Origin of the sequence: Cellulomonas cellasea, assembly GCF_030372105.1 — a bacterium.
Lineage (GTDB): Bacteria > Actinomycetota > Actinomycetes > Actinomycetales > Cellulomonadaceae > Cellulomonas_A > Cellulomonas_A cellasea_A.
The window spans coordinates 1-57,392 of sequence record NZ_JAUDBQ010000002.1 but is presented as its reverse complement, the minus strand read 5'-3'; the positions used below and the strand labels follow the sequence as shown (position 1 = coordinate 57,392).

The window sequence follows — 57,392 nt, the reverse complement described above, 5'->3', positions numbered from 1 at the left end:
TGGGCGTCCGCACGCAGGTGGTCGTGAACGCCCGGGCCGCCGGCCCGCGCCTCGGCCGCGGGGTGCAGGACGCCATCCGCGCGGCGAAGGCCGGTGACTGGTCCACCGACGCCTCGGGCGCCGTGGTGGTGCACACGCCGGGTGGCGACGTGCCGCTGCAGGAGGGCGAGTACGAGACGACCACAGTCGTCGAGGCGGGCGATGGCGACCTGGCGGCCGCTGTGCTGCCCGGTGGCGGGTTCGTGGTGCTCGACCTGGCCCTCGACGAGGAGCTGAGGGCCGAGGGGTACGCGCGTGACGTGGTGCGCGCCGTGCAGGACGCCCGCAAGGCCGCCGGCCTGCAGGTGACGGACCGGATCCGGCTCACGCTGGTGGTCCCGGAGGACGAGGTGGACGGCGTGCGCACGCACCAGGAGTTCGTCGCGGCGGAGACGCTCGCGTCGGAGCTGGCGATCGAGCAGGCCCCCGACGGGCAGCTCGCCGTCCGCGTGGAACGGGCATGAGCGCCCCTGGCGGCGCCGAGCACCTGCGCCGTGAGGCCCAGGACGCGGCGCGCACGGCGGCGGACGAGGTGTACGCCGCGATCCTGGAGCGGGCGCCGGAGCATGACATCGACCCGACGCTCGACCGGGTGCGCGCGGTGTGCGACCTGCTGGGCGACCCGCAGCGCTCGTTCCGCACGGTGCACATCACGGGCACCAACGGCAAGACGTCCACGGCGCGCATGGTCGAGTCGCTGCTGCGCGAGCTCGGCCTGCGCACGGGCCGGTTCACCAGCCCGCACCTGACCCGGGTCACCGAGCGCATCGCGATCGACGGCGAGCCGATCTCCGACGAGCGCTTCGTCGAGGTGTGGCAGGACGTCGCGCCCTACGTGCAGATGGTCGACGCGCAGTCCCTCGCCCAGGGGCAGCCCCGCCTCAGCTTCTTCGAGGTGTTCACCGTGATGGCGTTCGCGGCGTTCGCGGACACCCCGGTGGACGTCGCGGTGATTGAGGTCGGGCTCGGCGGGCGGTGGGACGCCACCAACGTCGTCGACGGCGACGTCGCGATCCTCACACCGGTGGCCATCGACCATGAGCGCTACCTCGGCAGCACCCTGGTGGAGATCGCGGGGGAGAAGGCCGGGATCATCAAGGACGGCGCCACAGTCGTCCTGGCACCCCAGCACGAGGACGTCGAGGGCGTGGTGCTCGCGGCGGCCGCCGAGCGGGGCGCACGCGTGGTCCGCGACGGCGTCGACATCGACGTCGTGGACCGGCAGGTCGCCGTGGGCGGGCAGGTGCTCTCGCTGCGCGGGCTGGGCGGCGTCTACACCGAGGTCTTCTTGCCGATGTACGGCGCCTACCAGGCGCACAACGCGTTGCTGGCGCTCGTCGCGGTCGAGGCCCTGGTCACGGGCGGGGCCGCGCTGGACGCGAGCGTGGTCGAGGCCGGGTTCGGGTCGGTCACCTCGCCCGGGCGCCTCGAGGTGGTGCGCACCAGCCCGACGATCCTGGTCGACGGTGCGCACAACCCCGCTGGCGCGGAGGCCCTCGCGGGCGCCGTCGAGGAGGCGTTCGACTTCACCAGCCTCGTGGGCGTGGTGGGCGTCATGGCCGACAAGGACCCCGAGAACATCCTCGCCGCGCTCGAGCCGCTGCTCGCCGAGGTGGTGGTGACCCGGGCGTCCACCGATCGGGCCCTCGACGTGGTGGACCTCGCCGAGGTTGCCATCGACGTGTTCGGCGAGGACCGCGTGCACGTCGCCGAGCGGCTCGACGAGGCCATCGACCTGGCGGCCACGCGTGCCGAGTCGCTCGAGGACTACGGCTCGGGGGTGCTCGTCACCGGCTCGATCCTGCTCGTCGCCGAGGCACGGGTCCTGCTCGGCAGGCCCTGACGGGCGTCCGCCGGGCCGTCGCGGGTGCTCCCCGCTTGACGGCCCGGCACACCGGCACGAGTGTGAGGGTGAGGCTCGGGGCCAAGGGCCCTGCGCCTCGGTGCGCCTCAATGGTGCGGCCACGCGGCATGAAGGGAAGATCGCGATGAAGAAGCTGATCAACGACCCGCAGACCGTGGTCGCCGAGTCGGTGGCCGGGTTCGGGCTGGCGCATGCCGACGTGGTCGCCGTCCACGCCGACCCGCTGTTCGTCAGCCGGGCGGGCGGTGCGGTGCCGGGCAAGGTGGGCCTGGTGAGCGGCGGCGGCAGCGGGCACGAGCCGCTGCACGCCGGGTTCGTGGGCAAGGGGATGCTCGACGCGGCCGTGCCCGGGCCTGTGTTCACGTCGCCGACCCCCGACCAGATCGGCCCGGCGATCGCCGCCGCCGACTCGGGCGCGGGCGTGCTGGCGATCGTGAAGAACTACACCGGCGACGTGCTCAACTTCGAGACCGCCGCCGAGTTGGCGGACGCCGACGGGCATCGGGTGCGGACCGTCGTGGTGGCCGACGACGTGGCGGTCGAGGACTCGCTGTACACCGCGGGCCGGCGGGGCGTGGCGGGCACTGTCGCCGTGGAGAAGATCGCCGGGGCGGCCGCCGAGCGCGGCGACGGCCTGGAGCAGGTCACGGAGGTCGCGGAGCGGGTCATCGCGAACGTCCGCTCGATGGGCGTGGCGCTCACCGCCTGCACCGTGCCGCATGCCGGGGTGCCCAGCTTCGACCTGCCCGACGACGAGATCGAGGTGGGCATCGGCATCCACGGCGAGCCGGGCCGGCGCCGGGTCCCGATGGCGCGCGCGGACGAGATCACCGAGATGCTCCTCGACCCCGTGGCCGACGACCTCGGGCTCGCCCCCGGCGACAAGGTGCTGCTGCTGGTCAACGGGATGGGCGGCACTCCGGCGTCGGAGCTCTACGTCGTCTATGGTCGGGCTCGCAGGCTGCTGGAGGAGCGCGGTGTCGAGGTGGCCCGTTCGCTCGTAGGCAACTATGTGACGTCGCTCGAGATGCAGGGAGCGTCGGTGACGGTGCTCCGGCTGGACGAGGAGCTGACCGAGTTATGGGATGCGCCGGTGCACACCACCGCGCTGCGATGGTGACGTCGCCTGCGTTGGACCCCGAGCAAGGAGCTGGAGCATGACGCTGGACGTGGCGTGGGCCATCGCATGGGTACGCGACACGGCTGAGACCGTGGCCGAGCACCGGGACGCGCTGGTCGAGCTCGACCGGCAGATCGGCGACGGGGACCACGGGGAGAACCTCACCCGCGGGTTCACCGCGGTGATCCAACGCCTCGACGCGCTCGAGGAGCCGCCGGCGGAGGTCGGCGACGTGCTGAAGCTCGTCGCGACGACGCTGATGTCGACGGTGGGCGGGGCGGCGGGGCCGCTGTACGGCACCGCGTACCTGCGGGCCGCGAAGGCCACGGGAGTGCCCGAGCTCGACAGCGCGGGCGTCGTGGCCCTGCTCGAGGGCGCCCTGGAGGGCATCGTCGTGCGCGGCAAGTCGACCACCGGCGAGATGACGATGGTCGACGCGTGGTCGCCGGCCGTCGAGGCGGCGGTGGCGGCCGCCGACGCGGGGCAGGACCCGGCCGGGGTGCTCGCCGCGGCCGCCGACGCCGCCGAGCGCGGCGCGGAGGCCACCATCCCCATGGTGGCGACCAAGGGGCGCGCGAGTTATCTGGGCGAGCGCTCGGCGGGGCACCGCGATCCGGGGGCCGAGTCGAGTGCGCTGGTGCTGCGCGCCGCCGCGCGCGCTGCCGGGGCGACGGCATGAGCGAGGCGGGCGCCGTCGCGCGGGTCGCGCTGGTGCTGGTGTCCCACTCCGAGCAGCTCGCACGAGGCGTCGTCGAGCTCGCCGCGCAGATGGCACCGCAGGTGCTGCTGCTGCCCGCGGGCGGCGACGGCTCGGGCGGCCTCGGGACGAGTTACGAGCGGGTGGAGGACGCCTTGGCCCGCGCGACGCAGGACGGCCGCTCGGCGGTGGTGCTGACCGACCTGGGATCGGCGGTGCTCACCACCGAGTCGGTGCTGGACCTGGCCGAGCCGGAGGTGGCCGCGCGGGTGCGCATCGCCGACGCGCCGCTGGTCGAGGGCGCGGTCGCCGCAGCGGTGACGGCGCACGGCGGGGGAGACCTCGACGCCGTCCTCGCGTCCGCCGAGCATGCGGGATCGACGTTCGCGCCGTCGGCAGCCCAGGCGACTGCCGGCACGTCGGCAGCGCAGGCCGGGGGGGCGCAGGCGGACGAGGCGTTGGAGGGCATGGCCGTCGTGACGCTGCGCAATCCGCTCGGCCTGCACGCCCGTCCCGCCGCGATGCTCGCCCGCATGGTCGCGGGGTTCGACGCCGCTGTCACGGTCGACGGGGTCAACGCCGCGAGCGTGCTGGAGCTGATGAAGCTGGGCGCGACCGGCGGGCAGGAGCTCACGGTGCGGGCGTCGGGGCCGGAGGGCCGGGCCGCGTTGGACGCGGTGGTGGAGGCCATCGAGGGCGGCTTCGGCGAGGTCTGAGCGGGTGGAGACCGGGCTAGCGGCCATCCGCGCTGCGGAGCCATCCGACGCCAGTGGGGTGTGGTCCCTGGCGCGGGCTTTCGCGACGTCCTTCCCCCTAGAGCGCGCCGCCTTCGACCGCTCCTATCCAGCGCTGCTCGCAGAGGCGAACTCGCTAGTGCTCGTCGCGACGACGCCGGAACGTGGCGTGGCGGGCTATCTCCTGGCCCACACGCACACCACCTTCCTCGCCAACGGGCAGGTCGCCTGGATCGAGGAGGTCATGGTCGATCCACGGATGAGGCTGCGCGGCGTCGGGCGGGCCCTCATCGCAGGGGCCGAGGGCTGGGCCCGCGCGACCGGCGCCAGGCATGTGGCGTTGGCCAGCCGACGCGCCGGGCCCTTCTACCTGGCGCTCGGATTCGAGGACTCGGCCACCTACTTCAAGAAGCCCCTGAGCGAGCGGGCGTAGCGCAAGTTTGCAGTCGTGTAATATTTCACCTGTGCAAGAAGATGAGGTCGGCGGCGGGCTGCGCGAGCGCAAGAAGCGCGCACGCCGGGCAGCCCTCATCGACGTCGCCCAGCGACTCGTCGCCGAGCGTGGGCTGGACGGTGTCACGGTCGAGGACATCTGCGCCGAGGTCGGCGTCTCGCCCCGCACGTTCTTCAACTACTTCGAGACGAAGGACGACGCGGTGCTCGGCGTCGGCGAATGGGGCGTGGACCCGGAGGCCCGCGACGAGTTCGTGAGCGGGGGGCCCACCGGCGACCTGCTCACCGACCTCCAGGCGCTGGCCCGGCGGGTCATCGACCGGCAGTTCGCCCCCGGTGACCAGATGCGCTGCGCCCACGAGATCGTCCAGCGCGAGCCGCGGCTCGCCCAGCGGCGGCTGAGCTGGATGGACGCCCAGCGCAGCAGCGTCGAGGACCTCATCGGCCAGCGGTTCGCCCACACCGGCCCCACGGGCATCGGCGTGGACGTCGCCGGCATGGCCCTCCTGCTGTTCACGCATGTCGCGGTGCAGCGCTGGGAGGCGGACGACGACTCCCTCCACGCGTCGGACTGGCTTCCCCAGGTCGCCGCAGAGCTCCGCACGCTCACCGGCGCCTGACACCCACCCCGCACGGCCCGCATCACCCCCGCACGTCCTGAGCTGCGCCCACCCCCCGACCGACCCGCCCCCGAGGCGCCGAGAACGAGGACCACCCATGACAGCCCCCACACCACCCACGGCCGGCCAGCCGCTGGTCGTGCTGACCAAGCGCACCGTCTGGCTCATCTTCGGCGCGCTGATGGCCAGCATGTTCCTGTCCTCGCTCGACCAGTCCATCGTCGGCACCGCGATGCCCACGATCGTCGGCGAGCTCAACGGCGTCGAGCACCAGGGCTGGGTCGTGACGGCCTACATCCTGGCGATCGCCATCGTCATGCCGCTCTACGGCAAGTTCGGCGACCTGTGGGGCCGCCGCTGGCCGTTCCTCATCGCCATCGGGCTGTTCACCATCGCCTCCGCCGGAGCGGGCTTCGCCGGGTCCTTCGCCGAGCTCGTCATCTGGCGCGGTGTGCAGGGCCTGGGCGGCGGCGGCCTGATGATCCTGTCCCAGGCGATCATCGCCGACATCGTCCCCGCCAACGAGCGTGGCAAGTACATGGGCCCGATGGGCGCGCTGTTCGGCATCGCCGCGGTGCTCGGCCCGCTGCTGGGCGGCCTGTTCACCGACCACCTCGACTGGCGCTGGTGCTTCTGGATCAACATCCCCGTGGGCATTGCCGCGTTCATCACCGCCTGGTTCACGCTCAAGCTGCCCAGCCACCGCTCGGACAAGAAGATCGACGTGGCCGGCATCTTCTTCATGGTGGTCGCCACGTCGGCGCTGGTGCTGGTGACGAGCTGGACGAGCTGGAGCGGGCGCGACGGCTACGACTGGGGCGACGGCCTGCTGGTGGCCCTGGTCGGCACGACGGTGGTGGCCGCTGTGGCGTTCGTGCTCGTCGAGCGCAAGGCCCAGGAGCCGCTGATCCCGCTGCACCTGTTCAAGAACCGCACCTTCGCGATCTCCACGACCGTGGGCCTCATCATCGGCATGGGCATGTTCGCCGCCCTCGGCTTCCTGCCCACGTTCCTGCAGATGGCCACAGGCTCCGGTGTCACCGAGTCCGGCTACCTGATGCTGCCGATGATGGCGGGCGTCATGCTCACCGCGATCGGCTCGGGCTTCGCGATCACCAAGACCGGGCGCTACCGCATCTACCCGATCGTCGGCATGGCGGTCGCGACGGCAGGCCTCGTCTGGCTCACGCAGATCCAGGGCGACATGTCCATGGTGCTGTTCGGCGCGATGATCTTCGTGCTCGGCGCGGGCCTCGGCCTGGTGATGCAGACGATCGTGCTCGCCGTGCAGAACGCCGTCGACCCGCATGAGCTGGGCACCGCGACGAGCTCGAACAACTTCTTCCGGGAGATCGGCGCGGCCGTCGGCGTGGCGCTGTTCAGCACGATCTTCACGGGCCGGCTCACGGACCGGCTCGGCACGGTGTTCGGCGGCGTCCCTGCGGAGAGCCTGCCCGCGGGCGCCTCGACGTCCGGCCTGACGCCCGCGGTGGTCGCCGAGCTGCCCGAGCCGCTGCACTCGGGGGTCGTCAACGCGTTCACCGACGCCCTGGCGCCCGCGTTCTGGTACCTGGTGCCGCTCGTGGTCGTGGCCTTCGTGCTCACGCTGTTCCTGCGCGAGGTCAAGCTCTCGAACGAGGCCGGCATGGTCGCGCGCGGCGAGGCCGTCGCCGCCCCGCCCGCCGGCCAGGCCGCCGAGGAGCCCACGCCGGTGCTGGTCTCCAGCACGGAGCGCGCGGCGGGCACCGAGGGCCAGGACGGCCCCCGCGACGCCGGTAACCTGGGCGGATGAGCTCTCCCGCGCAGGCCGTGCGCCGCAAGCGTCCCGCGCGCCTGCAGTTCACCTCGACGATCCTCCTGCTCGAGGCGTTCCTGGTGCTGTTCGTGACTCTCGTGGCGTACGGCCTCGCGGCCATCGAGCCCGGCGGCCCGTCCGGTGGCGCGATCTGGGCCGTCGGCGGCGCGCTGATGCTCATCCTCGTCGTGCTCTCGCGCCTCATGACGTGGCCGGGCGGCTACATCGCCGGGTCGGTGGCCCAGGTGCTGGTGCTCGCGACGGGCCTCGCGGTGCCGATGATGTTCATCGTCGGAGGGGTGTTCGTGGCGATGTGGGTCGTCGCGCTGCGGCTCGGCGGGCGCATCGACCGTGAGCGCGCCGAGTGGGCGGCGGCGCATCCGGAGGACTATCCCGAGGATCAGCCGCAGGACTGAGCCGCTGGCCAGGCCCCGATAGGGTGCGGGCCATGACTGACGCACCCCACACCGAGCGCACCCTCATCCTCGTCAAGCCCGACGGGGTTCGACGCGGCCTGGTCGGCGAGGTCCTGCGCCGGGTCGAGGCCAAGGGCTACACGTTGCTGGCCGTCGAGCTGCGCACCGCCGACGAGGCCCTGCTGTCCGAGCACTACGCCGAGCACGCGGGCAAGCCGTTCTTCGGCCCGCTGGTCGAGTTCATGGCCTCGGGGCCGGTGCTCGCGGTGGTGGCCGAGGGCGAGCGCGTCATCGAGGGCTTCCGGGTCATCGCGGGCACGACGGACCCCACCACTGCCGCCCCGGGCTCGATCCGCGGGGACCTGGGCCGCGACTGGGGCTTGGCCGTGACGCAGAACCTGGTGCACGGCTCGGACTCCCCGGAGTCCGCCGCCCGCGAGATCGCGCTCTGGTTCCCCGGCCTCTGAGCAGTCCGCCGCGAGATCGCCCGCGACCCGCCGTCCCCGCACGGGGCGGCGGGTCGCGTCGTCTCCGGGGCCGCGTGGGGCGTCCACCGCCTAGTCTCGTGCCGTGCATCTCAAGACCCTCACCCTGCGGGGGTTCAAGTCGTTCGCCTCGGCGACGACGCTGAACTTCGAGCCGGGCGTCACCTGCGTCGTCGGGCCGAACGGCTCCGGCAAGTCCAACGTGGTCGACGCCCTCGCCTGGGTCATGGGGGAGCAGGGAGCGAAGTCGCTGCGCGGCGGCAAGATGGAGGACGTCATCTTCGCCGGCACCGCCGGCCGCCCGCCGCTGGGCCGCGCCGAGGTGTCGCTGACGATCGACAACACCGACGGCGCCCTGCCCATCGAGTACACCGAGGTGACGATCTCGCGGACGCTGTTCCGCAACGGCGGCTCGGAGTACGCGATCAATGGCCGCGGCTGCCGCCTGTTGGACATCCAGGACCTGCTGTCCGACTCGGGGCTGGGCCGCGAGATGCATGTGATCGTGGGCCAGGGGCAGCTCGACGCGGTGCTGCGCGCGACCCCGGAGGAGCGCCGCGGCTTCATCGAGGAGGCCGCGGGCGTCCTCAAACACCGCAAGCGCAAGGAGAAGGCGCTCCGCAAGCTCGACGCGATGCAGGCGAACCTCGTGCGGCTCGGGGACCTCACGAGCGAGATCCGCCGCCAGCTCGGCCCGTTGGGGCGTCAGGCGGAGGTGGCCCGCAAGGCGCAGGTGGTGCAGGTGGACCTGCGCGACTCGCGGGCCCGGCTGCTCGCCGACGACCTGGCGCAGCTCACGGCCACCCTCGAGCAGGAGATCGCCGACGAGTCCGCGCTGCGGGTCCGGCGCGCCGAGGTCGAGGCCGCCGTCACCGAGGCACGTGGCCGGCTCGCCGCGCTGGAGCGCGCCGCCGCAGAGGCCGCGCCCGCGCTGAGCGAGGCCAGCGACGTCTGGTACCGGCTCTCGGCGCTGCGCGAGCGGCTGCGCGGCACGGCGACGCTGGCGGGGGAGCGGGTGCGCCTGCTCGGCGCGGGGACCCCTGAGCGTGGCGGCGGCGCGGACCCCGACGAGTTGGCCGCGCAGGCCGAGCGTGTGCGGGCGGCCGAGGCCGAGCTCGCCGCCGAGGTGGAGCTGGCCCGGGCCGCGCTCGAGGGCGCCGTGGCCCACCGGCAGGAGGCCGAGGCGAGCGCGTCAGCGGCGGACAAGGCGCTGGCCACCGCGCTGCGCGGCGCCGCGGACCGGCGCGAGGGCCTCGCCCGGCTCGCCGGCCAGGTGGGCGCGCGCCGCAGCCGGCTCGAGGCCACCGAGGCGGAGATCGGCCGCCTGCGCGCGAGCCTCGCGGAGGCCGAGCGCCGTGGCCAGCAGGCCACGACGGAGTTCTCCGTCCTCGAGTCCCAGGTCGCCGGGGTCGAGGAGGGCGAGGAGGGGCTCGACGCCGAGCATGAGCAGGCGGCGGACGCGGTGGAGCAGGCCGACGCCCGCGTCGCCGAGCTGGCCGAGCTCGTCGCCACTGCCGAGCGGCAGCGCAGCGCGCTCGAGTCGCGGATCGAGACGCTCGAGCTGAGCCTGACGCGCAAGGACGGCGCGGGCGCGCTGCTCGCCTCCGACTCGCTGCCCGGCGCCATCGGGTCGCTGGCGGCGCTGCTGAGCGTCGCCCCACAGGACGAGGACGCGATCGTCGCGGCGCTCGGCCGGCTCGCGGACGCCGTCGCCGTCGAGTCGGTGGACTCCGCCGTCGACGCGATCCGGCTGCTGCGCACCGAGGACGCCGGGCGCGCCGCCCTGGTGATCGCCGGCGCCACGCCATCCCATGAGCTGGCGCCCGGCGACGTGCCCGCGGGCGCCGAGCGCGCGATCGACCTGGTGCAGTCGCCGGTCGCCGTGCGCAGCACCGTCGAGGCGCTGCTGGCCGGCGTGGTGGTCGTCGACGACCTGGCCGTGGCGCGCGCGCTGCTCGCCGAGCATCCCGACCTGATCGTGGCCACCCGTGGGGGAGACCTGCTGTCGCGTGGCCATGCGGCCGGCGGCTCTGCCACGGCTCCGAGCGCGCTGCATCTGCAGGCCGCGCTCGACCAGGCGCGCGCCGACGCCGCACGGGCCACCGCCACCGCCGAGCACGCGCGCGCCGAGCTTGTCGGCGCCCGGGCCGCCCAGGAGCAGGCGGCCGCCCGGTACGAGGAGACCCTCGAGCGGCTCAACCAGTCGGACGCGGCCCTGGCGGCCGTCGCCGAGCAGCTCGGGCACCTGGGCGCCACGGCCCGCGCGGCCGGCGCCGAGGCCGAGCGCGTGCGGGCCACGTTGGAGACCGCCACAGCGACCCTCGCCGCCGACGCGGCCGAGCTCGCCGAGCTGACCGAGCGCCTGGCCGTCGCCGAGCAGGCGCCCGCCGAGGGCGAGGCGTCGATCGAGGCCGGGACCGCGGAGCGCGATCGCGCCGCGGAGGAGGCGGGGGCGGCGCGGTCGCGGGAGACCGAGGCCCGCTTGACCCTGCGGACCAGTGAGGAGCGCGCCCGGGCGTTGTCCGGCCGGGCCGAGTCGCTGGAGCGGGCCGCGCGCACCGAGCGCGCCGCGCGAGAGCGGGCCGCCGAGCGTGCCAGGTCCCGCGCGCGGCAGTCCCGGATCGCCGACGCCGTCCGCGACGGGGCACAGCGCGCCTTGGCCGCGCTCGAGCTGTCGTTGCAGCGCGCGACGGCCGAGCGGGAGGCCGCCGAGGCAGCGCGCGCCGAGCGCGAGACGGCGCTCGCGCAGGTCCGCGCCGAGGTCGAGCGCCGCTCCGTCGAGCTCGCCGAGCTGACGGACGTGGCGCACCGCGACGAGGTGGCCCGCGCCCAGCAGCTGCTGCGCGTCGAACAGCTCCAGGCCCGCGCGGTGGAGGACCTGGGCCTGGACCCCGAGGTGCTGCTCGACGAGTTCGGGCCGCATCGCCCGGTTCCCGTGGTGCTCCCGCCCGGCGTCGAGCCGTCCGACGACGCGCCCACGGAGGTCCCCTACGTACGCGCCGAGCAGGAGAAGCGCCTGCGCGCGGCGGAGCGGGCGCTCGCGCAGCTCGGCCGGGTCAACCCGTTGGCCCTCGAGGAGTTCGCCGCGCTCGAGGAGCGGCACCAGTTCCTGGTGGAGCAGCTCGCCGACCTGAAGAAGTCCCGCGCGGACCTGCTGGAGATCGTCCGGGAGATCGACGAGCGCGTGGAGCAGGTCTTCGCGGACGCGTACCGCGACACCGCCGAGCAGTTCGACCGCGTCTTCCCCCGGCTGTTCCCCGGCGGCGAGGGCCGGTTGGTGCTCACCGACCCGGGGAACATGCTCACCACGGGCATCGAGGTCGAGGCGCGCCCGGCCGGCAAGAAGGTCAAGCGCCTGTCGCTGCTCTCGGGCGGGGAGCGCTCGCTCACGGCTGTGGCGCTGCTCGTCGCGATCTTCAAGGCCCGGCCCAGCCCGTTCTACGTCATGGACGAGGTGGAGGCGGCGCTCGACGACGCGAACCTCGGGCGGCTGCTCGGGCTGTTCCGCGAGCTGCAGGAGGACTCGCAGCTCATCGTCGTCACCCACCAGAAGCGCACCATGGAGATCGCCGACGCGCTGTACGGGGTGACGATGCGCGGCGACGGCGTGACCACGGTCATCAGCCAGCGGATGCGCGAGGATGCCCCGGCGGCGCTGGGCTGAGCGCCTGGCGCCCTAGATGGCGCGAGGATGTGAATGTTCTGTGGCAGTTGCCGGTCCTGCCCGTCCTCGCGGGGAGCCCACACCTGGCCCACGGATACTGGGGTGATGACTGCCGTCGTCGTGTGGACCATCATCGCGCTCGTCGCTGGGGCGGGCGTGCTCCTCGTCGCGAGCGTCGCGTCCCGTGAGCCCGGCGACCGTGGGCTGAGGTCGGGGCTGGAGGATCTGCGCAATGGGGTCGTGGGCCTGGTGACCCGGCGCGACCGGAAGGACCCCGAGCGGGCCGCGGTCCGGGAGTCCGCGGAGCCTGTGGACGTCCGCCTGGACGAGTTCCTCAGCGCGACAGCCGTCGACGAGGAGGCCTACCTGCGCGCGGACGACATCACCGACACGCTGGCCAAGGCCCGGGAGAAGGCGGCCCGCACGGTCCCGTGGCTCGGGCGCCGCTCCGCCTGACGCGCCGCGCCCCGCCTCGCCCGGGCGTCTCGCGCCCTGGGTGAATGCTGAGAGACTGACCGCGTGGACAACGACCTCCTGACAGCGCTCCTCGTCGGCGTGCCCTCGCTCTTCGCGATCGCGACGGCTGCCGTCCTCATCGTCCGGCGGCGCCCGCCTGGGCCCACCAGCACGGACGCCGACCGCCCGGCGTCGGGCACAACTGTCACGGAGCCGCGTCCGGCCGCGCCGGAGACTGCCGCTCCGACGACCGCCGAGCCGGCCGCGGCCGAGGTGGAGGGGGTCCCCGACCTCGAGGCCGCGCCACCGCTCGAGGTCCCGGCGCCGGCGACGGGCCGGCTGGCCCGGCTGCGCGACCGGCTGTCCCGCTCGGGCTCGCCGCTCGGCGCGCGGCTGCTCCAGGTGCTGTCCCGTGACCACCTCACCGAGGACGACTGGGACGAGCTGGAGGAGACCCTGCTCCTCGCCGACGTGGGCGCGGGGCCGTCGGGGGAGCTGATCGACGCGCTGCGCACGCAGGTCCGCGTCCAGGGGGTCAAGGACCCCGCGCAGGTCCGCGCGATGCTGCGCGAGCAGCTCCTCGCCCTGGTCGACCCGACGCTCGACCGCTCGCTCGCGACCGAGCCGACCCGCCACGACGAGGCGGGAGCAACGACCACAGTCCCCGCCGTCGTCCTGGTCGTCGGTGTGAACGGCACCGGCAAGACGACCACCGTCGGCAAGCTCGCGCGCGTGCTCGTGGCGGAGGGCCGCACCGTGGTGCTGGGCGCCGCTGACACCTTCCGCGCGGCGGCCGCCGACCAGCTCGAGACGTGGGGCTCGCGCGTCGGGGTGCCCACCGTGCGCTCGGACCGGGACAGCGCCGATCCGGCGGCCGTCGCGTTCGACGCGGTGCGCACGGGTGTGCGCGACGGCGTCGACGTGGTGCTCGTCGACACGGCGGGGCGCCTGCAGAACAAGGCGGGCCTGATGGACGAGCTGGGCAAGATCACGCGCGTCATCACCCGCGAGGCCCCACTCTCCGAGGTCCTGCTCGTGCTGGACGCCACCACCGGGCAGAACGGCCTCAACCAGGCGCGGGTCTTCGCCGAGGTGGCCGGGGTCACCGGGATCGTGCTCACCAAGCTCGACGGGACAGCCAAGGGCGGCATCGTCGTCGCGGTGCAGCGCGAGCTGGGCGTCCCGGTGAAGCTCGTCGGCCTGGGCGAGGGCCCGGACGACCTGGCGCCGTTCGACCCCGAGGAGTTCGTCGACGGGCTGCTCGGCGACTGAGCCGCTCCTGGGCGCCCGTCCAGGCCGAAACCGAACGTTTACGCCCACCGCCTCCCTGTCACATCCCTGTAACCGTCTCCGCTCCTCCTGGAAACGCCGCTCGCCGACAGTGGAACCCGACCGGCCGTTCGGCTGGCGAGGGGAGAGGCGATCCACATGGAATTCCAGCTGGACACCGGCAACACCGCATGGTTGCTGACGTCCGCCGCCTTGGTGCTGTTGATGACGCCGGGTCTGGCGTTCTTCTACGGCGGCATGGTGCGCGTCAAGTCCGTGCTCAACATGATGATGATGAGCTTCGGCGCCATCGCCGTCGTCGCCGTCATCTGGGTGCTCTGGGGCTACTCGATGACGTTCGGCGCGGACGTGGGCGGCATCATCGGCAACCCGACTGACTTCTTCGGGCTCAGCGGCCTCACGGACGACCTCAGCCTGCTCGCGGGCTCGGGGGTCCCGGCCTACGTGGCCGTCGGATTCCAGGCGACGTTCGCGATCATCACCGTCGCGCTCATCTCGGGCGCCATCGCCGACCGGACGAAGTTCGGCGCCTGGCTGCTGTTCGCGGGCGTCTGGGTCACGCTCGTCTACTTCCCCCTGGCGCACATGGTCTGGGGCGGCGGCATCCTCGGCGGCGGTGAGGACAGCATCGCGGCATGGCTCTTCGGCAGCACTGACGGGTTCGCGAACCTGGCGCCCATCGACTTCGCCGGCGGCACTGTCGTGCACATCAACGCCGGTGTGGCGGGCCTCGCGCTCGCGCTGATCCTCGGCAAGCGCAAGGGCTTCGGCAAGGAGCCGATGCGCCCGCACAACCTGCCGTTCGTCATGCTCGGCGCCGCGCTCCTGTGGTTCGGCTGGTTCGGCTTCAACGCCGGCTCGGCGGGCGCCGCGAACGACGTCGCGGGCCTGGCCTGGGTCAACACCACGGTTGCCACGGCGGGCGCGATCATCGGCTGGCTCGTGACGGAGAAGATCCGCGACGGGCACGCCACGTCCCTGGGCGCCGCGTCCGGCGTCGTCGCCGGCCTGGTGGCCATCACCCCGGCGGCCGCGGCGCTGAGCCCGGTCGGCGCGATCATCCTGGGCCTCGTCGCCGGCGTGCTGTGCGCCCTCGCGGTGGGCCTGAAGTACAAGCTCGGCTACGACGACTCGCTCGACGTCGTGGGCGTCCACCTGGTGGGTGGCCTGGTCGGCACCATCGGCATCGGGTTCCTCGGCACCGAGACCGGCCTGTTCTACGGCGGCGGCCTCGACCAGCTGATCCTGCAGGTCATCATCGCCCTGTTCGCGGTCGTGTTCTCCTTCGTCCTCACCTTCATCATCGGCACGGTGATCAAGCGCACGTCCGGATTCCGGGTGAGCGAGGAGCAGGAGGTCGGCGGGATCGACCTCGCCGTCCACGGCGAGACCGCGTACGAGACCATTGGCGCCCGAGTCGTGACGGAGGTGAAGTGATGACCAAGCTCATCACCGCAGTGATCCAGCCCCACCGGCTGGACGACGTGAAGTCAGCCCTCGAGGCCGCGGGGGTCCGCGGGCTCACGGTCAGCGAGTCGAGCGGCTACGGCCGCCAGCGCGGGCACACCGAGGTCTACCGGGGGGCGGAGTACACCGTCGACCTGGTGCCCAAGGTGAAGATCGACGTGCTGGTCGCCGACGAGGACGCCCCGGGCATCACCGAGGTGATCATCCAGGCGGCGCAGACCGGGAAGATCGGCGACGGCAAGGTCTGGACCACGCCGGTCGAGGACGTGGCCCGGGTCCGCACCGGCGAGCACGGCGACGACGCTCTCTGAGCAGGACGGTTCAACGGATCACATGAGACACGGACGGCCGCCCGCAGGGGGCGCGGCCGAGGACGGGTCCGCCGAGGTCCCGTGCCCCGCAGCCATCGGGGTACGGGACCTCAAGGCTGAACGGCTCGACCTCGCGGCCCGCCTCACCGGCCCAGGGCAGGACGGGGCCGCGCGGCGCCGCGCCGGCGTGGACCTCGTCCACCGCCGCCTCGCGGAGCTGTGGCAGGAGGCGACGGGCGGGGAGCTCACCGGCATCGCGCTCGGCGCGGTCGGCAGCATCGGCCGCGGGGACGCGAGCCCGATGAGCGACCTCGACCTGTTGCTGGTGCACGAGGGGCGGGGGCACAGCGCCGAGGACGTGTCGGCGCTCGCCCAGCGGCTCTGGTACCCGGTGTGGGACGCCGGCCTCGACCTGGACCATGCGGTGCGCTCGCTCGCGCAGTGCCGCCAGGTCGCCTCCCGGGACCTGCCGGCGGCGGTCGGCCTGCTCGACCTGCAGCCGGTGGCGGGGGATCCGCTGGTCATCCACCACGCGCAGTCGGCGCTGCTGGCCGACTGGCGCTCCGCGGCCCGGCGCCGCCTGCCCGAGCTGCTGGCCACCGCCCGGCAGCGCGCTGAGCGGCACGGCGAGCTCGCGTACCTCATCGAGCCGGACCTCAAGGAGGCCCGGGGCGGCATCCGCGACGCCGTGGTGCTGTCCGCCCTCGCCGCCACCTGGCTCACCGACCGACCCCACGGCGCCGTCGACACGGCGTACGCGCACCTGCTCGACGTGCGCGACGCGTTGCAGGTGGTCACCCGCAGGCACACGAACCGCCTGCTGCTGGCCGATCAGGACGAGGTCGCGGAGCTGGCGGGCTTCGACGACCGGGACGACTTGCTCGCGAGCCTCGCGGAGTCGGGCCGGATCATCTCGTACGCCCTCGACACGACTGTCCGCAATGCCCGCCAGGCGCTGCAGCGGCCCGCGCGCAAGCCGGTGCTGGTGCGCGGCCGCCGCACGGCGCCCCGGCTGCGGCCGGTGGGCGAGGGGCTTGTGGAGCACGACGGCGAGATCGTGCTCGCCGTCGACGCGCGGCCGCGGGAGGACCCGCTGCTCTCGCTGCGCGCCGCGGCGACGGCCGCCCGCACCGGCCTGACCCTGTCGCCGGTGACGGTGGCCAGCCTCATGCAGACCCCGGCGCTCGAGGCCCCGTGGCCCCGCGCGGCGCGCACGTCGCTGCTGCAGCTCCTGGGATCGGGCCACGCGCAGGTCCCCGTCTGGGAAGCGCTCGACCTGTCGGGCGTCGTCACCACCTGGATCCCCGAGTGGGCCGCGGTGCGCAACCGGCCCCAGCGCTCGCCGATCCACCGTCACACCGTGGACCGGCACCTGGTGGAGACCGCCGCGCAGGCGGCGAAGGCGCGGCGGCAGGTGGGGCGGGGCGACCTGCTGCTGCTGGCCGCCCTGTTGCACGACATCGGCAAGCGGCCCGGCGCGGGGGACCACTCGACCGAGGGCGCCCGGCTGGCCGGGCCGATCGTCACGCGGATGGGGTTCGACGACCAAGACGCCGCCGACGTGACCCGGCTGGTGCGGCACCACCTGACATTGGCCGAGCTCGCCACCACAGCGGATCCAGACGACCCGGCGACGGTGGCGGCGCTGCTCGAGGCCGTCGACGGCAGGCTCGACCTGCTCGAGCTGCTCCGGGCCCTGACGGAGGCCGACGCGACCGCCGCGGGGCCCGCGACGTGGACCGCGTGGCGGGCCCGGCTCGTCGACGACCTGACCGCACGGGCGGCAGGTACGCTGGGACGTCCGTGATCCCGAGAAGAGCGTGAGGATCCAGCGGTGTTCGCCACCCTGTCCGACCGACTGACGTCGACCTTCAAGAACCTCCGCACCAAGGGGCGCCTGTCCGAGGCGGACATCGACGCCACTGTGCGCGAGATCCGCCGTGCGCTGCTCGACGCCGACGTCGCCGTCCCCGTCGTGCGCGCCTTCACCGGCGCCGTCCGCGAGCGGGCGCTGTCCGTCGAGGTCTCCGGGGCGCTGAACCCCGCCCAGCAGGTCGTCAAGATCGTCAACGACGAGCTCGTCGCGATCCTCGGCGGCGAGAACCGCCCGCTGCGCCTGGCCAAGAACCCGCCGAGCGTCATCATGCTCGCGGGCCTCCAGGGCGCCGGCAAGACCACGCTCGCCGGCAAGCTCGCGCTGCACCTGCGCGAGCAGGGCCACACGCCGCTGCTGGTCGCCGCCGACCTGCAGCGCCCGAACGCCGTCACCCAGCTGCAGATCGTGGGGGAGCGGGCCGGCGTGCCCGTCTTCGCCCCGCACCCCGGCAACCAGGGCCACGGCGAGGTCGACCCCGGCTTCGGCGACCCGGTGGGCGTGGCCCGCGAGGGCCTCGCGGCGGCGAAGGCCCGCCAGCACGACGTGCTGATCGTCGACACCGCCGGCCGCCTGGGCGTGGACGCCGAGCTCATGGCGCAGGCCGCGGACATCCGCGACGCCGTGCAGCCGGACGAGATCCTGTTCGTCATCGACGCGATGATCGGCCAGGACGCCGTCGCCACCGCGCAGGCCTTCGCCGAGGGCGTCGACTTCACCGGCGTGGTGCTGTCCAAGCTCGACGGCGACGCGCGTGGTGGCGCGGCCCTGTCGGTGGCGTCGGTCACCGGCCGGCCCATCCTGTACGCGTCCACCGGTGAGAAGCTCACCGACTTCGAGGTCTTCCACCCCGACCGCATGGCCTCGCGCATCCTCGACATGGGTGACGTGCTCACCCTCATCGAGCAGGCCGAGAAGGCGTTCGACGCCGACCAGGCCGAGGCGATGGCCGGCAAGATCGCGAGCGGCGAGGACTTCACGCTCGAGGACTTCCTGCAGCAGATGCAGGCCATGAAGAACATGGGCTCGATGAAGAAGATGCTCGGCATGCTGCCGGGCATGGGCCAGATGCGCGAGGCGCTGGACAACTTCGACGAGCGCGAGGTCGACCGCATCGAGGCGATCATCCGCTCGATGACGCCCGCGGAGCGCCGCACGCCCAAGATCATCAACGGCTCGCGCCGTGCCCGCATCGCCCGCGGCTCGGGCACCACGCCGAGTGACGTCAACGGGCTGCTCGACCGGTTCGCCGGGGCGCAGAAGATGATGCGGCAGATGGCCCGCACGGGCGGCATGCCGATGCCGGGCATGGGCAACCTGCCAGGCATGGGCGGCAAGAAGTCGCGTGGGCGCGTGGCCCCGCCGCCGAAGCGCAAGGGCAAGGTCGCCAAGTCCGGCAACCCGGCCAAGCGCGCGGAGCAGGAGCGGCTCGCCGCCGACCGCGCCGCGGGCATCGCGCCGGCGGCGCCCAAGGGCTCGGCGTTCGGGCTGGGCGGGGCGAAGGAGCCGGAGCAGGTCGACCCGGCGACGATCGACCTGGGCGCGCTGGGCAAGTTCCTCGGGCGCTGAATCGTGAAGGGCTGACGCGTGACAGAGCCGGCCGCCGCCGCGCAGGTGCTGCACCTGCGCGGCCCGGTGCTCCTCGACGACGAGCGGGAGGCCGCCGAGGCGTGGGTGGTCGGCGGCCGCGTGACGTTCGAGCGGCCGCACGCCTCGGCCGGTGATGTGGCGGAGGTCGAGGGCTGGGCCGTCCCCGGGCTGGTGGATGTGCACTGCCACATCGGGCTCGGCGCGGACGGGCCCGTGGACCAGCAGACCGCCCGGGCGCAGGCCCTGGCGGACCGCGACTCGGGCGTGCTGCTGGTGCGGGACGCGGGCTCCCCGGCGGACACCGCGTGGGTGCATGAGCATGACGACCTGCCGCGGCTGATCCGGGCGGGCCGGCACCTGGCCCGCCCCAAGCGGTATCTGCGGCACTACGGCCGCGAGCTGGCCGCTCCCGCCGACCTGCCCGGCGCGGTCGCCGAGGAGGCGGCGCGCGGCGACGGCTGGGTCAAGGTCGTCGCCGACTGGATCGACCGCGACCTCGGCGCGGACGGGGACCTGACGCCGCTGTGGCCCGCCGACGTCCTCGCCGAGGCGATCGGCGCCGCGCACGCCGCCGGCGCCCGCGTGACGGCTCACACGTTCTCCAGCGAGGCCCTCGACGCGCTGCTCGACGCGGGAGTGGACTGCCTCGAGCACGCCACCGGCGCCGACGCGGGCCAGATCGAGCGCATCGCCGCCGCGGGGATCCCGGTGACGCCGACGCTGCTGCAGGTCGCCCAGTTCGAGGCCATCGCCGCGCAGGCCGACGGCCGCTATCCCCGATTCGCGGCGCGGATGCGCAGGCTGCACGCCCGGCGCCACCAGCACGTCCGCGACCTGCACGACGCCGGGGTCCAGCTCCTCGTCGGCACGGACGCGGGCGGCACCATCGGGCACGGGCGGATCGCGGACGAGGCCGTCGAGTTGGTCGCTGCCGGCGTCCCGGCCCGCGAGGTGCTCGCCGCCGCGAGCTGGCGCACCCGCGCGTGGCTCGGCGTCCCGAGCCTGGCCGAGGGGGAGCCCGCCGACCTGGTCGTCCTGGCGGCCGACCCGCGCGAGGACATCCGAGCGCTCGCCGCGCCCCGAGCCGTGGTGCTCCGAGGCTCCCGCGTCCGCTGAGCGGGCGGATCGGCCGGCGCCGTCCGCCCAGGACATGCCCGGGAAGCGGTTGGGCGGACGCGCCGCGTCTGGCAGAATGTCCCGCGTACTCGGTGCGTCTGGCCCCTCTACCCGGCCGTACCGCGTCCTTCCGGCCTGACCCGTCCGCTCACCCCACGAGCAATGGACCCGTCGGGCCACCACAGCAGAAACCAGGAGAGACCACACTGTGGCCACCAAGATCCGTCTGAAGCGTTTTGGCAAGATCCGGGCGCCGTACTACCGCGTCGTCGTCGCGGACTCGCGCACCAAGCGCGATGGCCGCGTCATCGAGGAGATCGGCAAGTACCACCCCACCGAGGAGCCCTCGCTCATCGACATCACGTCGGAGCGGGCGCAGTACTGGCTGAGTGTCGGCGCGCAGCCGACCGAGCAGGTCCTCGCGCTCCTGAAGATCACGGGTGACTGGCAGAAGTTCAAGGGCCTCCCGGGCGCCGAGGGCACGCTGCGCACCAAGGCCACGCCGGCCGAGGGCGACGTGGCGGCGGCCGTCGAGGCTGTCGCGCTCGACGCCGAGAAGGCCAAGGCCAAGGCATCGGAGAAGAAGGCTGCCGCGAAGGCCGCCGAGGCTGCCGAGCCGGCCGCGTCCGAGGACGAGCAGGCCTGATGCTCGACGACGCGCTCGAGCACTTGGTGCGGGGCATCGTCGACCACCCGGACGACGTGCAGGTCAGCACGAAGTCCCTGCGTCGCGGTGAGCTCCTCGAGGTCCGGGTCCACCCGGACGACCTCGGGCGCGTCATCGGCCGCGGCGGTCGCACGGCGCGCGCGCTGCGCACCGTCGTCGGGGCTCTCTCGGCTGACGGCCCGGTCCGCGTCGACGTCGTCGACGTCGACCGTCGCTGACCTCTCGGCCAGCACCACGGCCGCTGCCCGAGCGGCACTCAAGGCCCGGTCCCCTACCCTGGGGACCGGGCCTTCGCTCTGCGCCCCCTGCGGGGCGAAACCTTCCTGAACTCTCGCGAGAGGACCTCATGCAGCTCACCGTCGCCCGCATCGGCCGAGCCCTCGGGCTGCGGGGTGAAGTGGTGCTCGACGTGCGCACCGACACCCCCGAGGAGCGCCTGGCCGTCGGCGCCGTGCTCCAGACCGTCCCCGCGTCCGCCGGGCCGCTCACGGTGGAGCGCGCCCGCTCCCAGGCCGGCCGCTGGACCGTGGCATTCGCCCAGGTCCACGATCGTGAGGCCGCCGAGGCGCTGCGCGGCGTCGAGCTCGTCGTCGAGGAGGACGAGAGCGACGAGGAGGACGCCTGGTACCCGCATGAGCTCGCGGGGCTGCGCGCGGAGCACGTCGACGGGCGCGTCCTCGGCGAGATCGTCGGCCTCGAGCACCTGCCCGCCCATGACGCCCTGCTGCTGCGTGAGCCCTCCGGGGCGCGCACGCTGATCCCGTTCGTCCGCGCGATCGTCCCCGTCGTCGACGTCGCCGGGGGCCGGGTCGTCCTGGACCCGCCCGGCGGGCTGCTGGCCTCCGACGCCGCGAACCTGGTCGTCAGCGAGGAGACGGGCCCCGCTGCGGGCGCGTCGGCCGAGCACGCGGAGGACGAGGGCTGACGTGCGCATCGACGTCGTCTCGATCTTCCCCGACTACCTGGCGCCCCTGGACCTGTCGCTCGTCGGCAAGGCCCGCGCGTCCGGGATCCTCGACCTGCGCGTGCACGACCTGCGGGACTGGACCACCGACCGGCACCGCACCGTCGACGACACGCCCTTCGGCGGTGGCGCCGGCATGGTCATGCGACCCGACGTGTGGGGCACGGCGCTCGACGACGTGCTGGGGGAGGGTGCGCACCTCATGGTGCCGACCCCGTCCGGCACGCCGCTGACCCAGCGCCGCGCCGAGGAGCTCGCCGGCGAGCAGCAGATCGTCATCGCCTGCGGGCGCTACGAGGGCATCGACTCGCGGGTCGCCGAGCACTACAGCCAGCGCCCCGGCGTGCGGGTCAGCGAGTTCTCCATCGGCGACTACGTGCTCAACGGGGGAGAGGTCGCGGCCCTCGTGCTCGTCGAGGCAGTCGCGCGGCTGCTGCCCGGCGTGGTCGGCAACCCGCACTCGCTGGTCGAGGAGTCGCACGGCGCCGCGGGGCTGCTCGAATACCCGGTCTACACCAAGCCGCCGCAGTGGCAGGGGCACGAGGTCCCCGAAGTGCTGCTGTCCGGGCACCATGCGCGCATCGAGCGCTGGCGCCGGGACCAGGCGCTGCAGCGCACCGCCGCCCGTCGCCCCGACCTCGTGGCGGCTCTCGACCCGGCAGGGCTCGACCGGCACGACCTCGCGCTCCTCGCCGAGCTCGGCTGGTCCGTCGAGCAGGGCCGGCTCGTGCGCGGGCCCGAGCAGGCGACCACGCCCTGACGGCCCGTTTCACCGACCTGCCAGCACTGTGGCAGACTAATCCTTCGGTGCGCTCGGTCGCGTCTCTGCCACAGGGGAGACGGCCACGGCCACTCCGGGTCCCGCAAGGGAGCCCCGGACGCACCAGACCATGAGCCATCAGGCCCCCGCTCGCGCGGCACGGCCTCGACGACGCTGCTGACCTGTGGCAGGGCGAGGAAGCGACATCACATGCACACTCTCGACCAGGTCGACGCGGCATCGCTGCGCACCGACATCCCGGCCTTCCGCGCCGGGGACACGCTGAAGGTCAACGTCAAGGTCGTCGAGGGCACCCGCTCCCGCGTCCAGGTCTTCCAGGGCATCGTCATCCGCCGCCACGGCGGCGGCGTGGGGGAGACCTTCACGATCCGCAAGATCAGCTTCGGCGTCGGCGTCGAGCGCACCTTCCCGGTGAACTCCCCGACGATCGACTCGATCGAGGTCGTCACCCGCGGTGACGTCCGTCGCGCCAAGCTGTACTACCTGCGCGCGCTGCGCGGCAAGAAGGCCAAGATCAAGGAGAAGCGGGACACGCCTGCTCCGAAGTGAGCAGCAGTCCAGCAGAGTTGATCGCGTCCTGACGGGCGGTCCCGGGTATCCCGGTGGCCGCCCGTCGGCGTTTGCCGATCCGATGTGGGACCGGTCTCATCCGGTTCGCACCAGATAGGTGACGCCCTGCTCGACATGGCACAGTGTGCAGGTGACCGATCAGCGAGCACCCGAACGTGGGACGTCCGAGCCGGAGGCTCCCGTGACGCAGCACAGGCGCCGCAGCGCGGGCGCCGTGTGGCTCCGGGAGACCGCGATCATCTTGGTGAGCGCGTTCATCCTGTCGTTCTTGGTCAAGACCTTCCTGGTGCAGGCCTTCTTCATCCCCAGCGCCTCGATGGAGGACACGCTGGTCGAGGGCGACCGCGTCCTCGTCTCGAAGCTCACCCCCGGGCCGTTCGACCTGAGCCGCGGCGACATCGTCGTCTTCAAGGACCCGGGCGGCTGGCTGCCGTCGAGCTCCACCGCCGACCAGGGGGCCGTCGCCGAGAAGGTCAGCCAGGCGCTCACCTGGATCGGCCTGCTCCCGCAGGACTCGGGCGAGCACCTGATCAAGCGCGTGGTCGGGCTGCCGGGCGACCGTGTGGCCTCGGAGGGGTCGGGCCAGCCCGTCACCGTGAACGGCGTCGCGATCGACGAGCCGTACGTCGCGCAGGGCGTCTCGCCGAGCGACATCTCCTTCGACATCACCGTCCCCGAGGGGTATGTGTGGGTGATGGGCGACAACCGCTCCGACTCCGCGGACTCGCGGTACCACCTGGGCGACCCGGGCGGCGGCGCGATCCCCATCGACAACGTCGTCGGCGCGACGTTCATCAAGGTGTGGCCGCTCGACCGGATGGGGCTGCTGCGCAACCCCTCCGAGACGTTCACGGAGGTTCCCGACCCGTCATGACGCTGCTGGAGCACCCCATCTCCGAGCCGCCGGCGCGAGCGCCACGGCCCCCGGCCCCGGTGCGCCGCAGCCCCGCTCTGCGGCATGAGCGCGTGATCCTGCGCGAGGGCGCCCGGCTCGTGGCGGGCATGGACGAAGTGGGGCGCGGCTCCCTGGCCGGGCCCGTGTCGGTCGGCGTCGTGGTGGTCGACGCCCGCACCCGCGCCTGCCCGCCCGGGGTCGCCGACTCCAAACTGCTCACGGCGGCCGCCCGCACGGCCCTCCTGCCGGCGCTGAGCCGCTGGGGGGTGGCCCGCGCCGTCGGGCATGCCAGCGCGGCGGAGATCGACGAGGTCGGCATCATCGCGGCGCTGCGGATGGCGGGGATGCGCGCGCTCGAGTCGGTGGCCCGCAGCGTCGGCCCGGTGGACGCGGTGCTGCTGGACGGCTCACACGACTGGCTGAGCCGGCCCGCCCAGGGCGAGCTATTCGGCGAGGTGGACCTGCCCGGCGCCGACCTCGTGGGCTCCCCGCGTGTCCATATGCGGGTGAAAGCGGATCTGACCTGCGCCTCCGTCGCCGCGGCGAGCGTGCTCGCGAAGTGCGAGCGCGACGGCCTGATGACGCGGATGGCAGCGGAGCACCCGCAGTACGCGTGGGACTCCAACAAGGGCTACAGCTCCGCCGACCACATCCGCGCCCTGCGCGAGCACGGGCCCAGCCCGCTGCACCGACGCAGCTGGCGCCTGCCCCTGGGACTCGACGCGGGGGAGTGAGCCCGCCGATCAGACGCCTCGCCGTGGCTCGCGCCTGTGCGCGACGCCCGCCGCGATGAGGGATGATGGCGGGGTGAGCGCCGAAGACCTGGAGAACTACGAGACCGACATGGAGCTCGCGCTCTACCGCGAGTACCGGGACGTGGTCGGGCTCTTCTCCTATGTCGTGGAGACCGAGCGCCGCTTCTACCTCGCGAACCAGGTGGACCTGCAGGTGCGCTCCGCCGCGGGCGAGGTGTACTTCGAGCTGTCGCTCGCCGACGCGTGGGTCTGGGACGTCTACCGGTCCGCGCGGTTCGTGAAGTCGGTGCGCGTCGTGACGTTCAAGGACGTCAACGTCGAGGAGCTCGCCAAGGCGGACCTCGACCTGTCCACCGGGGCGGGCTTCGGGCGCTGACCCCGGGCCGCTGCACACCCCGGGGCGCCGGGCACATGAACGGCGGCGCCGGGGCTGGTTGCCCCGGCGCCGCCGTCTAGCCCGCCCTCAGAGGCGGTCGAGGCGTCGTCGACGCATGTCGAGCATGAGCGCGCCGAGCGTCAGCGCGGCGAGCCCCCACACCCCGATGGGCAGCGCCTGCCCGCCGGTGGCGGCCAGGCGTCTGTTCACGGGGTCCGCGACCACAGCGGTCGGGTGCGTGGTGCGGCACGGGTCGCAGGTGCCGCCCGTCGACGGGGTGATGGAGTTGACGACGTTCACCACGCCGGCGGCCGTCACTCGTGCGGTGAACGTGAGCGTCTCGGTGCTGGTGAGCACCGGTAGCGTCCATCGGAACGTCGAGCCCTCACGGACGACAGTGCCGGCGGTTGCCGTCGGCCCCGACGTGATCTCGGCGTGGGGGAGCAGGCCCGCCAGGTCGTCGACCACCACCACATCACGAGCCTCCACGCCGCTGACGTAGCTCGCGGTGACGGTGTACGTGATGAGGTCGCCCCTCGCGACAGCCGTCCCTGTGGGCGGGTTGCTCGTCTTGGCGGACTTCCAGACGGCAGGCCCGTCGTCATTGAGGAACGTGCAGGAGACGACGGTGTTGACGGCGAGCGTCACGATGTACCTGCCGTCACCCGCGGCGCGCACCGGCACGGACGTCGTGCCGTCCGTGCAGGTCGGGCCGACCAGGGTGTAGCCGAGCGTGGGCGGCGCCGTCTCCCAGATGTAGTACTCGGTGTCGGGGCGCACTGTGACGGCGAACCCCGTGGTCGAGCCGGGCTGGGAGACGATCGCGATGCCGTCGACGTCGTCGACTGGCTCGGTGTGCAGCGTCCAGTGGTCCGGCTGCTGGATGCCGCCGCCGCTGTTGTCCACGTTCTTGATCAGCCGCAGCGTGGCGGCCTGGTTCAAGGCGGTGCACTCGACGCGGTATCCGAGCGGCACGGCGACGTCGCCGTCGATGCCGTCGGTGAAGCCCGGGATGCTGTTGCCCTGGGCGTCGACCTGCTCGCAGACCCAGCTGGCGGTGGTGCCCGCGACAGCGCCGGAGTTGATGAACGACACGTACCGGGGGTCGCCCGGGCTCTGCGTCAGCTCGTAGAGCGCGGCCGGCGAGACCTGGCCCTCGACGCCTGAGAGGCCGTCGGCGAACCCGATCGTCGAGCCGCCGCCCTGGGCGCCCAGCGTCCAGCTGGCGACTGAGGAGCCGTCGTTCGTGGTCATGAACAGCCGCAGGCGCGAGGTGCACTCGACCTCGTTGGTCACCGTGAGCTCGTTCGACCCCTTGGCGAGAGTGAGGTCGAACGACTCGCCCAGATCGACAGTGCCCTCGATCGTCGTGCCACGGATCGTGGCGCCGACGATCTCGCACAGGTCGACGTTGCCGACGTCTGTCGTCTCGGAGACGTTCACGGTGTCGCCTTGCGAGTAGCCGTCTTGCGCCTCACCCCACGGGGTGCTGTCGCCGTCGAGGAGGAGCGTGGCCTCGAGCCCTTCGGGCTGCTCGCCGTCCGGCACGGCTGCGGCCCCGTTCACCACCCATTCCTTGGCCACCTCGAGCGTGGCCGGTCGTGGCGGGGGAGGAGTGGGGGTGTGCGTGGGCTTGGGGGTGTGCGTCGGCTTGGGCGTGTGTGTGGGCTTGGGCGTGTGTGTGGGCTTGGGCGTGTGTGTGGGCTTGGCGGTGTGCGTGGGCTTGGGGCTGTGCGTCGGCTTGGCGGTGTGCGTGGGCTCGGGCGTCTCCGTGAGTGTGGGAGTCGGCTTCGGAGGGCGGGCCTCCTGTGGCTCCAGGGGCTCGGACGCCGATCCCTCTCCGATCGACGTCGACCCGTCGTCGATCGACGGAGCTTCGTCGTCGGCGAGGGCGATCGCCTTCTCGCCGCTCGTGGACGCGTCGGCGGCCGGTTCCGGGGAGTCGGCCGTGCCGGCGCCGGTGTCCGCTTCCGCGGAGCTCTCGGGGGCCACAGGCGCCTCGGCGGCCTGGGCGATCGGGCCGGCTCCGAGCGAGACCAGCGCGGTGAGGGCTGCGGTGGTGAGGCCGACCACAAGCCTGCGTGGGCCGTCGGGAGATCGACGACGTCTTGCCATGCTGGTCATAACTCCCCCTTGAGTGTTTTGTCCGGTTTTGTGAAGTTATCAGGGTGGTGGGGATCCGGCATGGCGGGCCGGATCGCGTTTTCCGCCGAGTCCCTCGTCGGCCTGCTCGCCCACCCCCAAGCCACGCCGGACCGGCCGCGTCCACTGGCTCCGCGCACACGCCCAGGGCGCCTGGAGCCCGTCCAGGAGAGTGGGCAGCGGAGGTGGTCACATGCGCGCGACGGATGCCGTCGGCAGGCATGGCGAGGACATGGCGGCGAGGTTCCTGCTCGAGGCGGGCTGGACGATCCTCGATCGCAACTGGCGCGGCGCCCGAGGCGAGCTCGACCTCGTCGCGCTCGACGGCGCCGAGCTGGTGGCCGTGGAGGTCAAGACGCGGCGCAGCACGGCGTTCGGCCACCCGGCGGAGGCGGTCACGGCGCGCAAGCTCGCGCGGGTGCGCCGACTCACCGCCGAATGGCTGCGGACCCACGACCTGAGGCCGGCCTCGGTGCGCGTCGACGTGATCGCCATCCGGCTCACCGGGCGTGGGCCGGCCCAGCTCGACCACCTGGTGGGGGTGGTCTGAGTGGCGCTGGGGCGCACCCTCGCCGTCGCGCTGGTGGGGCTCAGCGGCCACGTGGTCGAGGTGGAGGCGCACCTGGCGCCATCGCTGCCGGCGTTCAGCCTGGTCGGGCTGCCCGACGCCGCGCTCGGCGAGGCGCGCGATCGCGTGCGCGCCGCAGTCGCCTCAAGCGGCCTGGCGTGGCCGAACAGGCGCATCACCGTCAATCTGACTCCCGCGACGCTGCCCAAGTCGGGCTCGGGATTCGACCTGGCCATCGCCGTCGCCACGCTCGCGGGCGCCGGGCTGCTCGACGCGTCCGCCGTGCGCGGCGTGGTCCACCTGGGCGAGCTCGGCCTCGACGGGCGCCTGCGTCCGGTGCGGGGCGTGCTGCCCGCCGTCGCCGCGGCCGTGGCGGCCGGGCACCCGCACGTCGTGGTGCCGGCGGCGAACGCCCGGGAGGCCGAGCTGGTCCCCGGCGCGCGGGTGACTGCCGCGCACAGCCTGGCCGAGGTGGCCCGCAGATGCGGCGCCGACATCGAGGCTCCCGACGTGGCGCCCGTCGGCGCGGTGCACCTCGACGGCAGCATGGCCAGTGGCGTCATCGCCGACCTCGCCGACGTGGTGGGGCAGGAGGACGCGCGCGCCGCGCTCGAGGTCGCGGCGGCCGGGGCGCACCACCTGCTGATGGTGGGGCCCGCAGGCTGCGGCAAGACGATGCTGGCCGCGCGGCTGGCGGGCCTGCTCCCCGACCTGACCGAGCCCGAGGCAGTCGAGGTCACCGCCGTGCACTCCGTGGCAGGGACGTTCGACGCCGACGCCGGGCTGATGCGCCGCCCGCCGTTCGAGGACCCGCACCACACGGCGACCCCCGCTAGCATCGTGGGCGGTGGCAGCGGGGTGGCCCGCCCCGGCGCCGCCTCTCGAGCGCACCGCGGGGTCCTCTTCCTCGACGAGGCCCCCGAGTTCCAGAACGCGGTGCTCCAGACCCTGCGCCAGCCGCTCGAGCACGGCGAGGTCGTGATCCACCGGGCCGCTGGCGCCGCACGCTATCCCGCCCGGTTCGTGCTCGTCCTCGCCGCGAACCCCTGCCCCTGCGGCAGACACGTCGGCAAAGGGCTCGACTGCACGTGCACCCCCGACCGGCGGCGGCGCTACCTCACCAAGTTGTCCGGACCGCTGCTCGACCGGGTCGACCTCCAGGTCGAGCTCCACGCCGTCTCGCGCGGGGCGCTGGCCCGCTCGGCGCACGCGGCCGGGCCCGGGGAGTCGACCGCCACCGTGGCCGCCCGGGTGCGTGACGCGCGGCATGCCCAGGCCGACCGTTTGGCGGGCACGCCGTGGCGGACGAACGCCGAGGTGCCCGGACGCTGGCTCCGCGACAGGCTCGGCCCCGACCGGGCCCTCAGCGCCGACCTCGATCGCGCCCTCGACCGTGGCACGTTGAGCCTGCGAGGCGTCGACCGGGTGCTCCGCGTCGCGTGGACGCTCGCCGACCTGGCGGGGCGGGCTGCGCCCGGGCGGCCCGACGTCGGTCAGGCACTGGCCCTGCGCACCCGCGGGCAGGGGGCGCCATGACGGCGGACACGGGGGACACGGGGGACACGGCGGCCGGGGACTGGGACGCGGAGACGCTGGCCCGGGCGGCATGGAGCTCGCTGGTCGAGCCGGGCGACCACGTCGCCGGCGTGCTCGTGGGCCGCTACGGCGCCGGGCCGGCGCTGCGGTGGGCGCGGCTGGCAGCCGCCAGGGGAGTCGCGGTCGCACTCGCCGAGTTCGAGGCCCCCGGGGATGGTGGCGACGTTGAGCCTGATGGCGTCCCCGGAGTGGACAGCGACCTCGAGGGCGAGGCCTCCGGAGGGCCAGGGCCGCTCGACCCCGGCGGCGCGCTCCAGCAGGTGCGGCGGCGACTGGCCACCGCCGTGTCCCGGTGGGAGCCGAGGCTCGCCGAGCTCGACCCCCGGCGCGACCTCGACAAGCTCGCGCGGTCCGGCGGGACGCTGCTGCATCCGGCGAGCACCGGCTGGCCCTCAGTCGTCGACGACCTCGGCCCGGGGGCGCCGCTGTGCCTGTGGGTGCGGGGCGAGGACGATCTGGCCGCCTTGGCGCGGGGCTCGGCGGCGCTCGTCGGGTCGCGCGCGTCGACCGCCTATGGGGTGCGGGTGGCCACTGACCTGGCGGAAGGGCTGGCCGCGCGTGGGGTCGGCATCGTGTCCGGCGGCGCCTACGGCATCGACGCCGCGGCGCATCGCGGCGCGTTGGCGGTCGACGGTCGCACCGTGGTGCTCCTCGCCGGGGGTGTGGACCGCCTGTACCCACAAGGAAACGCCCGCCTCATCGAGGCCGCGATGGCCTCCGGGGGCGCCGCGGTCAGCGAGGCGCCGCCTGGCGCGATCCCCCTCCGCAGCCGGTTCCTGCAGCGCAACCGCCTCATCGCCGCGCTGGGCTCGGCCACCGTGGTGGTGGAGGCTGCCTGGAGGTCGGGCGCCCTGAGCACCGCCCACCATGCGGCGGCGCTCCTGCGGCCGCTGGGCGCGGTGCCCGGGCCGGTGACGTCCGTGGCGTCAGCGGGGTGCCACCGCCTGCTCCGCTCGGGGGCGGCGGTGTGCGTCACCGACACCGCCGAGGTGCTCGAGCTCCTCACACCCGCAGGCGGGCTGGCCACGGCGGGCGGGGGCCCGGAGCCAGGCCCCGCCACAGACGCTCGGCCGGGCGACGACCTGGACCCCGGCGCCCGGCGTGTGCTCGACGTCCTCCCGCGCCGCGGGGCCGCGAGCCATGAGGACCTCGCACGCCGGGCCGGCTTGTCGGTGGCGGAGGCGCGGTCGGCTGTCGGCGTCCTCGCGCTGGCCGGGCAGGCCGAGCGGACGCCGTCGGGCTGGAGGCTCTCGTCACCACGGGCGGGCGCCTGAGGAGGACGCCGGGTGGTCGGCCGGTCGCGCTCGGCCAGCACGGGCGGCCGCTCAGTCACTTCCGTACATCACAATTCGGTCTCGACAAGACTTGTGAGAAGCGGCGTTTAGGACATCCGGCGAGGTATCTCCGAGGCAGCGGGTGAACTGTGGGCGAGGCCGCTTGTGGGCCGACTGTGTGACAGGCCACGGTAGGGGCATGACAGCAGTCAGCGAGGTCAGGGCGACGGCGGACCAGGTCCGTGCGCTCGCCGACTTCGCCACGCATCTGCGCCTGCAGCGCGGGCTGTCCGACCACACCGTGCGCGCCTACCTCAGCGACCTCGAGCACCTGCTCGCGTACGCCGGGCGGCAGGGCTATGACGACCTCGCCGACATCGATCTCGGCGTCCTGCGTGGCTGGCTCGCCAGCATGGCCGCCGCCCAGCGCAGCCGGTCGACCCTCGCGCGTCGAGGTGCCGCGGCGCGGACCTTCTTCGAATGGGCCAGCCGCACGGGCCGGGTGCCCGCCGACCCCGCGCTGCGACTCGCCAGCGCGCGGGCGGCCCAGCACCTGCCCACCGTCCTGGCGGTGGACTCGGCCGCTCGGCTCCTCGACGTCGCCCGGACCCGCGCGGACGACGCCGACCCGGTGCACCTGCGGGACTGGGCGGCACTCGAGCTGCTGTACGCGACCGGCGCCCGCGTGGGCGAGATCTGCGGGCTCGACATCGACGACGTCGACCTCGACGAGCGGACCGTCAGGGTCTTGGGCAAGGGCGACAAGGAGCGGGTGGTGCCGTTCGGCATCCCCGCCGCCGACGCGCTGGGCCACTGGGCCTCCCGCGGGCGCCCCGTGCTCGCGACCTCGGACTCGGGCGCCGCGTTGTTCCTGGGCCGCCGCGGCGGACGGGTGGACCAGCGCCAACTGCGCGCGGCCTCCCATGAGGTCGCCGGGCTCGCCGGCGTCGACGACATCGCCCCGCACGCCCTCCGGCACAGCGCGGCGACCCACCTGCTCCAGGGCGGATCAGACCTGCGCAGTGTGCAGGAGGTGCTGGGCCACGCGAGCCTGGCGACCACCCAGAGGTACACGCACGTGACCGCTGAGCGGCTGCGGGCGTCGTTCGAGCAGGCGCACCCCCGGGCATGACCCCTGACGAGAGGAGGAGCGAGATGACCGCACAGGCCGAGTCTGTCGTGCTGCTCGCATCCCGGACGCACTCCACGGTGACGGCGCCGGAGGGAGTCATCCCCCAGCCGCACACCGCGGAGGCCATCGGCACGCTTCCGCAGCAGCGCCGCCTCAATCTCGTCCGGCCAGCCGACGACACCGACGCGCCCTCCGCCGAGGAGGCCATCGAGCTGGCCTGGGTCGAGTTCAAGGCCCACGGCGACCGGCGGGTGCGCGAGCAGCTGATCCTGCATTACGGCGCGCTGGTCACAGCCGTCGCCTCGCGTGTGGGCATGCGGCTGCCGAACACCGTCGAGCAGGCCGACCTGGTCTCGTACGGGATGTTCGGCCTGATCGACGCGATCGAGAAGTACGAGCTGGACCGCGCCGTGAAGTTCGAGACGTACGCCAGTGCGCGCATCCGGGGCGCGATCCTCGACGAGCTGCGGGCGATGGACTGGATCCCGCGCTCGGTCCGCACCAAGGCGCGTGCCGTCGACCGCGCCTATGCGGAGCTTGAGAGCGAGTTGCACCGCACGCCGAGCGAGGCCGAGGTCGCCGAGCGGCTCGACGTGGGCATCGGCGAGCTGCGCTCGGTCTTCACGCAGCTCTCCACCGTGAACGTCGCCGCACTCGACGAGCTGATGGGGGCGGGGTCGGAGCGCTCCGACAAGCTGAGCCTGATCGACACGCTCGGCGACGACCGGGCGCGCGACCCCGCGGGGAGCTTCGAGGCCCAGGAGACCAAGTTCCTGCTGGCCCGGGCGATCGAGCAGCTCGGCGAGCGCGAGAAGATCGTCCTGATCCTCTACTACTACGAGGGCATGACCTTGGCGGAGATCGGCCGGGTGCTGGGCGTGACGGAGTCGCGGATCTCGCAGATGCACACGGCGGCGATGCTGCGCCTGCGCGCGAAGCTCACGGAGTCGGAGCGCGCCTGACGTCCTCCCCTCCGGGGAGGAGGACCACGGGCCCGCCGCCGCTGAGCAGCGTGAGCGGGTCGAGGTACGCCTCGCCCTCCCGCACGCCCCAGTGCACACAGGACACGGGCGGGCAGTGCGCCGAGCCGGACTCGACGTGGCCGACGGTGTCGCCTTGCCGCACGGCGGACCCGGGGGAGAGGTCGCTCGCGACGGGCTCGAGGCTCGAGCGCCGCCCGTCCGTGTGCACGATGGAGAGCACGGGCCGGTCGACGACCAACCCTGCGAAGGACACCGTCCCGTCTGCTGGCGCGCGCACGGCCTCACCGGCGCCGGCGGCGAGGTCGACGCCGCGATGCCCGGCCGCCCAGGTCGCCGGCGGCCGCTCGAATGGGCGCAGCACCGTGAGGGTGGCGGTCGGCGCGACGTAGCCGGCTCCCGCCGCCGCCCGGCTCGTGTCGCCTTGCCCACCCGCGTGGCCCTCGTCGACGGCACTGCCATCCGGCGGGAGCCCGCCAGCCGCCGCTGACGATGCGCCGCCCTCGTCCACGGGTCCCGGCCCGACGGACACCGCCCCGTAGGCGAGGGCGCCCGCGAGGGCGAGGACGGCGATCGCCGAGGTGATCCCGCTGGTGAGGCTCGTCATGGCGGGATCCTCGCGGTCCTCGACGCGGCGGGCTCCGCGCGGCCGGCGGCCTGTGGGCGCGCGCTCGTCCGGGTGCGCTGTGGGAGGCGTCGGGCAGTCGGGTACGATGACACACGCGACCGGTCCGCACCGGTCGACATCGCGCGCCACCTTCTCCTCCGAGCGCCCTCCCGTGGGGCGGTCTAGGTCGAGGGTCGGCGCTGGCAGCGGTCCGGGCTCCTGAGCCCGGCGCCAGCGACGACGTGGCGCCAGGGGCGCCGGTCATGTGACCGGAGCCGACAACCGAGATGCGGGTCCCGCACAGGGGCCCGCCCAGACGTGCGCGCTGGCAGGCGCGCACCGAAAGGACGTGCCATGGCCGTCGTGACCATGCGCCAGCTGCTCGAGAGCGGTGTCCACTTCGGACACCAGACCCGCCGCTGGAACCCCAAGATGAAGCGCTTCATCTTCACCGAGCGCAACGGCATCTACATCGTCGACCTGCAGCAGTCGCTGACGTACATCGACGCCGCGTTCGACTTCGTCAAGGAGACCGTCGCCCACGGCGGCACCATCCTCTTCGTCGGCACCAAGAAGCAGGCGCAGGAGCCCGTGGCCGAGCAGGCCGCACGCGTGGGGATGCCCTACGTCAACCAGCGCTGGCTCGGTGGCATGCTCACCAACTTCCAGACGGTGAACAAGCGCCTGCAGCGCCTCAAGGAGCTTGAGCTCATCGACTTCGACGACGTCGCGGGCAGCGTCTTCACGAAGAAGGAGCTCCTCATCATGCGTCGCGAGCGGGACAAGCTCGCCAAGACGCTCGGTGGCATCCGCGACATGTCGAAGGTTCCCTCCGCTGTGTGGATCGTCGACACGAACAAGGAGCACCTCGCCGTCGACGAGGCGCGCAAGCTCGGCATCCCGATCGTCGCGATCCTCGACACGAACTGCGACCCCGACGTCGTGGACTACCCGATCCCGGGCAACGACGACGCGATCCGCGCCGTCGCGCTGCTCACGCGGGTGATCGCCGACGCCGCCGCCGAGGGCCTGACGCAGCGCCACTCCGGCCGCGCCAGCGCCGAGGGCGCTCCTGCCGCCGAGGCTGAGCCGCTCGCCGAGTGGGAGCGCGAGCTCCTCGCCGGCGCCGAGGCCGCTGCTGTGGCCGAGGAGGTCGCCACGGCCGAGGTCGTCGCCGAGACCGTCGTCGAGGCCGCTGAGGTCGTCGAGGCAGTCGAGGCCGCTGAGGTCGCCGAGGCCGTCGTCGAGGCAGTCGAGGACGAGGCCGCCAAGTCCGAGGGTGACGCCGCGTCCGAGTGACGCCGGCACCCATCGCTCCCACTGACGAGAAGAACGGACACATCTGATGGCGAACTACAGCCTCGCGGACATCAAGGCGCTCCGGGAGAAGACCGGCGCGGGCATGATGGACGTCAAGAAGGCGCTCGAGGAGGCCGCGGGCGACCCCGACAAGGCGCTCGAGATCATCCGCGTCAAGGGCCTCAAGGGCGTCGGCAAGCGTGAGGGCCGCTCGGCCTCCGACGGCCTGGTCGCCGCGCACGTCGGCCCCACGCCGGACGGCGAGGGCGCCGCGGGCGTCATGGTCGAGATCAACTCGGAGACGGACTTCGTCGCGAAGAACGTCACCTTCATCACGCTGGCCGACAAGGTCCTCGACGTCGCCGTGTCCTCCGGGGCCCGCGACGCCGACGCCCTGCTGGCTGTCGACGTGGATGGCACGCCGCTGCAGAACGTGGTCGACGAGACCGCTGCGACGCTCGGCGAGAAGGTCGTCGTCCGCCGCCTCGCCCGGGTCGCGGGGGAGCACGTCGAGGTCTACCTGCACAAGGTGAACAAGGACCTCCCCCCGCAGGTCGGCGTGCTCGTCGCGACCGACGCCGCGGGGGCCTCGGTGGCGCGTGACATCGCGACGCACATCGCGGCGTTCTCGCCCACGTTCCTCACCCGTGAGGACGTCCCGGCCGAGACGGTCGCCTCGGAGCGCCACATCGCCGAGGAGACCGCGCGCAACGAGGGCAAGCCCGAGGCCGCGCTGCCGAAGATCATCGAGGGCCGTGTCAACGGGTACTTCAAGGAGAACGTCCTGCTCGAGCAGGCTTTCGCCAAGGACCCGAAGAAGACCGTCGGCCAGGTGCTGGCCGAGGTCGGCGGCTCTGTGACGGAGTTCGTGCGCTTCCGCGTGGGCGCCTGACCCTCGCACGCATGAGGCAGGTGGCCCCGGCCCGCTGGGGTCGGGGCCACCCGCACATCTGGACCATCACCACCGGCAAGTTGGAGGAACCGTGGCGCAGGACGCGACCGCAGCGCACGACGGAGCGGCCGAGCCGGCCCGCCGGGTGCTGCTCAAGCTCTCGGGGGAGACGTTCGGTGGCGGTGGCATCGGCTTGGCCCCGGACGTCGTGCAGCGCGTCGCCGCGGAGATCGCCGTGGCCGTGCGCGGCGGGGTGCAGGTCGCGATCGTCGTCGGCGGCGGGAACTTCTTCCGGGGCGCCGAGCTGTCGCAGCGCGGCATCGACCGGGCCCGCGCCGACTACATGGGCATGCTCGGCACGGTGATGAACTGCCTGGCATTGCAGGACTTCCTGGAGCAGGCGGGCGTCAGCACCCGCGTGCAGACCGCGATCACCATGGGGCAGGTCGCCGAGCCGTACATCCCGCTGCGTGCGATCCGGCACCTGGAGAAGGGCCGCGTCGTCATCTTCGGCGCCGGCGCCGGCATGCCGTACTTCTCCACAGACACCGTCTCCGTGCAGCGCGCCCTCGAGACGCACTGCCAGGAGGTGCTGATGGGCAAGAACGGCGTCGACGGGGTGTACTCCGCGGACCCGCGGACGGACCCGACGGCCGTCAAGCTCGACCACCTGACCTACACCGACGCGCTCGTCAACGACCTCGCGGTGATGGACGCGACAGCGATCAGCCTGTGCCGGGACAACGATGTGAAGATGCGCGTCTTCGGCATGAGCGAGAGCGGCAACGTCACCCGCGCACTCCAGGGTGAGAAGATCGGCACGCTGGTCACCGCGAACTGACCGCAGCCCGCCCCGCAAGCCCACGACGTAGACGAAGGAGCACCGGTGATCGACGAGACCCTCCTCGAGGCCGAAGAGAAGATGGACAAGGCGATCGAGGTCGCCAAGGAGGACTTCGCGACGATCCGCACGGGACGCGCCAACGCGGCGATGTTCTCGAAGATCTTCGTGGACTACTACGGGACGCCGACGCCGCTCCAGCAGCTCGCGTCGTTCAACGTGACCGAGGCGCGCACGATCCTCATCTCCCCGTTCGACAAGTCGTCGATGACGGCTGTCGAGAAGGCGCTGCGCGACTCGGACCTCGGGGTCAACCCCTCGAACGACGGCAACTCGATCCGCGTCGTCCTGCCCGCGCTCACTGAGGAGCGCCGCAAGGACTTCGTGAAGCTGGCCAGGACGAAGGCGGAGGAGGCCCGCGTCGCGGTGCGCAACATCCGTCGTCGCGCCAAGGAGGTGCTGGACCGCATCGTCAAGGACGGCGAGGCCGGCGAGGACGAGGTCGCCCGCGCGGAGAAGGAGCTGGAGTCGCTGACGAAGCGGCACGTCGAGGTCATCGACACCGTGCTCGCCGCCAAGGAGTCCGAGCTGCTCGAGGTCTGATGTCCCCGAACGCCGTCCGCACCGCCACCGTGCCGCCCACCATGCCGCCCGCAGCGCGCACCCCCCGCGCCGGCCGCGACCTCCCTGTCGCGACGGTGGTGGGCTTGCTGCTGCTCGCGCTGGTCGGCGCGTCGCTGTTCGTCCGCAAGGAGGGCTTCCTCCTCCTGGCGGTGCTCGCGATCGGGGGCGGCCTGTGGGAGCTCGCGCAGGCGTTCGCCCGTCGGGGCATCCACCTGCCGTTGCTGCCGCTGATCGTGGGAGATGTCGGCATCATGGTCTCGGCGTACACCGCCGGGCCGGAGGCCTTGTTCGTCGCGTTCATGCTGACGGCGGGCGGTGTGGTGATCTGGCGGGTGCTCGACGGCAACGGGGCGCCGGCGTTGCGCGACGCGACGGCCGGGATCTTCGCCGCCGCGTACCTGCCGTTCCTCGCCGGTTTCGTCATGCTGCTGCTGGCGATGCCCGATGGCGCCCAGCGCGTGCTGCTGTTCATCCTGCTCTGCGTCGCGAGCGACACCGGCGGGTATGCCGTCGGCGTGCTGATCGGGCGGCATCCGCTGGCGCCGTCGGTCAGTCCGAAGAAGACCTGGGAGGGCCTGCTCGGCTCCGTGGTCCTGGCCTGCGTCGTGGGCGTGGTCGGGCTCCGCGTGATGTTCGACGGGGATCCCGTCGTCGGGGTGTTCCTCGGCGTGGCCACAGTGGTCACAGCGACGCTCGGCGACCTCTCGGAGTCGCTGATCAAGCGCGACCTCGAGCTCAAGGACATGGGGTCCCTGCTGCCGGGCCACGGGGGGCTGCTGGACCGCATCGACTCGATGCTGTTCGCGGCGCCGGTCGTCTACCTCATCCTGAACGTGCTCCAACCCGTCGTGTGAGCGCGCTCGCGCATCCGACGCACATCGATCGCTAGGAAGGGGGTGCCCATGAGCGGGACACCCGTCGAACTGCAGAAGTCACCTGTCGCACTGAACCTGACCCCTCCGACCACCAGGGGCCCCCGCGGCAAGCCGCCGCGCCACTTCGTGGACCTCACCCCGGAGCAGCGGGTCGCCGCCGTCACGGAGCTGGGGGAGAAGCCGTTCCGGGCCAAGCAGCTCGCGACGCACTATTTCACGCACCTGACCTCCGACCCGGAGGCGATGACCGACCTGCCGAAGGCGACGCGCGACCGGCTCGTCGAGAAGCTGTTCCCGGAGCTGCTCACGGCGGCACGGACCATGAAGGCGGATGGCGGCACCACCGTCAAGACGCTGTGGCACCTGTTCGACGGGGCCAAGGTCGAGTCGGTGCTGATGCGCTACCCGAACCGCTCGACGCTGTGCGTCTCGAGCCAGGCGGGCTGCGGCATGGCGTGCCCGTTCTGCGCCACCGGCCAAATGGGCCTGACCCGCAACCTGTCCACCGCGGAGATCGTCGAGCAGGTGCGGCGTGCCAGCCGGTCGCTGGCCGACGGCGAGATCCCCGGTGGGCCGACCCGCCTCTCGAACCTGGTGTTCATGGGCATGGGCGAGCCGCTGGCCAACTACAAGGCCGTCATGGAGACGGTGCGCACCCTCGTGGCGCCCGCACCCGACGGCCTGGGGATGTCGGCCCGCAACATCACCGTCTCGACCGTGGGCCTGGTGCCGGCGATCACGAGGCTGACGAACGAGGGCATCCCGGTGACGCTCGCGGTGTCGCTGCACGCCCCGGACGACGAGCTGCGCGACTCGCTGATCCCGATCAACACCCGCTACAGCGTGGACCAGACGCTGGACGCCGCGTACCACTACTTCGAGGTCACCGGGCGGCGCGTGTCCATCGAGTACGCGCTGATCAAGGACATGAACGACCACGCGTGGCGCGCGGACATGCTGGGGACCAAGCTCAACGCCCGTGGGCGCGGCTGGGTGCACTGCAACCCCATCCCGCTGAACCCGACGCCCGGCTCGATCTGGACAGCGAGTGATCCCGCCGTCGAGCGCGAGTTCGTGGCACGCTTGCGCGCGCACGGCATTCCCACGACGGTCCGTGACACGCGGGGGAGTGACATCGACGGCGCCTGCGGCCAGCTCGCAGCGGAGGAACAGGGATGAGTGAGGGCATGTTCCGCACGGTCTCGCGGCTACGCAGCGGTTACGACCCGGATGAGGTCGACGAGTTCTTCGACCACGCCCGCTCGGTCTACGAGGCGGGCCAGCCCGGCGCGCTGACGGGCAAGGACGTGCGCTCCGTCGCGTTCGACATGGTCCGTGGCGGGTATGTCACGTCGGCTGTGGACGCGGCGCTGGACCGGCTGGAGGCCGCGTTCGTGGCCCGTTCCCGTGCGGAGGTCCTCGCCGAGCGGGGGCAGCAGGCCTGGATGGAGATGCTCGCCGATCAGGCGCGCACCTTGTACGGGCGGCTCACCCGCCCGGACGGCGAGCGATTCGCCCCGCCCGCGGGACGGCAGCAGGGGTATGACGCCGACGACGTGGACGACCTGTGCGAGCGGCTCGTCGCGTACTTCGACAAGGGCGTGCCGTTGACGGCGCAGGACATCCGCTCGGCGACGTTCGGGCGGCGCAGGGGCAAGCACGCTTACGCGGAGGCCCCGGTGGACGCCTTCTTCGCGCGGGCCGTGGAGGTCCTGCTCGGCGCGGAGTGACCCTCGCATGCGGGGAAGGCCGCCGCGGCACGGGATGATGGCGCCATGAGTGAGCGCACAGTCCTCCTGCTCGGCTCGACCGGCTCCATCGGGACGCAGGCCGTCGACGTCATCACCCGGAACCCCGAGCGGTTCCGCGTCACCGGCCTCAGCGCCGGCGGCGCCGATCCCGCGGCCCTCGCCCGGCAGGCGATCGAGTTGGGCGTGCAGGCTGTGGCGGTGGCCGACCCCGACGCGGCCGGCCCGCTGCTCGCGGAGCTCACCCGGGCCAGCGCCGACGCCGGGCTGCGCCAGCTCGGCGTGGAGGTGCTCGCCGGCCCGGACGCCGCGACCCGGCTGGCGGCGCGCGGCGCCGACGTGGTCCTCAACGGCATCACCGGCTCGGTGGGCCTGGGCCCCACGCTCGCGGCGCTGGAGTCGGGCAGCACGCTCGCGCTGGCGAACAAGGAGTCGCTGGTAGTGGGCGGGGCGCTGGTCGCCGCGGCCCAGCAGCGGACCGGCCAGGTCATCCCCGTCGACTCCGAGCACTCCGCGATCGCGCAGGCGCTGCGCTCGGGCGCGCGGTCCGAGGTGCGCCGGCTGATCCTGACCGCCTCGGGCGGGCCGTTCCGGGGCCGTGGCCGCGACGACCTGAAGAGGGTCACCCCCGAGCAGGCCCTGGCCCACCCGACGTGGTCGATGGGGCCCGTGGTGACGGTGAACTCCGCGACCCTGATGAACAAGGGCCTGGAGCTCATCGAGGCGCATCTGCTGTTCGGCGTGCCGGTGGCGGACATCACCGTCGTGGTGCACCCGCAGTCGGTCGTGCACTCGATGGTGGAGTTCGTGGACGGCTCGACCATCGCGCAGGCCTCGCCGCCCGACATGCGGCTGCCGATCGCGCTGGGCCTGTCCTGGCCGCATCGCGTCCCCGACGTGGCTCCGCCCTGCGACTGGTCGCAGGCGACGGCGTGGACCTTCGAGCCGCTCGACGAGGAGGCGTTCGGCGCCGTGCGGCTGGCCCGGGAGGCCGTCGCCGCCTCGCCGACCCACCCGGCGGTGCTCAACGCCGCCAACGAGGAGTGCGTCGCCGAGTTCCTCGCGGGGCGGCTCGGCTTCGTGGAGATCGTGGACACCGTGGCCCGGGTGCTCGACGAGCATGAGGGCGTGCGCGGCGCGCTGACGCTCGACGACGTCTTGGGCGCCGAGGAGTGGGCGCGCGCCCGCACCCACGAGCTGCTCGCGCAGCGCTGACCGGCCCGCGGCGGTCAGCCGTCTGCGTCGGCCGATCGTCCAGCGCGCTCTCAGCCATGCGGGGGATGATCGGAGCACGGCCTGGGGGTAGCGTCTGCCCCCGGTCCCCGAGAACGGAGTGTCATGGCGTATCTGCTGGGCGTGATCGTGCTGGTCGTGGGGGTGCTGGTCTCCATCGGCCTGCACGAGATCGGGCACATGGTCCCCGCGAAGCGCTTCGGCGTGCGCGTCAGCCAGTACATGGTCGGCTTCGGGCCCACGCTCTGGTCGCGGACCAAGGGCGAGACGGAGTACGGGCTCAAGGCGATCCCGCTGGGCGGCTACGTGCGCCTGGTCGGGATGTACCCCACAGCGCAGGCCGTGGGGGACCCGCCGCAGCGGACGGTGTTCGGCAAGATCGCCGCGCAGGCCCGCGAGGCCAGCGCCGAGGAGATCCTGCCCGGCGAGGACCACCGGGCGTTCTACCGGCTGTCGACGCCCAAGAAGGTCATCGTCATGCTCGGCGGGCCGTTCATGAACCTGCTCATCGCGATCGTGCTGCTCACCGTGGTGATCAGCGGGATCGGCGTGGCGGGCAGCAGCACCACGCTCACCGCCGTCAACCAGTGCGTCGTCCCGGCGGGCGCTGAGGCGACGCGGGAGTGCACAGACGCTGACGAGCTGGCGCCGGGGGCCGCGGCGGGCCTGCAGCCCGGCGACCGGGTGGTGTCCTACGACGGCGTGGAGATCACGAGCTGGGAGCAGCTCTCCTCGCTGATCCAGGAGACGGGGGCCACCCCGGTGCCGATCGTGGTCGAGCGGGATGGCGACGAGGTCGCCACCACCGTCACCCCGGTCGTCGCGGAGCGCCCGGTCTACGAGAACGGCGTGCCGAAGACCACCGCCGACGGCGAGCCGGTGACCCATGAGGTGGGCTTCCTGGGGATCCGGCCCGGAACCGAGCTGCAGACCCAACCGATCAGCACCGTGCCCGGCGTGGTCGGGAACGCGGTGGCGCAGACGGCCGGGGTGGTGGTGACCCTCCCGGCCCGCCTCGCCGACGTCGCCCAGTCCGCGTTCGGCTCCGCGGAGCGCGACGAGTCGACCATCATCTCGGTGGTCGGGGTGGGCCGCTTCGCCGGTGAGATCGCCTCGACCGAGGCCGAGGGGTACGGGCCGGCGGAACGAGTCGCCAGCATGCTGGGCCTGCTCGCGTCGCTCAACATCGCGCTGTTCGTGTTCAACCTGATCCCGTTGCTGCCGTTGGACGGCGGCCATGTGGTCGGCGCGCTGTGGGAGGGCGCCCGGCGCCAGATCGCGCGGCTGCGGGGGCGCGCCCGGCCCGGCCCGTTCGACACGGCGCGCCTGGTGCCGCTCGCCTACGGGGTGTTCGTGGTGCTCGCCGGGATGGGCGCGCTGCTGATCTACGCCGACCTGGTCAAGCCGGTCTCGCTCGGCTGATCCGGCCGCGGCCCGGCGGGCTTGTCCCCGGGCCGGGCAGGACCTGTGAACGTCTGGCGTCCGCGCAGCCCCGCTGTGCGGCGGGCGCCACGAAGAGAGGAATAATGGCCGCGTGAGCATCCCGATCAGTCTTGGCATGCCGGAGGCTCCAGCCCCGGTGCTGGCCCCCCGCCGTCCGACCCGCAAGATCAAGGTCGGCAAGATCGAGGTCGGCGGCGACGCGCCGGTCAGCGTCCAGTCGATGTGCACCACGCCGACCACCGACATCAACGCCACGCTGCAGCAGATCGCCGCGCTGACGGCCGCGGGCTGCGACATCGTGCGCGTCGCGGTGCCGAGCCAGGACGACGCGGAGGCTCTGCCCGCGATCGCCCGCAAGTCGCAGATCCCGGTGATCGCTGACATCCACTTCCAGCCCAAGTACGTCTTCGCGGCGATCGACGCCGGCTGCGCTGCCGTCCGGGTGAACCCGGGCAACATCCGCAAGTTCGACGACCAGGTCAAGGAGATCGCGCGCGCGGCCACCGACGCGGGCGTCTCCATCCGGATCGGCGTCAACGCCGGCTCACTCGACCCGCGCCTGCTCGCGAAGTACGGCAAGGCCACCCCCGAGGCGCTCGTCGAGTCGGCCGTGTGGGAGGCGTCGCTGTTCGAGGAGCACGGCTTCCGGGACTTCAAGATCTCGGTCAAGCACAACGACCCCGTGGTGATGGTGCGGGCCTACGAGCTGCTCTCCGAGCGCGGCGACTGGCCCCTGCACCTGGGCGTCACCGAGGCGGGCCCGGCGTTCCAGGGCACTATTAAGTCCGCGACGGCGTTCGGCGCGCTGCTGAGCAAGGGCATCGGCGACACCATCCGCGTGTCGCTGTCCGCGCCTCCCGTCGAGGAGGTCAAGGTCGGCATCCAGATCCTGCAGTCGCTGAACCTGCGCCCGCGCAAGCTGGAGATCGTCTCGTGCCCGTCGTGCGGGCGCGCGCAGGTGGACGTCTACACCCTCGCCGAGCGGGTCACCGCCGGGTTGGAGGGCCTCGAGGTGCCGCTGCGCGTGGCCGTCATGGGCTGCGTCGTCAACGGCCCGGGGGAGGCGCGCGAGGCCGACCTCGGCGTCGCGTCCGGCAACGGCAAGGGGCAGATCTTCGTGCGGGGCGAGGTCATCAAGACCGTGCCCGAGTCGATGATCGTGGAGACGCTGATCGAGGAGGCCATGCGCCTCGCCGAGTCGATGGACCCGGTGGACGGGTCCGGGGCCCCGGTCGTCACCGTCGGCTGAGGCCGTCCCGCTCCCAGCCGTCCCTGCGGCGTCCGAACCGCCGCCTCCGACCTGTTGTGGCCTAGCCGCCGGTGAGTCGCTCGAGGAGCGCCGCCGTGCGGCTGGGCCGCCCGGTGCGCTGCTCGGCGCGGTCGGCGAGCTCGGCGGCGCGCCGGCCGGCGGTGATGCCCGCCCAGCGCAGCGGCTCGGGCTCCCACGCCGGTGAGCGGTGTCCCACCCAGGGGAGCCGCACGAGCTCGGAGTCCGTGCCGGTGACCAGGTCCGCGAAGGTGCGCCCGGCGAGGTTGGACGTCGCCACGCCGTCGCCGACGTAGCCGCCCGCCCAGCCGATGCCCGTGTCGGCGTCGAGACCCACGGAGGGGCTCCAGTCCCGGGGGACGGCCAGCGGCCCACCCCAGGAGTGCGTGAACCGGGCGCCGTCGATGACCGGGAACAGCTCGACGAGGCTCCGCTGCAGGTGGGCCAGCACCGCGGGCGCCCGGTCGTACTCGGGTCGCACCGCCGAGCCGAGGTGGTAGGGGGCGCCGCGCCCGCCGAACGCGAGGCGGTCATCGGCGGTGCGCTGGCCGTAGACGATGAGGCGCCGGGCGTCGGTGAAGGTCTCGAAGCGCGCCAGGCCGATCTCGTCCCACACGTGGGCGGGCAGTGGGGCGGTGGCCACCATGAGCGAGTAGACGGGCGCGACGGCCCGGTGGTCACCGGGCAGCTCGGGCGTCCACGCCTCGGTGGCGCGCAGCACCCAGCGGGCGCGCACGGTGCCGTGGTCGGTGACGACGGCGCGGGGGGAGATCCGCAGCGCTCGCGTGCCCTCATACAGGCGCGCGCCGCGCTGCTCCACGACGGCGGCCAGGCCGCGCACCAGCCGTGCGGGCTGCACGCGCGCGCAGTCGGGCGTCCACGAGCCGCCCAGCACACCTGCGGCGCGGACATGCTCTCGCACGCCCTCGGGGTCCAGCAGGTGCTCCTCGTCGCCCCACTGCGCCGCGTGGGCCGCCTCCTGGCGCACGCGTGCGAGCTGCGGCTCGTTGCGGGCGAGGGTGACGGTCCCGCCGTAGGCGAAGTCGCAGTCGATGCCCTCGGCGGCCGCCACGCCCCCGACTTCGACCACGGTGTCCCGCATGGCCGCGCGCATCGCGAGGGCGGCCTCGCGCCCGTGCCGGCGGGCCAGGGCCGGCGCGGAGACGGGGAACAGCGCCGAGCACCAGCCGCCGTTGCGGCCGCTGGCGCCGAACCCGGCGACCTCGCGCTCGACGAGCACGACCTCGAGCGCTGGGTCCGCCTCCAGCAGGTAGTAGGCGGCCCACAGGCCGGTCAGGCCCGCGCCGACGATCACCACATCGGCCTGCGTGTCCCCGTCCAGCGGCGCCCGGGCCGGATGCGGCCCCTGCGCGGCGGGATCGTCGTCGACGAGCTGGTCCCACCACAGCGACAGGGGCCGCACGTCGGTCACAGCCGGGACCACGCCTCGGAGAGCACTCCGCGCAGGATCTGCTCGATCTCGTCGAACTGCGCGGGCCCACAGGTCAGCGGCGGGGCGAGCTGGATCACCGGGTCCCCGCGGTCGTCGGCGCGGCAGTACAGCCCCGCGTCGTAGAGCGCGCCGGAGAGGAACCCGCGCAGCAGCCGCTCGCTCTCGTCGTCGTCGAAGGTCTCACGGGTGGCCTTGTCCTTGACGAGCTCGATCCCGTAGAAGTACCCCTCGCCGCGCACGTCGCCGACGATCGGCAGGTCGAGCAGCCGCTCGAGCGTGGCGCGGAACACCGGGGCGTTGGCGCGCACGTGCTCGGGGATCCGCTCCCTTTCGAAGATGTCGAGGTTCGCCATCGCCACGGCCGCCGAGACGGGGTGCCCGCCGAACGTGTACCCGTGCGCGAACGACGCGGCGCCTGTGGCGAACGGCTCGAACAGCCGGTCCGAGGCGATGAGGGCGCCGATGGGGGAGTAGCCGGAGGTCATGCCCTTCGCGCACGTGATCATGTCGGGCACGTAGCCCAGCTCGTTGCACGCGAAGATGTCGCCGATGCGGCCGAACGCGCAGATGACCTCGTCAGAGACGAGCAGCACGTCGTACTGGTCGCAGATCTCGCGCACGCGCTCGAAGTACCCGGGCGGCGGCGGGAAGCAGCCGCCGGCGTTCTGCACGGGCTCGAGGAACACGGCGGCGACGGTGTCCGGGCCCTCGAACTCGATGGCCTCGGCGATCCGGTCCGCGGCCCACCGGCCGAAGGCCTTCGGGTCGTCGCGCAGGCCCTCGGGCGCCCGGTACTGGTTGGTGTTCGGCACCTTGTGGGCGCCGGGGACCAGCGGCTCGAACGGCTCCTTGAGGGTCGGCAGGCCGGTGATGGACAGGGCTCCATGCGTGGTGCCGTGGTAGGCCACCGCCCGGGAGATGACCTTGTGCTTGCCCGGGCGGCCCTGCAGCTTCCAGTACTGCTTGGCGAGCTTCCACGCGGTCTCGACGGCCTCGGAGCCGCTCGTGGTGAAGAACACCCGGTTGAGGTCGCCGGGGGCGTGCGAGGCGAGCCGCTCGGCGAGGTCGATGGCCTGCGGGTGGGCGTAGGACCACAGCGGGAAGAACGCCAGCTCGGAGGCCTGCTGCCGGGCACGCTCGGCGAGCTCGACACGCCCGTGCCCCGCCTGGACCACGAACAGGCCGGACAGCCCGTCGATGTACCGGCGGCCGGCGTCGTCCCAGATGTGGTGGCCCTCGCCGCGCACGATGGTCGGCACGCCGCCGTCCCACGCGCTCTGGCGGGTGAAGTGCCCCCACAGGTGGGAGCGGGCGGCGTCGGCGCGCAGGGTGCCGCGCGGGGTCGTGGAGTCGGTCATCGGGTTCCCCAGTTGTAGAGCTGCTTGCGCAGGCGCAGGTACACGAACGTCTCGGTGGCACGCACGCCCGCGATGGTGCGGATCTTGCTGTTGAGCACCTCGAGCAGGTGCTCGTCGTCCTCGCAGACCACCTCGGCGAGCACGTCGAAGCCGCCAGCGGTGATGACGACGTAGTCGACCTCGGGCAGCGCCGCCAGGGCGTCGGCGAGGTGCTCCAGGTCGCCGTCGGTCTTGATGCCGATCATGGCCTGCCGCGAGAAGCCCACCTGGAGCGGGTCGGTGACGGCCACGATCTGCATGACGCCGGAGTCCGTCAGCCGCTGCACGCGCTGCCGCACGGCCGCCTCGGACAGCCCGACGGCCTTGCCGATGGTCGCGTACGGCCTGCGACCGTCCTCTTGGAGCTGTTCGATGATCGCCTTCGACAGGTCGTCGAGGACGGGTGGGGCGACGTGGTTGGTCCGAGTGCTCACACGGGTGATGGTCGCGCGCTGCGGCGACAAGCGCAAGTGAATCCGTTGCGAAGGGGCTGTTTCGCATCGGATATCGGCGCCGTAACACGATGTTGACATTGGGTTCCGCCGTATCCCTCCCCTCCGGGGCATCCCTCGGGATAGCGTGCCGCGCACGGCGGAAGGGGTGTGCGGCGCCGGACCGCCGGCCCGCGCCCCAAGCCGCCCGAGCGAAGGAGAGACCCGTGGCCACCTTGTCGACGCCTGGCTCCACCCCCGCGTCCTCGGCGGACGCCCCGATCGAGCTGCTCAACCTCGTGGGCGGGCAGCGCCGCCCCGCCGCCGACGGGCGCACCTTGCCCCTCGTCGACCCGTCCACCGGTCAGGTCTACGCGTATGCCCCGGTCAGCGGGGCGCAGGACGTCGACGAGGCCTGCGCCGCTGCGAGCGAGGCGTTCGGCTCGTGGGGCCGCACCACGCCCGCGGAGCGCCAGCTCGCGCTGCTCCGGCTCGCCGACGCCGTCGAGGAGCACGCCGACGAGCTCGTCGCCGTGGAGTCCCGCAACACCGGCAAGCCGCTGCGCCTGACCGCCACCGACGAGGTGCCGCCGTGCGCCGACCAGCTCCGGTTCTTCGCCGGGGCCGCCCGGATGCTCGACGGCGTCAGCGCGGGGGAGTACCTCGCCGGGCACACCTCCTGGGTGCGGCGCGAGCCCATCGGCGTGGTCGGCCAGGTCACGCCGTGGAACTACCCGCTGATGATGGCCGTGTGGAAGATCGCGCCGGCCCTCGCCGCCGGGAACACGGTGGTGCTCAAGCCGTCCGACACCACGCCCGCCTCCACGCTGCTCCTCGCCGAGCTGGCCGCCCAGGTGCTGCCCCCCGGAGTGCTCAACGTCGTGTGCGGGGACCGGGACACCGGCCGCGCGCTCGTCGCCCACCCCCGACCCGACCTGGTCGCCATCACCGGCTCGGTGCGCGCCGGCTCGCAGGTCGCGCGTGAGGCCGCCACCGACCTCAAGCGGGTGCACCTCGAACTGGGCGGCAAGGCCCCGGCAGTGGTCTTCGCCGACGCGGACCTGGAGGCCGCCGCCGCGGGGATCGCCGGGGGCGGCTTCTACAACGCGGGCCAGGACTGCACCGCCGCCGCCCGGGTGCTCGTGCACGCGTCCGTGCGCGATGAGTTCGCCCAGGCGCTCGCGGAGCAGGCGCGCGCGCAGCGCTCCGGCCCGCCGGACGACCCCGACGCCGACTACGGGCCGCTGAACAACGAGCAGCAGTTCGAGCGGGTGCTCGGCTTCCTCGACCGGCTGCCCCCGCACGCCCGGGTGCTCGCGGGCGGCCACCGGGTCGGCGACATCGGCTACTTCCTCGAGGCCACAGTCGTCGACGGGCTCCGGCAGGACGACGAGGCGGTGCAGGACGAGGTCTTCGGCCCCGTCATCACCGTGCAGGCCTTCGAGGACGAGGCCGAGGCCGTGGCGCTCGCGAACGGGGTCCGCTACGGGCTCGCCAGCTCGGTGTGGACCCGGGATCACAGCACCGCCATGCGGATGACGCGCGCGCTGGACTTCGGGGTGGTGTGGGTCAACACGCACATCCCGTTCGTCGCCGAGATGCCGCACGGCGGCTTCAAGCACTCGGGGTACGGCAAGGACCTCTCGGTGTACGGCTTCGAGGACTACACCCGCGTGAAGCACGTCATGTCGGCGTTCGAGGGGTGATGCGGCGCCCTCGGCCGCACGTGGCCGGCATGTCCAGATCATGGGGACTTGCGCCTTGGAGGGCGATCACATGCGACATTTCCCTTCTGCATCTGGACGATCGTCACGAATCGCTTGATCCGCCAGAGCCGCATTGCGACGATCTGCCTGCGTTCCTGCCAGCATCCCCACGGTCGGTCCTCGGACCCTCCGGCCCGAGAGGACTCCGATGACAGCCGCCCGCCGTCCCCCGATCACCGACCCCCGCGTCCGCGCGCTCGTCGCCGCCGCGCGCGCCCCCCGGGCGGCAGGGCTGTCACGCCGGTCGCTGCTGGTGGGCGCGTTCGGCGCCGCTGGCGCCGCGGCCCTCGCCGCATGCGGCACGGGCCCGACCCCGGGCGCCTCCGGCGGCGCGACGGACGTGGCGGACGCCGAGCTGGTGCGGTGGGCGAACTGGACGCTGTACCTCGACCAGGACGACAGCGGGACCGCTTACCCGACGCTCGACGCGTTCGAGGAGGCCAGCGGGATCACCGTCCAGTACGCCGAGGACATCGAGGACAACGACTCGTTCTACGGCAAGGTGCAGGGCCAGCTCGCGAACGGCCAGGACATCGGCTACGACCTGGTCACGCTGACGGACTGGATGGCCGCCCGGCTGATCCGCCTCGACTACGCCCAGGAGTTGGACCGCTCGCGGATCCCGAACGCGAAGAACATCCTGCCGAACCTCGCGGACGTCGACTTCGACCCGGGCCGTGCGCGCTCGCTCACCTGGCAGTCGGGCTTCGGCGGCCTCGCGTGGGACACCGCCAAGCTCCCGAAGGGCCTGGGCTCGGTGTCCGACCTCTGGGCGCCCGAGCTCGCCGGCCGTGTCGAGGTGCTCTCCGAGATGCGCGACACCATCGGGCTCATCCTGCTCGACCAGGGCGTCGACCCGAGCGGGGACTGGGGCGACGACGAGTTCGGCGCGGCGCTCGCGCTGCTCGGGGAGAAGATCTCCTCCGGGCACATCCGCCAGGTGCGCGGGAACTCGTACACGCAGGACCTGGTCTCCGGCGACGCGGTGGCAGTGATCGGCTGGTCCGGCGACATCACGGCGCTGAACTACGAGAACGACGACCGGTTCGAGTTCGCCATCCCCGAGGCCGGCGGCATGCTCTGGAGCGACAACCTCCTGGTGCCCACCGGGTCGCCCAACAAGGCCAGCGCCGAGACGCTGATCGACTACTACTACGACCCCGAGGTCGCGGCGCAGGTGGCGGCGTGGGTCAACTACATCACCCCGGTGCAGGGCGCCCAGGAGGCGATGGCCGCCATCGACCCCGAGCTCGCAGAGAACCAGCTCATCTTCCCCAACGCGGACACCCTCAGCCAGGTCAAGGTGTTCCGCAGCCTCACCCCGGACGAGGAGGAGCGCTACAACGGCGAGTTCCTCGACGTCATCGGCGCCTGAGGCCGTCGATGACCACGACAGCCCCCGCCCACCTGGGCGCCGCATCGGCTCCGGCCGGCGCGGCGCTCGAGGTCACGGCGGTGACGAAGCGCTTCGGCAACTTCGTCGCCGTCGACGACCTGACGTTGACAGTGCCGTCCGGGTCGTTCTTCGCACTGCTCGGCCCGTCCGGTTGCGGCAAGACGACGACGCTGCGGATGGTCGCCGGCCTCGAGCAGCCCACCGCGGGGACGATCTCCATCGGCGGGCGTGACGTGACGGGAACGCGCGCGCATCGGCGCCCGGTGAACACGGTGTTCCAGAGCTACGCGCTGTTCCCGCACCTCACCGTCGCCGAGAACGTCGCCTTCGGCCTGCGCCGGCGGCGTGAGGCGGACGTGCAGGCGCGGGTCGCCGAGGGGCTGGCCCTCGTGGAACTCGGGCACCTGGCAGACCGTCGCCCCGCGCTCCTGTCCGGCGGCCAGCAGCAGCGGGTCGCGCTGGCCCGGGCGCTGGTCAACCGGCCCGCGCTGCTGCTGCTCGACGAGCCACTCGGGGCCCTCGACCTCAAGCTGCGCCGGCAGATGCAGCTCGAGCTCAAGCGCATCCAGACGGAGGTCGGCCTCACCTTCGTGCACGTCACCCACGACCAGGAGGAGGCCATGACCATGGCCGACACGGTCGCGGTGATGAACAAGGGCCAGATCGAGCAGATGGGCGCCCCGGCGGACCTGTACGAGCATCCGCGCACCGCGTTCGTCGCGAACTTCCTCGGGCGCTCCAATCTGGCCCGGGGCCGAGTCCTCGAACGGCTCGACGGCGACCTGCTCGGGGTCGACGTCGGCGGGGTGCGGGTGCGGGTTCCCGCGGCTCGCGCCGTGCGGGACTCCGGGGACGTCCTCGTGGGCGCCCGCCCGGAGAAGATGCGGCTGCTCGCGGCGGGCGACGAGCCGGCGCCGGACGAGAACGTGGTCGGCCCGGGCACGGTCGTCGACGTGTCGTTCACCGGGGTGAGCACGCAGTACGAGGTGCGCGTCCCGGGGCTCGCCACGTTCGGGGTGTTCGCGCAGAACCTCTCCGGGCGGGCGGGGGCCGCGTTGGGCGACCAGGTGCGCCTCGCCTGGTCGGTGGACTTCACCTTCGGCCTCGACGGGCGTGACGACGCCGCCGAGGGAGTCGCCGACTTGGACGTCGAGCCGTGAGCATCGCGACGGCGCTGGGGGAGCGCGGCCCGCAGGCGGGCGCCCCTCCGCGTGCCCGCATCCGCTCCCGCGGGCACCTGCCGCTGCTGCTGCCCGGGCTGGCCTACCTCGCGCTGTTCTTCGTGGTGCCGGTGGGCGCGCTGCTGGCGACCTCGCTGTACGTGCCCGTCCCCGGCGGCGATGTGGGGCAGTACGAGCCCGCGCTGCACTGGCAGAACTACACGGAGGCGCTCGGCAAGTTCTGGCCGCAGCTCGTGCGGTCCTTCGGCTTCGCGCTCATCGCGACCGTGGCGGCGCTGCTCATCGGGTACCCCATCGCCTACGCCATCGGCGTGCGGGCCCGCGGCAGGCGGCTCCTGCAGGGCCTGATGCTCGTGCTCGTCGTGGCGCCGTTCTTCACGAGCTTCATCCTGCGCACCATCGCGTGGAAGCAGATCCTGGCGGACGACTCGTTCGTGGTCTCGGCGCTGCACTGGCTGCACCTGCTGCCGCCGGGCGGGCGGCTCACCGCGACGCCGTTCGCGGTGGTGTGCGGCCTGACGTACAACTTCCTGCCGTTCATGGTGCTGCCGATCTACGCCAGCCTGGAACGCCTCGACCCCCGCATGCTGGAGGCCGGGGCGGACCTGTACGCCTCGCCGTTCACGACGTTCCGCACCGTCACCCTGCCGCTGTCGATGCCTGGCGTCGTCGGCGGCACCCTGCTGACGTTCATCCCTGCCTCGGGCGACTACGTGAACTCCTCGCTGCTGGGCAACAACACCAACACCTCGATGATCGGGCAGGTCATCGACGCCCGGTTCTTCAAGGTGCTCGACTACCCGACCGCGGCCGCGCTGTCGGTGGTGCTCATGGCGGCGATCCTCCTGCTGGTGGGCGCCTACGTGCGGCGCTCCGGGACGGAGGAGCTCCTGTGAGCACGACCGTCGAGCCGGCCCGCCCGGCCACCGCTCGGGGCGCCGCGGCCCCCCGCCCCCGTGGCGGCCGACAGCGCCGGTGGCGGCTGGGCGAGGCGCTGGTGCCCGCGTTCGCCGGGCTCGCCTTCCTCTACCTGCTGGTGCCGGTGGCGTACACCATCGCGTTCTCGTTCAACGACGCCGGCAAGTCGAACCTGGTGTGGCGCGGGTTCACGCTCGACGCGTGGCGCAACCCCTGCGGCGCCCCGCAGGTGTGCGAGGCGTTCGCTAACTCGCTGCGGGTGGGGGTGGCCTCCACCCTCGTCGCCACCGCCCTCGGCACGCTGCTGGCGGTCGCGCTGGTGCGCTTCCGGTTCCGCGGGCGCCCGCTGGTCAACCTGCTGATCTTCCTGCCGATGTCGACCCCCGAGGTGGTGCTCGGCGCCGCGCTGCTGGCCCAATTCCTGTCCCTGCGGGTGCAGCTCGGCTTCACCACCGTGGTGATCGCCCATGTGATGTTCTGCATCAGCTTCGTGGTCGTGACGGTCAAGGCCCGGGTCGCGAGCCTCGACCCCGCGCTCGAGGAGGCCGCCGCCGACCTGTACGCGACGCCGTGGCACGCGTTCTGGCGGGTCACCTTCCCGCTGCTGCTGCCGGGCATCGCGGCAGCGGCCCTGCTCGCCTTCAGCCTGAGCTTCGACGACTTCATCATCACCAACTTCAACTCGGGCTCGTTCACCACGTTCCCCAAGTTCGTCTACGTCTCGGCGGCGCGCGGCATCCCGCCGCAGGCCAACGTCATCAGCTCGTTCATGTTCGTCCTCGCGCTCGTCCTGGTGGTCGTGTTCCAGGTGGTGAGCTCGGTCCGCGCCGGCAGACGCCAGCGCGGTTGACCACCGAGGGGGCCGGGCGGCCCCCTCGGCCCACGGAGGTGTGTCACGTGCGGATCCTCGTGATCGGCAGCGGCGGGGTGGGCGACGCCGTCGCCCGCATCGCCGCGCGCCGGGAGTTCTTCGAGCAGATGGTGGTCGCCGACGTCGACCTGGGGCGGGCCGAGCGCACCGTCGCCGCGGCGCGCAAGCACGACGTGGGCGTGGACCGGTTCCGGACCGCGGTCGTGGACGCCTCCGACCCCGCGTCGGTGGAGGCGCTGGTGCGCGAGCACCGGTCCACCCATGTCCTCAACGCCGTGGACCCCCGGCTGGTCATGCCGATCTTCACCGGGGTGCTCGCCGCGGGCGCCGACTACCTCGACATGGCCATGTCGCTGTCGCGGCCGCACCCCGAGCGCCCGCATGAGTTGCCGGGCGTCAAACTCGGCGACGCGCAGTTCGCGATCGCGGAATCGTGGGAGGCGGCCGGGCGGCTCGCGCTCGTCGGGATCGGCGTGGAGCCTGGCCTGTCGGACGTCTTCGCGCGGCACGCGGCCGATCGGCTCTTCGCGAGCATCGACGAGCTGGGCGTGCGCGACGGGGCGAACCTGGTGGTGCGCGGCCCCGATGGCGAGCCGGTGTTCGCCCCGTCGTTCTCCATCTGGACGACGATCGAGGAGTGCCTGAACCCGCCGGTCATCTGGTCGGCCGAGCGCGCCGAGGCGGGCTCGGGGCTCGAGGACGGGTGGCACACCGTCCCGCCGTTCCACGAGCCCGAGGTCTTCGACTTCCCGGAGCCCATCGGGCCGGTGGAGTGCGTGCACGTGGAGCATGAGGAGGTCCTCCTCATGCCGCGCTGGCTGGACGCGCGCAAGGTGACGTTCAAGTACGGGCTCGGCGAGGAGTTCATCGGCGTGCTGCGCACGCTGCACCGGCTGGGCCTCGACTCGACGGAGCCCGTCCTGGTGCGCGGGGCGCAGGTCAGCCCCCGCGACGTGGTCGCGGCGGTGCTGCCCGACCCGGCGACCATCGGCCCGCAGATGACCGGCTCGACGTGCGCGGGCGTGCTCGTGACGGGGACCGGCGTCGACGGGGCGCCCCGCGAGGTGTACCTGCACCACGTGGTGGACAACGCGTGGTCGATGGCGGAGTACGGGGCGCAGTGCGTCGTGTGGCAGACCGCTGTGAACCCTGTGGTCGCGCTCGAGCTGCTCGCCGCCGGGGTCTGGGCCGGCGCCGGTGTGCTCGGCCCCGAGGCATTCCCGCCGGAGCCGTTCCTCGAGCTGCTCGCGGCGCCGGAGCCGGCGGGCTTCGGCTCGCCGTGGGGCCTGCAGGAGCGCACGCCGCGCGGAGGCGCTTCCTGAGCCCGTGCCGCGAGCACGTCCGGTCACGTCCCATCTGGTGTGTGGTGATTGTCGACTGTGACATGTTTTGCCACTATCCACGGGGGAATCGGCCGCGCGTCGCGCTGGCCAGCCCCGTCCAGCTCCGGCGGCCCGACTGGGCCCGCCGGCCGAGAGGAGTCTGATGACCCCCCGCCGTCGTCCGCCGATCACCGACCCCAGGGTGCGCGAGCTCGTGCGCGCCGCCCGCACCCCCCGGGGCGGTCACGCCCTCTCGCGGCGGTCCTTCCTGCTCGGAGCCGTGGGCGCTGCCGGTATGGGAGCGCTCCTCGCCGCTTGCGGCAGCGACGGCGAGGAGGCCGTGGGCGTGGTCGACCGCTCTGCGCAGGATCGGCTGGTGCGGTGGGCCAACTGGCCCATCTACGTCGACCAGGACGAGAGTGGCGCCTCGCCGACGATCAGCGCCTTTGAGGACCTCTCCGGCATCCGGGTGGACTACGCGGAGGCGATCGAGGACAACGAGTCGTTCTACGCGACGGTGCAAGATCGCCTGCTGGCGGGCTCCGACATCGGCTACGACGTCGTGACGGTGACGGACTACCTCGCTGCCCGGCTCATCCGGCTCGGCTACGCGCAGAGCCTGGACCGGACCCGCATCCCGAATGCGGAGAACCTGCGGCCCAGCCTCAGGGGCGTCGACTTCGACTTCGGCCGGACTCGTTCGCTGACCTGGCAGTCGGGCTTCGCGGGGATCGCGTGGGACAAGGAAGCCGTACGGAAGGGCTTGCGCACCGTCTCCGACCTGTGGGCCCCCGAGCTCGCCGGCAGGGTGCAGCTCCTCTCGGAGATGCGCGACACGATGGGCCTGCTCATGCTCGAGGAGGGCATCGACCCCTCGGGGGACTGGAGCAACGACGAGTTCTACCAGGCGCTCGAGGTCATGCGGGAAAAGGTCAGCAGCGGCCACGTCCGCGAGGTGTCGGGCAACTCCTACACCGACGCGCTGGTGTCAGGCGAGGCCGTCGCCGTGTTCGCCTGGTCCGGTGACATCACAGCGCTCAACTTCGAGCATGGCGACCGCTTCGAGTTCGCGATCCCGGAGGCCGGGGGAACGCTATGGAGCGACAACCTCCTGGTGCCGGTCGGCTCGACGCACCGGTCGAACGCCGAGGACCTCTTCGACTACTACTACCAGCCCGAGGTGGCGGCGCAGGTGGCCGCATGGGTCAACTACATCACTCCCGTCGAGGGCGCCCAGGAGGCCATGGTCGCCATCGACCCGGAGCTCGCGGAGAACCCGATGATCTTCCCCGACGACGAGACGCTCAAGCGGGTGAGCGTGTTCCGCACGCTCGAGCCCGACGAGGACGAGCGGTTCAGCAACGAGTTCTTCGCGGCGGCGGGCCTCTGACGAGCTGCCGTGCCCCTGACGCGCCGTCCGGCCGCTGGCCCGTCTCCAGTGGGACGCACCGTGTCCCACCGGCGACGAGGGCCGCGGCGTCCTCCCGCAGCGCCCGCTCAGGCCGGCAGCGCGCGTAACGCGGCCGCGAGCACGTCCAGCGCGTCGTCGAGCAGCCGGGGCTCGATCACCAGCGGCGGCAGGAGCCGCACGACATTGCCCCAGGTCCCGCAGGTGAGCACGAGCACCCCGGCGGCGGCGCAGTCCCGCGCCACCTGCGCCGCGGCCGCGCGGTCGGGCTCGAGAGTCCCGGGGCGCACGAGCTCGACGGCGAGCATCGCGCCCCGGCCGCGCAGCTCGGCGACGGCGGGGTGCTCGTCGGCCACCTCGCGCAGCCGGCCACGCACCTGCGCCTCGATCGCCCGGGCCGCCGCGGCGAGGTCCTGCCCCTCGTAGAGCGCGATCGACGCGAGGGCCGCCGCGCAGGCCACGGGGTTCCCGCCGAAGGTGCCGCCGAGCCCGCCCGGGTGCACGGCGTCCATCAGGTCGGCGCGCCCGGTGACGGCGCCCAGCGGCAGCCCGCCCCCGATGCCCTTGGCCAGCGCGACCAGGTCGGGGACGACTCCCTCCTGCTCGCAGGCGAACATCGAGCCGGTGCGCGCGAAGCCGGTCTGCACCTCGTCGGCGACGAAGACGATCCCCTGCGCGCGCGCCCACTCGGCCAGCGCGGCGAGGAACCCGGGCGCGGGGGTGACGAACCCGCCCTCGCCGAGGATCGGCTCGACGACGATCGCGGCGACCTGGTCGGCGCCGACGTGGCGCTCGGCCACGTCGATGGCCCGTGCCGCGGCCTGGGCGCCCGTCATCCCGGCGGGGTCGCGCAGCGGGTACGACGCCGGGACGCGGTACACCTCGCCCGCGAACGGCCCGAAGCCGGTCTTGTAGGGCATGGCGCGCGCCGTCATCGCCATCGTGAGGTTCGTGCGGCCGTGGTACGCGTGGTCCAGCACGAGGACGGCGTCCCGGCCGGTGGCGCGGCGGGCGACCTTGACGGCGTTCTCCACCGCCTCCGCGCCGGAGTTCACCAGCATCGAGCGCTTCTCGTGGCTCCCGGGCACGAGCCGCGCCAGGGCCTCGCACACCGCCACATACTCCTCGTAGGGGCTGACCATGAAGCAGGTGTGCGTGAAGTCGGCCGCCTGGGCCGCGACCGCCGCGACGACCTCGGGGCTGCTGGCGCCCACCGAGGTCACCGCGATGCCCGATCCCAGGTCGACGAGGCGGTTGCCGTCGACGTCCTCGATGATCGCCCCGCCCGCGCGGGCCACGTACACCGGCAGAGTGGAGGACACGCCAGCGGCGACGGACGCGGAGCGCCGTGCAGCCAGCGCCTGAGACCGCGGCCCCGGGATCGCCGTGACGAGGGATCGGGATTGCTCCAGCGGCGCCGGGCCTGCGGATGTCGTGGTCATGGTCGGACGTTAGTGGTGGTCTGCTCTGCTTGGAAGGGCTGGAGAACGATATTCGTGGTGGATCCGCAGATTCGGCACGGAGGTCGTGGAGCGCGCGGCAGGGGGCCCTCAAGCCTTCGGTGAGGCAGAATCCCCCTCATGGGACGGTGGCGCGGGACAGCCGTGGACGGCCGCGCCGGAGGGCGCCTGCTCGGGGACGTCGACGTCGCCCGCGCGCTCGCTGTCTGCGGAGTCGACCCGGTCGCCTCGATCCTCGCCACGACCCGCATCGAGCCGCCTCTCATACAC

Annotated in this window: 54 protein-coding genes (1 of these 54 running past the window's edge); 48 read left to right on the top strand and 6 right to left on the bottom strand. The window is 73.0% G+C overall.

The genetic code is table 11. The annotated features are described in order from the left end of the window. The 26 genes from ileS to QUV83_RS02090 all read left to right on the top strand — a co-directional run. On the top strand, window positions 1-503 hold the 3' portion of the coding sequence (ileS, locus tag QUV83_RS02215; RefSeq protein WP_289562253.1) for an isoleucine--tRNA ligase. 2,734 nt of this gene lie to the left of the window's left edge; only the last 503 of its 3,237 coding nucleotides appear in the window; its start codon lies beyond the left edge, outside the window; the stop codon is at window positions 501-503. Next, window positions 500-1,882, top strand: a complete 1,383-nt coding sequence (locus QUV83_RS02210; protein WP_289562251.1) for a bifunctional folylpolyglutamate synthase/dihydrofolate synthase — start codon at window positions 500-502, stop codon at window positions 1,880-1,882. The genes ileS and QUV83_RS02210 overlap by 4 nt, the downstream gene beginning before the upstream one ends. A 145-nt stretch (window positions 1,883-2,027) precedes the next feature. Next, window positions 2,028-3,023 (top strand): dihydroxyacetone kinase subunit DhaK, encoded by a 996-nt coding sequence (gene dhaK, locus QUV83_RS02205; protein WP_289562250.1) that lies wholly within the window; start codon window positions 2,028-2,030, stop codon window positions 3,021-3,023. A gap of 37 nt (window positions 3,024-3,060) precedes the next feature. Beyond that, on the top strand, window positions 3,061-3,702 hold the full coding sequence (dhaL, locus tag QUV83_RS02200; protein ID WP_289562248.1) for a dihydroxyacetone kinase subunit DhaL: 642 nt from the start codon (window positions 3,061-3,063) through the stop codon (window positions 3,700-3,702). Then, a complete protein-coding gene (dhaM, locus tag QUV83_RS02195; RefSeq protein WP_289562247.1) occupies window positions 3,699-4,436 on the top strand; it encodes a dihydroxyacetone kinase phosphoryl donor subunit DhaM in 738 nt (245 codons plus the stop codon). Before dhaL ends, dhaM begins: the two co-directional genes overlap by 4 nt. A gap of 4 nt (window positions 4,437-4,440) precedes the next feature. Continuing rightward, window positions 4,441-4,887 carry a GNAT family N-acetyltransferase gene (locus tag QUV83_RS02190; protein ID WP_289562246.1) on the top strand — a complete coding sequence of 149 codons (447 nt, stop codon included), beginning with the start codon at window positions 4,441-4,443 and terminating at the stop codon, window positions 4,885-4,887. 31 nt (window positions 4,888-4,918) lie between these two features. Beyond that, the gene (locus tag QUV83_RS02185; protein ID WP_289562244.1) at window positions 4,919-5,527 is read left to right on the top strand and encodes a TetR/AcrR family transcriptional regulator; all 609 of its coding nucleotides are present in this window, start codon (window positions 4,919-4,921) and stop codon (window positions 5,525-5,527) included. A 97-nt stretch (window positions 5,528-5,624) separates the two neighbouring features. Beyond that, complete coding sequence (locus QUV83_RS02180) at window positions 5,625-7,319, top strand: MDR family MFS transporter (protein WP_289562242.1); 1,695 nt, start codon at window positions 5,625-5,627, stop codon at window positions 7,317-7,319. Beyond that, complete coding sequence (locus tag QUV83_RS02175) at window positions 7,316-7,738, top strand: DUF4233 domain-containing protein (RefSeq protein WP_289562240.1); 423 nt, start codon at window positions 7,316-7,318, stop codon at window positions 7,736-7,738. Before QUV83_RS02180 ends, QUV83_RS02175 begins: the two co-directional genes overlap by 4 nt. A gap of 32 nt (window positions 7,739-7,770) precedes the next feature. Beyond that, window positions 7,771-8,205: a nucleoside-diphosphate kinase gene (ndk, locus tag QUV83_RS02170; protein WP_289562238.1), complete on the top strand. Its 435-nt coding sequence runs from the start codon at window positions 7,771-7,773 to the stop codon at window positions 8,203-8,205. Between the two features lie 103 nt (window positions 8,206-8,308). Next, window positions 8,309-11,887 carry a chromosome segregation protein SMC gene (gene smc / locus QUV83_RS02165; protein WP_289562236.1) on the top strand — a complete coding sequence of 1,193 codons (3,579 nt, stop codon included), beginning with the start codon at window positions 8,309-8,311 and terminating at the stop codon, window positions 11,885-11,887. A gap of 105 nt (window positions 11,888-11,992) precedes the next feature. Then, window positions 11,993-12,343, top strand: a complete 351-nt coding sequence (locus QUV83_RS02160; RefSeq protein ID WP_289562234.1) for a hypothetical protein — start codon at window positions 11,993-11,995, stop codon at window positions 12,341-12,343. 63 nt (window positions 12,344-12,406) lie between these two features. Next, window positions 12,407-13,615: a signal recognition particle-docking protein FtsY gene (gene ftsY / locus QUV83_RS02155; RefSeq protein ID WP_289562232.1), complete on the top strand. Its 1,209-nt coding sequence runs from the start codon at window positions 12,407-12,409 to the stop codon at window positions 13,613-13,615. 156 nt (window positions 13,616-13,771) lie between these two features. After that, window positions 13,772-15,070, top strand: coding sequence for an ammonium transporter (locus tag QUV83_RS02150; RefSeq protein WP_289562230.1), 1,299 nt, complete (start codon window positions 13,772-13,774; stop codon window positions 15,068-15,070). Next, entirely contained in the window at window positions 15,070-15,411 is a 342-nt protein-coding gene (locus QUV83_RS02145; RefSeq protein WP_066581978.1) for a P-II family nitrogen regulator, read from the top strand. The genes QUV83_RS02150 and QUV83_RS02145 overlap by 1 nt, the downstream gene beginning before the upstream one ends. Window positions 15,412-15,433: 22 nt before the next feature. Next, a complete protein-coding gene (locus QUV83_RS02140) occupies window positions 15,434-17,218 on the top strand; it encodes a [protein-PII] uridylyltransferase (RefSeq protein WP_289562228.1) in 1,785 nt (594 codons plus the stop codon). A 27-nt stretch (window positions 17,219-17,245) separates the two neighbouring features. Further along, complete coding sequence (gene ffh, locus QUV83_RS02135) at window positions 17,246-18,853, top strand: signal recognition particle protein (RefSeq protein ID WP_289562226.1); 1,608 nt, start codon at window positions 17,246-17,248, stop codon at window positions 18,851-18,853. An 18-nt stretch (window positions 18,854-18,871) separates the two neighbouring features. Further along, a complete protein-coding gene (locus QUV83_RS02130) occupies window positions 18,872-19,990 on the top strand; it encodes an amidohydrolase family protein (protein ID WP_289562224.1) in 1,119 nt (372 codons plus the stop codon). A gap of 208 nt (window positions 19,991-20,198) precedes the next feature. Continuing rightward, entirely contained in the window at window positions 20,199-20,636 is a 438-nt protein-coding gene (gene rpsP, locus QUV83_RS02125; protein ID WP_289562223.1) for a 30S ribosomal protein S16, read from the top strand. Continuing rightward, window positions 20,636-20,875, top strand: a complete 240-nt coding sequence (locus QUV83_RS02120) for an RNA-binding protein (protein ID WP_066581989.1) — start codon at window positions 20,636-20,638, stop codon at window positions 20,873-20,875. The genes rpsP and QUV83_RS02120 overlap by 1 nt, the downstream gene beginning before the upstream one ends. Before the next feature lie 128 nt (window positions 20,876-21,003). Continuing rightward, window positions 21,004-21,582 (top strand): ribosome maturation factor RimM, encoded by a 579-nt coding sequence (gene rimM, locus QUV83_RS02115; protein ID WP_289562218.1) that lies wholly within the window; start codon window positions 21,004-21,006, stop codon window positions 21,580-21,582. Window position 21,583: 1 nt separating this feature from the next. Next, a complete protein-coding gene (gene trmD / locus QUV83_RS02110; protein ID WP_289562216.1) occupies window positions 21,584-22,381 on the top strand; it encodes a tRNA (guanosine(37)-N1)-methyltransferase TrmD in 798 nt (265 codons plus the stop codon). 210 nt (window positions 22,382-22,591) lie between these two features. Next, a complete protein-coding gene (rplS, locus tag QUV83_RS02105) occupies window positions 22,592-22,951 on the top strand; it encodes a 50S ribosomal protein L19 (protein ID WP_289562214.1) in 360 nt (119 codons plus the stop codon). 202 nt (window positions 22,952-23,153) lie between these two features. Continuing rightward, window positions 23,154-23,846: a signal peptidase I gene (gene lepB / locus QUV83_RS02100; RefSeq protein WP_289562212.1), complete on the top strand. Its 693-nt coding sequence runs from the start codon at window positions 23,154-23,156 to the stop codon at window positions 23,844-23,846. Further along, window positions 23,843-24,601 (top strand): ribonuclease HII, encoded by a 759-nt coding sequence (locus QUV83_RS02095; RefSeq protein ID WP_289562210.1) that lies wholly within the window; start codon window positions 23,843-23,845, stop codon window positions 24,599-24,601. Before lepB ends, QUV83_RS02095 begins: the two co-directional genes overlap by 4 nt. A gap of 73 nt (window positions 24,602-24,674) precedes the next feature. Next, on the top strand, window positions 24,675-24,998 hold the full coding sequence (locus QUV83_RS02090; protein WP_227569741.1) for a DUF2469 domain-containing protein: 324 nt from the start codon (window positions 24,675-24,677) through the stop codon (window positions 24,996-24,998). Window positions 24,999-25,085: 87 nt separating this feature from the next. Here the strand turns inward: QUV83_RS02090 and QUV83_RS02085 are convergent, their stop codons facing one another. Then, window positions 25,086-27,122, bottom strand: a complete 2,037-nt coding sequence (locus QUV83_RS02085; protein ID WP_289562207.1) for a hypothetical protein — start codon at window positions 27,120-27,122, stop codon at window positions 25,086-25,088. A gap of 211 nt (window positions 27,123-27,333) precedes the next feature. Here QUV83_RS02085 and QUV83_RS02080 point away from each other — a divergent pair, with 211 nt between their 5' ends. The 5 genes from QUV83_RS02080 to whiG all read left to right on the top strand — a co-directional run bounded on the left by QUV83_RS02080 (window position 27,334) and on the right by whiG (window position 32,672). Continuing rightward, window positions 27,334-27,690, top strand: a complete 357-nt coding sequence (locus QUV83_RS02080) for a YraN family protein (RefSeq protein WP_289562205.1) — start codon at window positions 27,334-27,336, stop codon at window positions 27,688-27,690. Next, window positions 27,691-29,244, top strand: a complete 1,554-nt coding sequence (locus QUV83_RS02075) for a YifB family Mg chelatase-like AAA ATPase (RefSeq protein ID WP_289562203.1) — start codon at window positions 27,691-27,693, stop codon at window positions 29,242-29,244. Beyond that, window positions 29,241-30,578, top strand: coding sequence for a DNA-processing protein DprA (gene dprA, locus QUV83_RS02070; protein WP_289562201.1), 1,338 nt, complete (start codon window positions 29,241-29,243; stop codon window positions 30,576-30,578). The genes QUV83_RS02075 and dprA overlap by 4 nt, the downstream gene beginning before the upstream one ends. Window positions 30,579-30,777: 199 nt before the next feature. Continuing rightward, entirely contained in the window at window positions 30,778-31,710 is a 933-nt protein-coding gene (locus QUV83_RS02065; RefSeq protein ID WP_289562198.1) for a tyrosine recombinase XerC, read from the top strand. A 23-nt stretch (window positions 31,711-31,733) separates the two neighbouring features. Further along, a complete protein-coding gene (whiG, locus tag QUV83_RS02060) occupies window positions 31,734-32,672 on the top strand; it encodes an RNA polymerase sigma factor WhiG (protein WP_289562196.1) in 939 nt (312 codons plus the stop codon). Here whiG and QUV83_RS02055 read toward each other — a convergent pair. Continuing rightward, on the bottom strand, window positions 32,650-33,297 hold the full coding sequence (locus tag QUV83_RS02055) for a M23 family metallopeptidase (protein ID WP_289562194.1): 648 nt from the start codon (window positions 33,295-33,297) through the stop codon (window positions 32,650-32,652). The genes whiG and QUV83_RS02055 overlap by 23 nt on opposite strands. 354 nt (window positions 33,298-33,651) lie before the next feature. On the opposite strand from QUV83_RS02055, the gene rpsB reads away from it, so the two are divergent. The 10 genes from rpsB to ispG all read left to right on the top strand — a co-directional run bounded on the left by rpsB (window position 33,652) and on the right by ispG (window position 43,501). Then, a complete protein-coding gene (gene rpsB / locus QUV83_RS02050; RefSeq protein WP_289562192.1) occupies window positions 33,652-34,596 on the top strand; it encodes a 30S ribosomal protein S2 in 945 nt (314 codons plus the stop codon). 46 nt (window positions 34,597-34,642) lie between these two features. Beyond that, window positions 34,643-35,488: a translation elongation factor Ts gene (gene tsf, locus QUV83_RS02045; protein ID WP_289562190.1), complete on the top strand. Its 846-nt coding sequence runs from the start codon at window positions 34,643-34,645 to the stop codon at window positions 35,486-35,488. 91 nt (window positions 35,489-35,579) lie between these two features. Next, on the top strand, window positions 35,580-36,329 hold the full coding sequence (gene pyrH / locus QUV83_RS02040) for a UMP kinase (protein ID WP_289562188.1): 750 nt from the start codon (window positions 35,580-35,582) through the stop codon (window positions 36,327-36,329). Between the two features lie 45 nt (window positions 36,330-36,374). Continuing rightward, complete coding sequence (gene frr, locus QUV83_RS02035; RefSeq protein ID WP_289562186.1) at window positions 36,375-36,932, top strand: ribosome recycling factor; 558 nt, start codon at window positions 36,375-36,377, stop codon at window positions 36,930-36,932. Then, window positions 36,932-37,807, top strand: coding sequence for a phosphatidate cytidylyltransferase (locus QUV83_RS02030; protein WP_289562184.1), 876 nt, complete (start codon window positions 36,932-36,934; stop codon window positions 37,805-37,807). Before frr ends, QUV83_RS02030 begins: the two co-directional genes overlap by 1 nt. A 48-nt stretch (window positions 37,808-37,855) precedes the next feature. Continuing rightward, window positions 37,856-39,007, top strand: coding sequence for a 23S rRNA (adenine(2503)-C(2))-methyltransferase RlmN (gene rlmN, locus QUV83_RS02025; RefSeq protein WP_289562182.1), 1,152 nt, complete (start codon window positions 37,856-37,858; stop codon window positions 39,005-39,007). Continuing rightward, complete coding sequence (locus QUV83_RS02020) at window positions 39,004-39,558, top strand: DivIVA domain-containing protein (protein ID WP_289562180.1); 555 nt, start codon at window positions 39,004-39,006, stop codon at window positions 39,556-39,558. The genes rlmN and QUV83_RS02020 overlap by 4 nt, the downstream gene beginning before the upstream one ends. A gap of 45 nt (window positions 39,559-39,603) precedes the next feature. Continuing rightward, window positions 39,604-40,791: a 1-deoxy-D-xylulose-5-phosphate reductoisomerase gene (dxr, locus tag QUV83_RS02015; RefSeq protein WP_289562178.1), complete on the top strand. Its 1,188-nt coding sequence runs from the start codon at window positions 39,604-39,606 to the stop codon at window positions 40,789-40,791. A 123-nt stretch (window positions 40,792-40,914) separates the two neighbouring features. After that, window positions 40,915-42,231 carry a M50 family metallopeptidase gene (locus QUV83_RS02010; protein WP_289562177.1) on the top strand — a complete coding sequence of 439 codons (1,317 nt, stop codon included), beginning with the start codon at window positions 40,915-40,917 and terminating at the stop codon, window positions 42,229-42,231. A gap of 136 nt (window positions 42,232-42,367) precedes the next feature. Next, the gene (gene ispG / locus QUV83_RS02005) at window positions 42,368-43,501 is read left to right on the top strand and encodes a flavodoxin-dependent (E)-4-hydroxy-3-methylbut-2-enyl-diphosphate synthase (protein WP_289562750.1); all 1,134 of its coding nucleotides are present in this window, start codon (window positions 42,368-42,370) and stop codon (window positions 43,499-43,501) included. A gap of 61 nt (window positions 43,502-43,562) precedes the next feature. Here ispG and QUV83_RS02000 read toward each other — a convergent pair whose 3' ends face one another. From QUV83_RS02000 to QUV83_RS01990, 3 genes are read right to left on the bottom strand one after another with little or no spacing between them, the layout of a single operon-like run. Continuing rightward, window positions 43,563-44,963, bottom strand: a complete 1,401-nt coding sequence (locus tag QUV83_RS02000; RefSeq protein WP_289562175.1) for an NAD(P)/FAD-dependent oxidoreductase — start codon at window positions 44,961-44,963, stop codon at window positions 43,563-43,565. After that, window positions 44,948-46,330: an aspartate aminotransferase family protein gene (locus QUV83_RS01995; protein ID WP_289562174.1), complete on the bottom strand. Its 1,383-nt coding sequence runs from the start codon at window positions 46,328-46,330 to the stop codon at window positions 44,948-44,950. Before QUV83_RS01995 ends, QUV83_RS02000 begins: the two co-directional genes overlap by 16 nt. After that, the gene (locus tag QUV83_RS01990) at window positions 46,327-46,803 is read right to left on the bottom strand and encodes an Lrp/AsnC family transcriptional regulator (RefSeq protein WP_289562172.1); all 477 of its coding nucleotides are present in this window, start codon (window positions 46,801-46,803) and stop codon (window positions 46,327-46,329) included. The genes QUV83_RS01995 and QUV83_RS01990 overlap by 4 nt, the downstream gene beginning before the upstream one ends. A gap of 233 nt (window positions 46,804-47,036) precedes the next feature. On the opposite strand from QUV83_RS01990, the gene QUV83_RS01985 reads away from it, so the two are divergent. From QUV83_RS01985 to QUV83_RS01955, 7 genes are all read left to right on the top strand, one after another. Beyond that, the gene (locus tag QUV83_RS01985; RefSeq protein ID WP_436231873.1) at window positions 47,037-48,506 is read left to right on the top strand and encodes a gamma-aminobutyraldehyde dehydrogenase; all 1,470 of its coding nucleotides are present in this window, start codon (window positions 47,037-47,039) and stop codon (window positions 48,504-48,506) included. Between the two features lie 208 nt (window positions 48,507-48,714). Beyond that, window positions 48,715-49,941 (top strand): polyamine ABC transporter substrate-binding protein, encoded by a 1,227-nt coding sequence (locus QUV83_RS01980; protein WP_289562170.1) that lies wholly within the window; start codon window positions 48,715-48,717, stop codon window positions 49,939-49,941. An 8-nt stretch (window positions 49,942-49,949) separates the two neighbouring features. After that, window positions 49,950-51,122, top strand: a complete 1,173-nt coding sequence (locus QUV83_RS01975) for an ABC transporter ATP-binding protein (RefSeq protein WP_289562167.1) — start codon at window positions 49,950-49,952, stop codon at window positions 51,120-51,122. After that, window positions 51,119-52,039, top strand: a complete 921-nt coding sequence (locus QUV83_RS01970; RefSeq protein WP_289562165.1) for an ABC transporter permease — start codon at window positions 51,119-51,121, stop codon at window positions 52,037-52,039. Before QUV83_RS01975 ends, QUV83_RS01970 begins: the two co-directional genes overlap by 4 nt. Before the next feature lie 86 nt (window positions 52,040-52,125). Further along, complete coding sequence (locus QUV83_RS01965) at window positions 52,126-52,911, top strand: ABC transporter permease (protein WP_289562747.1); 786 nt, start codon at window positions 52,126-52,128, stop codon at window positions 52,909-52,911. A gap of 47 nt (window positions 52,912-52,958) precedes the next feature. Then, window positions 52,959-54,254, top strand: coding sequence for a saccharopine dehydrogenase family protein (locus QUV83_RS01960; protein ID WP_289562163.1), 1,296 nt, complete (start codon window positions 52,959-52,961; stop codon window positions 54,252-54,254). 163 nt (window positions 54,255-54,417) lie between these two features. Next, complete coding sequence (locus QUV83_RS01955) at window positions 54,418-55,644, top strand: ABC transporter substrate-binding protein (protein WP_289562161.1); 1,227 nt, start codon at window positions 54,418-54,420, stop codon at window positions 55,642-55,644. A 107-nt stretch (window positions 55,645-55,751) separates the two neighbouring features. On the opposite strand, the gene gabT is transcribed toward QUV83_RS01955, so the two are convergent. Further along, complete coding sequence (gabT, locus tag QUV83_RS01950; protein WP_289562159.1) at window positions 55,752-57,104, bottom strand: 4-aminobutyrate--2-oxoglutarate transaminase; 1,353 nt, start codon at window positions 57,102-57,104, stop codon at window positions 55,752-55,754. Between the last annotated feature and the right edge of the window lie 288 nt (window positions 57,105-57,392).

Coding starts and splice junctions, on each gene's coding strand:
- QUV83_RS02210 (WP_289562251.1), top strand. CDS start 500: ATGAGCGCCCCTGGCGGCGCCGAGCACCTGCGCCGTGAGGCCCAGGAC.
- dhaK (WP_289562250.1), top strand. CDS start 2,028: ATGAAGAAGCTGATCAACGACCCGCAGACCGTGGTCGCCGAGTCGGTG.
- dhaL (WP_289562248.1), top strand. CDS start 3,061: ATGACGCTGGACGTGGCGTGGGCCATCGCATGGGTACGCGACACGGCT.
- dhaM (WP_289562247.1), top strand. CDS start 3,699: ATGAGCGAGGCGGGCGCCGTCGCGCGGGTCGCGCTGGTGCTGGTGTCC.
- QUV83_RS02180 (WP_289562242.1), top strand. CDS start 5,625: ATGACAGCCCCCACACCACCCACGGCCGGCCAGCCGCTGGTCGTGCTG.
- QUV83_RS02175 (WP_289562240.1), top strand. CDS start 7,316: ATGAGCTCTCCCGCGCAGGCCGTGCGCCGCAAGCGTCCCGCGCGCCTG.
- ndk (WP_289562238.1), top strand. CDS start 7,771: ATGACTGACGCACCCCACACCGAGCGCACCCTCATCCTCGTCAAGCCC.
- QUV83_RS02160 (WP_289562234.1), top strand. CDS start 11,993: ATGACTGCCGTCGTCGTGTGGACCATCATCGCGCTCGTCGCTGGGGCG.
- QUV83_RS02150 (WP_289562230.1), top strand. CDS start 13,772: ATGGAATTCCAGCTGGACACCGGCAACACCGCATGGTTGCTGACGTCC.
- QUV83_RS02145 (WP_066581978.1), top strand. CDS start 15,070: ATGACCAAGCTCATCACCGCAGTGATCCAGCCCCACCGGCTGGACGAC.
- QUV83_RS02140 (WP_289562228.1), top strand. CDS start 15,434: ATGAGACACGGACGGCCGCCCGCAGGGGGCGCGGCCGAGGACGGGTCC.
- QUV83_RS02120 (WP_066581989.1), top strand. CDS start 20,636: ATGCTCGACGACGCGCTCGAGCACTTGGTGCGGGGCATCGTCGACCAC.
- rimM (WP_289562218.1), top strand. CDS start 21,004: ATGCAGCTCACCGTCGCCCGCATCGGCCGAGCCCTCGGGCTGCGGGGT.
- rplS (WP_289562214.1), top strand. CDS start 22,592: ATGCACACTCTCGACCAGGTCGACGCGGCATCGCTGCGCACCGACATC.
- QUV83_RS02095 (WP_289562210.1), top strand. CDS start 23,843: ATGACGCTGCTGGAGCACCCCATCTCCGAGCCGCCGGCGCGAGCGCCA.
- QUV83_RS02085 (WP_289562207.1), bottom strand. CDS start 27,122: ATGACCAGCATGGCAAGACGTCGTCGATCTCCCGACGGCCCACGCAGG.
- QUV83_RS02080 (WP_289562205.1), top strand. CDS start 27,334: ATGCGCGCGACGGATGCCGTCGGCAGGCATGGCGAGGACATGGCGGCG.
- dprA (WP_289562201.1), top strand. CDS start 29,241: ATGACGGCGGACACGGGGGACACGGGGGACACGGCGGCCGGGGACTGG.
- QUV83_RS02065 (WP_289562198.1), top strand. CDS start 30,778: ATGACAGCAGTCAGCGAGGTCAGGGCGACGGCGGACCAGGTCCGTGCG.
- whiG (WP_289562196.1), top strand. CDS start 31,734: ATGACCGCACAGGCCGAGTCTGTCGTGCTGCTCGCATCCCGGACGCAC.
- QUV83_RS02055 (WP_289562194.1), bottom strand. CDS start 33,297: ATGACGAGCCTCACCAGCGGGATCACCTCGGCGATCGCCGTCCTCGCC.
- rpsB (WP_289562192.1), top strand. CDS start 33,652: ATGGCCGTCGTGACCATGCGCCAGCTGCTCGAGAGCGGTGTCCACTTC.
- tsf (WP_289562190.1), top strand. CDS start 34,643: ATGGCGAACTACAGCCTCGCGGACATCAAGGCGCTCCGGGAGAAGACC.
- QUV83_RS02030 (WP_289562184.1), top strand. CDS start 36,932: ATGTCCCCGAACGCCGTCCGCACCGCCACCGTGCCGCCCACCATGCCG.
- rlmN (WP_289562182.1), top strand. CDS start 37,856: ATGAGCGGGACACCCGTCGAACTGCAGAAGTCACCTGTCGCACTGAAC.
- QUV83_RS02020 (WP_289562180.1), top strand. CDS start 39,004: ATGAGTGAGGGCATGTTCCGCACGGTCTCGCGGCTACGCAGCGGTTAC.
- dxr (WP_289562178.1), top strand. CDS start 39,604: ATGAGTGAGCGCACAGTCCTCCTGCTCGGCTCGACCGGCTCCATCGGG.
- QUV83_RS02010 (WP_289562177.1), top strand. CDS start 40,915: ATGGCGTATCTGCTGGGCGTGATCGTGCTGGTCGTGGGGGTGCTGGTC.
- ispG (WP_289562750.1), top strand. CDS start 42,368: ATGCCGGAGGCTCCAGCCCCGGTGCTGGCCCCCCGCCGTCCGACCCGC.
- QUV83_RS01995 (WP_289562174.1), bottom strand. CDS start 46,330: ATGACCGACTCCACGACCCCGCGCGGCACCCTGCGCGCCGACGCCGCC.
- QUV83_RS01980 (WP_289562170.1), top strand. CDS start 48,715: ATGACAGCCGCCCGCCGTCCCCCGATCACCGACCCCCGCGTCCGCGCG.
- QUV83_RS01975 (WP_289562167.1), top strand. CDS start 49,950: ATGACCACGACAGCCCCCGCCCACCTGGGCGCCGCATCGGCTCCGGCC.
- QUV83_RS01955 (WP_289562161.1), top strand. CDS start 54,418: ATGACCCCCCGCCGTCGTCCGCCGATCACCGACCCCAGGGTGCGCGAG.
- gabT (WP_289562159.1), bottom strand. CDS start 57,104: ATGACCACGACATCCGCAGGCCCGGCGCCGCTGGAGCAATCCCGATCC.